At 52.1% G+C, this 57,671-nt stretch carries 54 protein-coding genes (2 of these 54 running past the window's edge); 46 read left to right on the forward strand and 8 right to left on the reverse strand.

Annotation, left to right across the window (positions count from 1 at the left end; genetic code table 11):
• On the forward strand, positions 1-344 hold the 3' portion of the coding sequence (locus IAE55_RS02520) for a pyridoxamine 5'-phosphate oxidase family protein (protein ID WP_200630835.1). 217 nt of this gene lie to the left of the window's left edge; 344 of the gene's 561 nt are visible here — the last part of the coding sequence; its start codon lies off the left edge, out of view; it ends in the stop codon at positions 342-344.
• Positions 345-491: 147 nt separating this feature from the next.
• Here the strand turns inward: IAE55_RS02520 and IAE55_RS02525 are convergent, their stop codons facing one another.
• Positions 492-1,667 carry an ROK family protein gene (locus tag IAE55_RS02525; protein WP_200630836.1) on the reverse strand — a complete coding sequence of 392 codons (1,176 nt, stop codon included), beginning with the start codon at positions 1,665-1,667 and terminating at the stop codon, positions 492-494.
• Between the two features lie 205 nt (positions 1,668-1,872).
• Between IAE55_RS02525 and uxaC the strand changes: the two genes are divergently transcribed.
• The 13 genes from uxaC (at position 1,873) to IAE55_RS02590 (ending at position 15,146) form a co-directional block, all read left to right on the forward strand.
• Positions 1,873-3,276, forward strand: a complete 1,404-nt coding sequence (uxaC, locus tag IAE55_RS02530; RefSeq protein WP_200630837.1) for a glucuronate isomerase — start codon at positions 1,873-1,875, stop codon at positions 3,274-3,276.
• Positions 3,277-3,294: 18 nt separating this feature from the next.
• Positions 3,295-4,581: a lactate racemase domain-containing protein gene (locus IAE55_RS02535; protein ID WP_105443088.1), complete on the forward strand. Its 1,287-nt coding sequence runs from the start codon at positions 3,295-3,297 to the stop codon at positions 4,579-4,581.
• On the forward strand, positions 4,582-5,355 hold the full coding sequence (locus IAE55_RS02540; RefSeq protein ID WP_105443087.1) for an SDR family oxidoreductase: 774 nt from the start codon (positions 4,582-4,584) through the stop codon (positions 5,353-5,355).
• Between the two features lie 26 nt (positions 5,356-5,381).
• A complete protein-coding gene (gene larE / locus IAE55_RS02545; RefSeq protein ID WP_105443086.1) occupies positions 5,382-6,182 on the forward strand; it encodes an ATP-dependent sacrificial sulfur transferase LarE in 801 nt (266 codons plus the stop codon).
• Positions 6,183-6,200: 18 nt separating this feature from the next.
• On the forward strand, positions 6,201-6,968 hold the full coding sequence (gene larB / locus IAE55_RS02550; RefSeq protein WP_442793322.1) for a nickel pincer cofactor biosynthesis protein LarB: 768 nt from the start codon (positions 6,201-6,203) through the stop codon (positions 6,966-6,968).
• The gene (locus tag IAE55_RS34085) at positions 6,965-8,023 is read left to right on the forward strand and encodes a LarC family nickel insertion protein (RefSeq protein WP_200630839.1); all 1,059 of its coding nucleotides are present in this window, start codon (positions 6,965-6,967) and stop codon (positions 8,021-8,023) included. Before larB ends, IAE55_RS34085 begins: the two co-directional genes overlap by 4 nt.
• 28 nt (positions 8,024-8,051) lie before the next feature.
• Positions 8,052-8,537: a nickel insertion protein gene (larC, locus tag IAE55_RS34090; RefSeq protein WP_192714283.1), complete on the forward strand. Its 486-nt coding sequence runs from the start codon at positions 8,052-8,054 to the stop codon at positions 8,535-8,537.
• Positions 8,538-8,670: 133 nt separating this feature from the next.
• Positions 8,671-10,053, forward strand: coding sequence for an amidase (locus tag IAE55_RS02565; protein WP_234489245.1), 1,383 nt, complete (start codon positions 8,671-8,673; stop codon positions 10,051-10,053).
• A gap of 582 nt (positions 10,054-10,635) precedes the next feature.
• A complete protein-coding gene (locus IAE55_RS02570; protein ID WP_200630840.1) occupies positions 10,636-12,138 on the forward strand; it encodes a spore germination protein in 1,503 nt (500 codons plus the stop codon).
• Complete coding sequence (locus tag IAE55_RS02575) at positions 12,135-13,307, forward strand: Ger(x)C family spore germination protein (protein ID WP_145157295.1); 1,173 nt, start codon at positions 12,135-12,137, stop codon at positions 13,305-13,307. The genes IAE55_RS02570 and IAE55_RS02575 overlap by 4 nt, the downstream gene beginning before the upstream one ends.
• 10 nt (positions 13,308-13,317) lie before the next feature.
• Positions 13,318-13,551: a hypothetical protein gene (locus IAE55_RS02580; protein WP_105443079.1), complete on the forward strand. Its 234-nt coding sequence runs from the start codon at positions 13,318-13,320 to the stop codon at positions 13,549-13,551.
• A 15-nt stretch (positions 13,552-13,566) separates the two neighbouring features.
• A complete protein-coding gene (locus IAE55_RS02585; RefSeq protein WP_145157296.1) occupies positions 13,567-14,655 on the forward strand; it encodes a GerAB/ArcD/ProY family transporter in 1,089 nt (362 codons plus the stop codon).
• Positions 14,656-14,762: 107 nt separating this feature from the next.
• Positions 14,763-15,146, forward strand: a complete 384-nt coding sequence (locus IAE55_RS02590; RefSeq protein WP_145157297.1) for a YciI family protein — start codon at positions 14,763-14,765, stop codon at positions 15,144-15,146.
• A 13-nt stretch (positions 15,147-15,159) separates the two neighbouring features.
• On the opposite strand, the gene IAE55_RS02595 is transcribed toward IAE55_RS02590, so the two are convergent.
• Positions 15,160-16,374: an MFS transporter gene (locus IAE55_RS02595; RefSeq protein ID WP_145157298.1), complete on the reverse strand. Its 1,215-nt coding sequence runs from the start codon at positions 16,372-16,374 to the stop codon at positions 15,160-15,162.
• A gap of 143 nt (positions 16,375-16,517) precedes the next feature.
• Here IAE55_RS02595 and IAE55_RS02600 point away from each other — a divergent pair, with 143 nt between their 5' ends.
• On the forward strand, positions 16,518-17,381 hold the full coding sequence (locus IAE55_RS02600; RefSeq protein WP_145157299.1) for a LysR family transcriptional regulator: 864 nt from the start codon (positions 16,518-16,520) through the stop codon (positions 17,379-17,381).
• Between the two features lie 79 nt (positions 17,382-17,460).
• Here the strand turns inward: IAE55_RS02600 and IAE55_RS02605 are convergent, their stop codons facing one another.
• Positions 17,461-17,655, reverse strand: a complete 195-nt coding sequence (locus IAE55_RS02605) for a hypothetical protein (RefSeq protein ID WP_105443075.1) — start codon at positions 17,653-17,655, stop codon at positions 17,461-17,463.
• A 318-nt stretch (positions 17,656-17,973) separates the two neighbouring features.
• Between IAE55_RS02605 and IAE55_RS02610 the strand changes: the two genes are divergently transcribed.
• From IAE55_RS02610 to IAE55_RS02630, 5 genes are all read left to right on the forward strand, one after another.
• On the forward strand, positions 17,974-18,564 hold the full coding sequence (locus IAE55_RS02610) for an ankyrin repeat domain-containing protein (protein WP_325168594.1): 591 nt from the start codon (positions 17,974-17,976) through the stop codon (positions 18,562-18,564).
• A 107-nt stretch (positions 18,565-18,671) separates the two neighbouring features.
• Positions 18,672-20,174 carry a sensor histidine kinase gene (locus IAE55_RS02615; protein ID WP_200630842.1) on the forward strand — a complete coding sequence of 501 codons (1,503 nt, stop codon included), beginning with the start codon at positions 18,672-18,674 and terminating at the stop codon, positions 20,172-20,174.
• Positions 20,149-20,844: a response regulator transcription factor gene (locus tag IAE55_RS02620; RefSeq protein WP_145157302.1), complete on the forward strand. Its 696-nt coding sequence runs from the start codon at positions 20,149-20,151 to the stop codon at positions 20,842-20,844. Before IAE55_RS02615 ends, IAE55_RS02620 begins: the two co-directional genes overlap by 26 nt.
• A 132-nt stretch (positions 20,845-20,976) precedes the next feature.
• Positions 20,977-22,458, forward strand: coding sequence for an S-layer homology domain-containing protein (locus IAE55_RS02625; RefSeq protein WP_145157303.1), 1,482 nt, complete (start codon positions 20,977-20,979; stop codon positions 22,456-22,458).
• Between the two features lie 239 nt (positions 22,459-22,697).
• On the forward strand, positions 22,698-23,561 hold the full coding sequence (locus IAE55_RS02630; RefSeq protein WP_200630843.1) for an SDR family oxidoreductase: 864 nt from the start codon (positions 22,698-22,700) through the stop codon (positions 23,559-23,561).
• A gap of 113 nt (positions 23,562-23,674) precedes the next feature.
• On the opposite strand, the gene IAE55_RS02635 is transcribed toward IAE55_RS02630, so the two are convergent.
• Positions 23,675-24,541, reverse strand: a complete 867-nt coding sequence (locus IAE55_RS02635; protein WP_145157648.1) for an SPL family radical SAM protein — start codon at positions 24,539-24,541, stop codon at positions 23,675-23,677.
• Between the two features lie 265 nt (positions 24,542-24,806).
• On the opposite strand from IAE55_RS02635, the gene IAE55_RS02640 reads away from it, so the two are divergent.
• The 3 genes from IAE55_RS02640 to IAE55_RS02650 all read left to right on the forward strand — a co-directional run bounded on the left by IAE55_RS02640 (position 24,807) and on the right by IAE55_RS02650 (position 28,106).
• Positions 24,807-25,223: a nuclear transport factor 2 family protein gene (locus tag IAE55_RS02640; RefSeq protein WP_105444053.1), complete on the forward strand. Its 417-nt coding sequence runs from the start codon at positions 24,807-24,809 to the stop codon at positions 25,221-25,223.
• 363 nt (positions 25,224-25,586) lie between these two features.
• A complete protein-coding gene (gene dhaK / locus IAE55_RS02645; RefSeq protein WP_200630844.1) occupies positions 25,587-27,350 on the forward strand; it encodes a dihydroxyacetone kinase subunit DhaK in 1,764 nt (587 codons plus the stop codon).
• A gap of 33 nt (positions 27,351-27,383) precedes the next feature.
• Positions 27,384-28,106 carry a GNAT family N-acetyltransferase gene (locus IAE55_RS02650; RefSeq protein WP_234489246.1) on the forward strand — a complete coding sequence of 241 codons (723 nt, stop codon included), beginning with the start codon at positions 27,384-27,386 and terminating at the stop codon, positions 28,104-28,106.
• A gap of 162 nt (positions 28,107-28,268) precedes the next feature.
• Here IAE55_RS02650 and IAE55_RS02655 read toward each other — a convergent pair whose 3' ends face one another.
• Positions 28,269-30,710: an S-layer homology domain-containing protein gene (locus tag IAE55_RS02655; protein WP_200630845.1), complete on the reverse strand. Its 2,442-nt coding sequence runs from the start codon at positions 30,708-30,710 to the stop codon at positions 28,269-28,271.
• Between the two features lie 287 nt (positions 30,711-30,997).
• On the opposite strand from IAE55_RS02655, the gene IAE55_RS02660 reads away from it, so the two are divergent.
• From IAE55_RS02660 to IAE55_RS02680, 5 genes are all read left to right on the forward strand, one after another.
• Complete coding sequence (locus tag IAE55_RS02660) at positions 30,998-31,984, forward strand: phosphotransferase enzyme family protein (RefSeq protein WP_200630846.1); 987 nt, start codon at positions 30,998-31,000, stop codon at positions 31,982-31,984.
• Positions 31,985-32,177: 193 nt separating this feature from the next.
• Entirely contained in the window at positions 32,178-32,855 is a 678-nt protein-coding gene (locus IAE55_RS02665) for a response regulator transcription factor (RefSeq protein WP_200630847.1), read from the forward strand.
• Entirely contained in the window at positions 32,852-34,228 is a 1,377-nt protein-coding gene (locus IAE55_RS02670) for a sensor histidine kinase (protein WP_200630848.1), read from the forward strand. Before IAE55_RS02665 ends, IAE55_RS02670 begins: the two co-directional genes overlap by 4 nt.
• A 66-nt stretch (positions 34,229-34,294) precedes the next feature.
• Entirely contained in the window at positions 34,295-35,419 is a 1,125-nt protein-coding gene (locus IAE55_RS02675) for an ABC transporter permease (protein ID WP_200630849.1), read from the forward strand.
• Positions 35,416-36,099 (forward strand): ABC transporter ATP-binding protein, encoded by a 684-nt coding sequence (locus tag IAE55_RS02680; protein ID WP_200630850.1) that lies wholly within the window; start codon positions 35,416-35,418, stop codon positions 36,097-36,099. Before IAE55_RS02675 ends, IAE55_RS02680 begins: the two co-directional genes overlap by 4 nt.
• Positions 36,100-36,240: 141 nt before the next feature.
• On the opposite strand, the gene IAE55_RS02685 is transcribed toward IAE55_RS02680, so the two are convergent.
• Positions 36,241-37,725: a sulfatase gene (locus IAE55_RS02685; protein ID WP_200630851.1), complete on the reverse strand. Its 1,485-nt coding sequence runs from the start codon at positions 37,723-37,725 to the stop codon at positions 36,241-36,243.
• A gap of 146 nt (positions 37,726-37,871) precedes the next feature.
• On the opposite strand from IAE55_RS02685, the gene IAE55_RS02690 reads away from it, so the two are divergent.
• Together IAE55_RS02690 and pepF are read left to right on the forward strand one after the other, a co-directional pair.
• On the forward strand, positions 37,872-38,759 hold the full coding sequence (locus IAE55_RS02690; RefSeq protein WP_200630852.1) for an AraC family transcriptional regulator: 888 nt from the start codon (positions 37,872-37,874) through the stop codon (positions 38,757-38,759).
• 95 nt (positions 38,760-38,854) lie between these two features.
• Positions 38,855-40,654, forward strand: a complete 1,800-nt coding sequence (pepF, locus tag IAE55_RS02695) for an oligoendopeptidase F (RefSeq protein ID WP_200630853.1) — start codon at positions 38,855-38,857, stop codon at positions 40,652-40,654.
• A 123-nt stretch (positions 40,655-40,777) separates the two neighbouring features.
• Here the strand turns inward: pepF and IAE55_RS02700 are convergent, their stop codons facing one another.
• Positions 40,778-41,755: an MBL fold metallo-hydrolase gene (locus IAE55_RS02700; protein WP_200630854.1), complete on the reverse strand. Its 978-nt coding sequence runs from the start codon at positions 41,753-41,755 to the stop codon at positions 40,778-40,780.
• A 180-nt stretch (positions 41,756-41,935) separates the two neighbouring features.
• On the opposite strand from IAE55_RS02700, the gene IAE55_RS02705 reads away from it, so the two are divergent.
• From IAE55_RS02705 to IAE55_RS02760, 12 genes are all read left to right on the forward strand, one after another.
• Entirely contained in the window at positions 41,936-42,346 is a 411-nt protein-coding gene (locus IAE55_RS02705; RefSeq protein ID WP_105443060.1) for a PaaI family thioesterase, read from the forward strand.
• 38 nt (positions 42,347-42,384) lie between these two features.
• Positions 42,385-43,947, forward strand: a complete 1,563-nt coding sequence (locus IAE55_RS02710) for a class I adenylate-forming enzyme family protein (RefSeq protein WP_200630855.1) — start codon at positions 42,385-42,387, stop codon at positions 43,945-43,947.
• A complete protein-coding gene (locus IAE55_RS02715; protein WP_116230587.1) occupies positions 43,944-44,924 on the forward strand; it encodes a zinc-binding dehydrogenase in 981 nt (326 codons plus the stop codon). Before IAE55_RS02710 ends, IAE55_RS02715 begins: the two co-directional genes overlap by 4 nt.
• 22 nt (positions 44,925-44,946) lie before the next feature.
• Complete coding sequence (locus tag IAE55_RS02720; RefSeq protein WP_145157314.1) at positions 44,947-45,774, forward strand: VOC family protein; 828 nt, start codon at positions 44,947-44,949, stop codon at positions 45,772-45,774.
• A 36-nt stretch (positions 45,775-45,810) separates the two neighbouring features.
• Entirely contained in the window at positions 45,811-46,608 is a 798-nt protein-coding gene (locus IAE55_RS02725; RefSeq protein WP_145157315.1) for an ABC transporter permease, read from the forward strand.
• A 37-nt stretch (positions 46,609-46,645) separates the two neighbouring features.
• Positions 46,646-47,785, forward strand: coding sequence for an ABC transporter substrate-binding protein (locus IAE55_RS02730; protein WP_145157316.1), 1,140 nt, complete (start codon positions 46,646-46,648; stop codon positions 47,783-47,785).
• Between the two features lie 28 nt (positions 47,786-47,813).
• Positions 47,814-48,593, forward strand: a complete 780-nt coding sequence (locus IAE55_RS02735) for an ABC transporter ATP-binding protein (RefSeq protein ID WP_145157317.1) — start codon at positions 47,814-47,816, stop codon at positions 48,591-48,593.
• A 44-nt stretch (positions 48,594-48,637) separates the two neighbouring features.
• Entirely contained in the window at positions 48,638-49,330 is a 693-nt protein-coding gene (locus IAE55_RS02740; protein WP_200630856.1) for an SDR family oxidoreductase, read from the forward strand.
• A gap of 139 nt (positions 49,331-49,469) precedes the next feature.
• Complete coding sequence (locus IAE55_RS02745) at positions 49,470-49,925, forward strand: MarR family winged helix-turn-helix transcriptional regulator (RefSeq protein WP_145157319.1); 456 nt, start codon at positions 49,470-49,472, stop codon at positions 49,923-49,925.
• A 41-nt stretch (positions 49,926-49,966) separates the two neighbouring features.
• On the forward strand, positions 49,967-51,139 hold the full coding sequence (locus tag IAE55_RS02750) for an amidohydrolase (protein WP_145157320.1): 1,173 nt from the start codon (positions 49,967-49,969) through the stop codon (positions 51,137-51,139).
• Between the two features lie 189 nt (positions 51,140-51,328).
• The gene (locus IAE55_RS02755) at positions 51,329-52,006 is read left to right on the forward strand and encodes an ABC transporter ATP-binding protein (RefSeq protein WP_145157321.1); all 678 of its coding nucleotides are present in this window, start codon (positions 51,329-51,331) and stop codon (positions 52,004-52,006) included.
• Positions 51,997-52,752 carry an ABC transporter permease gene (locus IAE55_RS02760; protein WP_105443050.1) on the forward strand — a complete coding sequence of 252 codons (756 nt, stop codon included), beginning with the start codon at positions 51,997-51,999 and terminating at the stop codon, positions 52,750-52,752. Before IAE55_RS02755 ends, IAE55_RS02760 begins: the two co-directional genes overlap by 10 nt.
• A 111-nt stretch (positions 52,753-52,863) precedes the next feature.
• On the opposite strand, the gene IAE55_RS02765 is transcribed toward IAE55_RS02760, so the two are convergent.
• Positions 52,864-53,691: a COG4705 family protein gene (locus IAE55_RS02765; RefSeq protein WP_145157323.1), complete on the reverse strand. Its 828-nt coding sequence runs from the start codon at positions 53,689-53,691 to the stop codon at positions 52,864-52,866.
• A gap of 285 nt (positions 53,692-53,976) precedes the next feature.
• On the opposite strand from IAE55_RS02765, the gene IAE55_RS02770 reads away from it, so the two are divergent.
• The 4 genes from IAE55_RS02770 to IAE55_RS02785 form a co-directional block, all read left to right on the forward strand.
• A complete protein-coding gene (locus tag IAE55_RS02770) occupies positions 53,977-54,750 on the forward strand; it encodes a C40 family peptidase (protein WP_200630857.1) in 774 nt (257 codons plus the stop codon).
• Between the two features lie 204 nt (positions 54,751-54,954).
• Positions 54,955-55,632, forward strand: a complete 678-nt coding sequence (locus IAE55_RS02775) for a response regulator transcription factor (RefSeq protein WP_200630858.1) — start codon at positions 54,955-54,957, stop codon at positions 55,630-55,632.
• Positions 55,629-57,035 carry an ATP-binding protein gene (locus IAE55_RS02780; RefSeq protein ID WP_200630859.1) on the forward strand — a complete coding sequence of 469 codons (1,407 nt, stop codon included), beginning with the start codon at positions 55,629-55,631 and terminating at the stop codon, positions 57,033-57,035. Before IAE55_RS02775 ends, IAE55_RS02780 begins: the two co-directional genes overlap by 4 nt.
• Positions 57,036-57,141: 106 nt before the next feature.
• Positions 57,142-57,671: the 5' portion of an undecaprenyl-diphosphatase gene (locus IAE55_RS02785; protein WP_234489247.1), read on the forward strand. Its footprint extends 94 nt past the window's final position; the window shows 530 of its 624 coding nt (coding positions 1-530); its start codon is at positions 57,142-57,144; its stop codon lies beyond the right edge, outside the window.

The raw sequence follows: 57,671 nt of genomic DNA on the forward strand, positions 1-57,671 counted from the left end.
GCCGCATCACGATCATGTTTTGCGCGTTTGAAGGGCCGGCGAACATCATGCGGCTGTACGGAACCGGGACGGTGGTTTTACCGGAGAGCAGGGAGTGGGAGTCATTATACCCTTTGTTTGATCCGATGCCCGGAGCCAGACAGATCATCACGATCGATGTGCATAAAGTGCAGACGTCCTGCGGTTATGCGGTTCCCTTCATGACTTATGAAAAGGAAAGGGACACGCTGAATCGGTGGGCAGAGCATAAAGGCGAACAAGGGCTTCACGACTACTGGCAGGAGAAAAACAGGAGCACGATCGACGGACTTCCGACTCCTTTAGGCAGACGGCTGGGGTTATAGCCTAGTAAAAAAACGCGAAATCAAATTACCGATAACGCAAAACAAGCCGCGATGGATCCGGGCTTGTTTTTTTGTATAGGCCGTTTTGTTGTATCGGGCTTGTGAAGAGTGGGAGCGGGCATCATCGTTCAATTTTCATACCCGCAATCAATCAGCAAGGCCGTCGCCGGAGGGCAAGCTAAGCACAGGCACGTTCAAAAAACGGGAAATCGCCAGTGCACAGGCACCCATGACGCAAGATTTCCGCCCCATGCCCGACAGTGTGATCTCCCGGTAATGGCTGATTTGGGAATGTAGTTGATGATGAATCCTCTGCAGTGCATCGGGAACCATACGCAGAAGCTCACTGTCGATGACGACAACGTCCGGATTGTACATATTGATGACATTATTCAGCCCGATCGACAGGTAATAGACGAATTGATTCAGCGCGACAAGCACTTGTTCGTCGCCTTCGGCAATGCGCCGGCTGATCCACTCCATATCCGAGGCGTCACCAGGTTCGGCCGCAAGGATGTTCCGGAGCACGCTTGTCTCCGAAGCATACTTCTCCCAGCAGCCGCGGTTGCCGCAAGCGCAGGGCTCTCCGCCGGGAACGACGATCATATGGCCGATTTCGCCGGCAAAGCCTTCATGGCCGCGAAAAAACTTGCCGTCCATGATCATGCCGAGCCCAATGCCGGAATACAGCGTTACGCAGAGCAGGTTGTCGGTCGTATGGTGAGCGTACGCCCGCTCGGCAAAAGCGCTGAGGTTCGCGTTGTTTTCCAAATGGACAGCCGCACCGACTGCACGTTCCAGATCCTGCTTCAAGTCAACGTCTTGCCATTGGAACCGGGGCACGAATTTGATTGTCTGTTCATTGGAGACGAGTCCGTGAACCGCCAATACGATTCCGACCATCCCGTAGCGGCTGCCCGCGCATCGGCTTTGATAACCGCTGATCGCGGAGGCCAGCAGTTGTACGATATCCTCATAGGCTTCCGATTGAATTGGAATGATTTCGGTTGTGACCGGATGACCGGTTAAATCGGATAACATGAATGTCGCGTGTCCTGCGTCCAGGTCAATGCCGAGCGCATATCCTGCCTGGGCGTTCAGGGAGAGCATAATTGGTTTGCGTCCGACGGGGTTGTGCTCCAGCTCGGTTTCAACGACCAGTTCTTCTTCCAGCAAATCTGCTACCTGCGCGGAGATCGTTGCCCGGGTCAGGGCTGTAATCTTGGACAGATCCGCTCTGGAAATTTTTCCTTCCTTCATTATTTCCCGTATAATCAACGCCCGGTTGATCTTTTTAATATAAGAGGCGTCTCCGGTTACCATTTGTTTCCTCCAATTTTAGAACGTCATGAAAATTCAGCATAAACCATATTGTAGCACGAACCCGCCTCCCCCCGCTCAGAAATTACCCGATTGACAAAGGCGTGGGGAGTTGGTACAGTACGAATATATTTTGTAAGTTTAATAAACAAATTAAAAATTGTAAAGGGTTTCATGCCAATTAACTATCCTTGGAGAGGAGAACAGGATGAGCCAATTTCTCGATTCGGAATTTTTGCTGGATACCCCTGCGGCGGTTCGGTTATATGAAAAGGCGGCTGCCGATTTGCCGATCTTTGATTTTCACTGCCATTTGGACCCGAAGGAAGTATGGGAGAACAAGCCATGGGCCAATATTACGCAGCTGTGGCTGGGAGGCGACCATTATAAGTGGCGTACGATGCGGATGCACGGCATCGGTGAGCAGCTGATTACAGGCGATGCGGAGGATTGGGATAAATTTATGGCCTGGGCGGAGACGGTTCCGCACCTGATCGGCAACCCGCTGTACCATTGGACGCATTTGGAGCTCAAGAACGTGTTCGGCATCGAACAAATCCTGAGCCCAGCCACGGCCCGCGATATTTGGGAGGCATGCAACGCCAAGCTGCAGCAGCCCGATTTTCTGCCGAGGGCGCTGATTGCCAGAGCCCGGGTGAAATTTATCGGCACGACCGACGACCCGCTGTCCCCGCTGGAATATCATGAGCGGCTGGCTGCCGATGACAGCTTTCAAACCATCATCGCGCCGACGTTCAGACCGGATGGAGCATTATATATCGAGCGCCCCACATACACCGAATGGGTACATAAGCTCGGCGAGATTACAGGCCAAACCATCGGTTCCCTGGATGCCTTCCTGAATGCGCTTCAACGGCGCGTGGATTACTTCGATGAGCATGGTGGACGTGCTTCCGACCATGATATCCCGTACCTTGATTACGCAGACGTCACAAAGGAAGAAATCGTTCCTATTTTTAATAAAAGATTGAATGGTGAAGAATTGTCAGGCGCTGAGATTAACGCATACCGCTCTTTCCTGCTGAAGGAGCTCGGCAAAATGTACGCCGGCAAGCAGTGGGTCATGCAGCTGCACATGGGCGCGCTCCGCAACACCAATACCAAGATGAAAAACCGCATCGGTGCGGATACCGGTTTTGACTCTGTCGGAGAAACGAACCTTGCGCAGGGTCTGGCTCGCTTCCTTGATGCTTTGGATCAGGAAGACGCCCTGCCGAGAACGGTGCTGTTCAATTTGAATCCGAAAGACAATGCCGTCCTGGCCGCGATGACAGGCAACTTTTATGAGGAAGGCGTGCCGGGCAAAGTTCAGTTCGGGTCTGGCTGGTGGTTCAACGATCATATAGATGGTATGGAAAAGCAGATGAAGGACCTGGCGAATGTCGGTCTGCTCAGTCATTTTATCGGCATGCTGACCGATTCGCGCAGTTTCCTGTCCTATGCCCGGCACGAATATTTCCGGCGCATTCTTTGCAATCTTCTCGGAGCCTGGGTGGAGAAGGGGCTCGTGCCGAATGATATGAAGGCTCTGGAACGGATGGTTCGAAACATCGGTTACGGCAACGCCGAAGCCTATTTCATGAAACGATAACGGGGGAGGGGAAAGCGCATGGGTATTTTGCAGGAGCTTCTGAAGGATATTCCGATTCCGAAAATGGCAAAGGTCAACGTCCGGTTCAACGATGAACAGATCGTGGACCTGGGCAGCGACCTTGGGGCCAAGCTGCGTCAGGCGCACATCATGGAGAAGGTCAAGCCCGGCATGGAAATCGCGATCGCTGTCGGCAGCAGGGGTCTTGACCGCATTGTGGAGCTAACCGCCGTGACCGTCAAAGCATTGAAGGAAGCAGGGGCCAAGCCGTTTATTGTGCCGAGCATGGGCAGCCACGGAGGTGCCACGGCGGAAGGGCAGCGGGAGGTGCTGGCGCATCTGGGCGTCACGGAAGAGAGCGCCGGCTGCGAAATCCGTTCCTCGATGGAAGTCGTCCAGCTCGGTTCGCTGCCGAACGGCCTTCCGGTGTATTTGGATAAATACGCCGCCGCGGCGGACGGCATCGTCGTTATTAACCGAATTAAGCCGCATACGGCTTTTCGGGGACCGGTGGAGAGCGGCATCATGAAAATGATCAGCATCGGCCTTGGCAAGCAGAAAGGGGCAGAGGCCTGCCACCAGCTAGGGTTTAAATATATGGCCGAGAATGTTCCGGCCATGGCCAACATGATCATGGAGAAGAAGCCGGTCCTGTTCGGGGTAGCGACGATCGAAAATGCGTTCGACAAGGTTGCAGTCGTTGAGGTGCTTACGCCGGAGGAGATTGTCGACAAGGAACCGGAACTGCAGCTTCAGGCGAAGGAACTGCTGCCAAAGCTGTTTTTTGACCAGCTGGAAGTGCTGATCATTGACGAGATCGGCAAAAACATCAGCGGCGACGGCATGGATCCGAACATCACGGGCCGATATCCGACGCCTTATGCGCACGGAGGGCCAGATGTCAACAAAATGGTCGTTCTGGATTTGACGCCGCAAACAGAAGGGAATGCAAACGGGGTGGGCACGGCCGACTTTACGACGCAGCGGCTTGTCGACAAGATGGATCTGGAGGTTACTTACGCCAACGGGCTGACGTCCACCGTCGTCGCGCCGACGAAGATCGCCACGACGCTGCCGAATGACAAGGAAGCGATTCAGGCGGCGGTGAAAACGAGCAATGTGCTGGATTTTAACCAGGCGAAAATCGTCCGGATCAAAAATACGCTCGTTCTGAGCCAAATCGAGGTGTCTGAAGCGCTGTTCGAATATGTGAAGCAGCATCCACAAATGGAGCTGGCCTCGGAGCCGTATGATTTGCCTTTTGACGAGCACGGAAATTTACCGAAAACGGAGGAGAGTCACTAGATGACGACGAGTTTGTTTGATTTAACGGGGAAAACGGCGGTAGCCGTCGGCGGCAACAGCGTGCTCGGCTCGGCGATTGCCGAGGGCTTTGCCGAACACGGTGCCAGGGTAGCGATCGTCGGGCGGAACCTGGACAAAGCGGAGGAAGTCGTAAGTGTCATCCGGAGCCAAGGCGGCGAAGCGAAAGCATTCCAGGCGGATGTGGGCTCGCGCGAGTCCCTGGTCCAAGCAGCCGCGGACATCGAAGCATGGTCGGGCGGATGGGACATTCTGCTCAACGCTCCGGGTACGAACAGCACCACTCCCTTTTTCGAGCTGGAGATGGAAGAATGGGACCGCATTATGGACGTGAACTTGAAGGGCATCGTACTTACCTGCCAAATTTTCGCCAAGCGCATGGTCGAGCAGAAACGGAAGGGAAGCATCATCAACATCTCGTCGGTGTCCTCAACGACGCCGCTCTCCAAGGTGTTTACGTATTCGGTGTCCAAAGCCGGATTGAACAGCGTCACCCAATTCCTGGCCCGTGAGCTTGCGCCGGAGGGGATCCGTGTTAACGCGATCATTCCGGGGTTTTTCCCGGCTGTGCAGAACCAGAAAATATTAAGCCCGGAACGGGTCGAATCGATCATGCGGCATACGCCGATGAACCGCTTCGGTACGCCGGATGAATTAAAAGGGGCTGCGATCCTGCTTGCTTCAGATCAGGCGTCGAGCTTTATCACCGGCTCGATGATCCGGGTGGATGGCGGGTTCGGCAGCATGACGATTTAATGGCCATACGGGAAGGAGGCAGGACAATGATAACCGAAAAATATGAGAAACTGCAGTCCATCCTGCGGGAACTAAATTCAGTTGTCGTGGCATTTTCAGGAGGGGTGGACAGCACCTTTCTGCTTAAAGCGGCTGTGGATACGCTCGGCCCCGATCAAGTACTGGCGGTGACCGCGGATTCGGAAACGTATCCGTCGACCGAGCTTGCAGAAGCGAGGGAGCTGGCCGAATGGATCGGAGCGCGGCATCAGGTCATTGAAACCTCCGAGCTGGCGATTCCCGGATATGCCGAAAACACGAAAAACCGCTGCTATTTTTGCAAAAGCAGTCTTTTCGACCATTTGGTTCCCGTACTGACGGAGCAATCCTATAAAAATATCGTTTACGGCGTCATTGCCGACGACATGAATGAGTTTCGGCCCGGCATGCAGGCGGCAAAGGAAAGGGGCATTCGCGGACCGCTTCTGGAAGCCGGATTGTATAAGGAAGAAATCCGTGAGCTGTCCAGAGGCTACGGCCTGCCCACTTGGGATAAGCCTTCTTTTGCCTGCTTGTCCTCGAGAATCGCTTATGGGGAACGGATTACCAAAGAGAAGCTGAGCAAGGTCGAAAAAGCGGAGGCCTATTTGAAATCGCTCGGCATCCGCCAGGTACGGGTACGCACGCACCAGGACACGGCGCGGATCGAAGTGGAACCGAAGGACATGCAGACCGTTCTGGAGCAGCATTCGCAAATTTCCGGCAGGCTGCAGGAGTACGGCTACAAGTACGTAACGCTTGACCTGGTGGGTTATCAGAGCGGCAGCATGAACAAGGTTTTGGCATAACGAAAGCTCTGGAAGGGGATGAGAACTTTGTTGGACGACGTTCTGGAGCAAGTACGCAGCGGAGCCCTGAGCGTGGCGGAAGCCAAAGCGCGGCTGGCAGCATTTGAGGATCTCGGCTTTGCCAAGGTTGACCACCAGCGCAGTAAACGGCAGGGTTTCCCTGAGATCGTCTATGGGGAAGGCAAAACGGCGGATCATATCATTTCGATTGCCTGCGCTCTGCAAGCCCGTGGCAGCAGCGTCCTGGTCACACGCGTGGACAAGGAAAAAGCCGAGACAGTGCTGCGGGCGTGTCCGGATTACAGTTATCACGAGACGGCAAGGGTTTTGTATTGGAAAAAGGAACAGATACCCACAGACGATTCGCAAGGATATGTCGCCGTGATTGCGGCGGGAACCTCGGATCTGCGCGTGGCGGAGGAGGCGGCCGTGACGGCCGAAGTGCTCGGAAGCAGGGTCCACCGGATATATGATGTGGGCGTTGCGGGGATCCACCGCTTGCTCAGCCATTTGGAGGAAATCCAGCAGGCAACGGTTTCTGTCGTGGTGGCCGGGATGGAAGGGGCGCTCCCCAGCGTCGTGGGCGGCCTGGTCTCCCACCCGGTCATCGCAGTACCGACCAGCGTCGGGTATGGGGCTCATTTTCAAGGCTTGTCGGCACTGCTGACGATGCTGAATTCGTGCGCCTCAGGCATCAGCGTGGTGAACATCGACAACGGATTTGGCGGAGGTTATAACGCCGCGCTGATTCATCAGCTTGTACATGGAGGGGGAACACGAACTTGAAAACGCTATACCTTGACTGCTTTTCCGGTATCAGCGGAGATATGTTCATCGGTGCGCTGCTGGATGCCGGCGGCGATGCGCAGCGGATGCAGACGGAGCTGCAGAAATTAAACATCGAAGAAGAATATACGCTGCAGTGGAGCAAGGTGAACAAGAACGGGATCACTGCGACCAAATTTGACGTGCATTTGCAAGAAGCGGATGAGAAAGATCACGATGATCATCATCACGTGCATGAACATTCCCAAGCGGATCTTGGGGCTCAGGAAGGTTCAGGCGAAGCTCAATACGATCATGATGGAGCGCATCTTCACAGCCATAGCCACAAGCATGATCACGACCACAGTCACGAACATCATCATGGACATGACCACAGCCACGATCATGTGCACGATCACCATCACGACCACGCGCACGATCATCACGAGCATATCCACCATCATCATGCCCACCATCCTCATACCCATGATCACCATCATCATGACCATACACATCACCATCATAGCCATGATCATTCGCATAGTCACGGCCATCATCACCAGCATCATCATCGGGCATACAAGGATATCGTCCAAATGATTGAAGCGGCCGATTTTGAAGAGCCGGTACGCGACACGGCGCTCCGTATTTTCAAGATCATTGGGGAGGCTGAGGGAAAGATACATGGCGTTCCGTTAGATGACGTTCATTTTCACGAAGTAGGCGCAGTGGACTCTATCGTCGATATTGTCGGCGCCTCGATTTTGATTCATCAAATGGGTATCGAAGCGATCCATTCCTCGCCCGTGCCCGTCGGTATGGGCAAAATCCGGATCGACCACGGTATTTACCCGGTGCCGGCGCCTGCGACGCTGGAGATTCTGAAGGGCGTACCGCTGGAAGCGTCGGATGTCCGCTTTGAGCTGACGACACCGACGGGTGCGGCGATCGTATCGGTGCTGGCGCAGCAGTACGGGCCCATTCCGTCTATCAAGGTGTCCGCCGTCGGTTACGGAGCAGGGACCAAAACGTTTGCCGACCGGCCGAACGTGCTGCGTGTCATCGTGGGCGAATAACGCTCTTGATCCGAAAGGAGTCTGTCTTATGAAATCCGAGCTGCCCCCAAATCATGAACATGTCGATCATGACATGGTGAAAATGGAAGTCAACTACGACGACATTTCGGGTGAATGGTTGGGCTACGTGATGGACCTTCTGCTCGAAAACGGTGCAAACGACGTGTTCTATACCCCCATTTATATGAAGAAAAACCGGCCGGGAACGATGCTTCAGCTGCTATGCGCCAAAGAAAAGATCGACCGGATGAAAGAAATCATTTTTCGCGAGACGACAACGCTTGGCATCCGGTATTATCCGCTCACGGTGCACCGTCTGGAACGAACGTTTACTCAGGTCCCAACAGAATGGGGAGCCGTTACCGTAAAATTGGGTATTCATAACGGGGAGACCGTTCAATGCGCTCCGGAGTTTGAGGATTGCAAACGAATAGCCAAAGAGAACAGGATCCCGATCAAGTCTGTTTACGAGCAAGTATGGAAATCCGTCGGGTTCCTGCCTACCAATTCGTGACGTTTTAGAATTACCTTTTATTGGCAAAATCCCCATACGTTCTCTAGCATTTCCGCATAGCTTAGTAGAGAACTGGACATGAAAGCTTCCCGAAAGGGAAGTTTTCGTTTGTCTGACTAAGAAAGGAGAATGAATGATGGGGAGAAAAACGATTCAGGAAATTCAATCCGGGTACAAAACAGGCTCTTGGACGACGCTGGACATTACGAAGCATTATTTGAAACGGATTAAAAAGAAAGATCCTGCACTCAATTCATATATTACGGTAGCCAAGGATCGGGCCACGGGAGAAACTAAGCGGCTCGTAGCCAAATCCTCATCGGGAGAGCAGACCGGTCTCCTGTACGGAATTCCGCTTTCCTATAAGGATAATATCGATACGAAAGGTATCCGCACCACTTACGGCTCCTCGATTGACGCCAATCACATACCAGACAAGAATGCTGCCATCGTCCAGCGGCTGCTGCTGCAGGATTCGATCCTGCTGGGAAAAAACAATCTGCATGAATATGCCCTTGGTGTCACCTCAAATAACCCGCATTATGGACCTGTGCACAATCCATGGAACCATGAGTACACGCCGGGAGGCTCCAGCGGCGGATCGGCTGCGGCGGTAGCCGCTGATTTGACGGCAGCTGCCATCGGGACCGATACGGGCGGCTCCGTTCGGATCCCGGCGGCATCCTGTGGCGTTGTCGGGTTAAAACCTACGTATAACAATGTACCCACTGAGGGCGTATTTTACGTTTCTTGGACTCTGGATCATGTTGGGCCGATCACGGCCAATATGACCGACTTGGCAGTCCTGTTCGGTGCCATGACGAAGCAGTCCTACCTGCCATATCTGAATCAAGACATCCGGGGGCTTCGTGTCGGCGTGCCGACCAGCTATTTTAACGAACACATCGACCCGGAAACCTATGCATTGTATCTTCAATCACTGGAGGCGCTTGAGTCGCTCGGTGCCATTCTCATTGATACAGACGTCTCCTTTGTGGAAGGGAACAGCGAGGTTTCGTTGACCATCGCCGCTTCGGAGGCGGGGTATGTCCACAAAAGCCGGATGGAATGCTGCTTATCGCAATACGGAGCGGATGCCAGAGCCTTTTTGGAATCGTCCCGGGATATCACCTCGCTGCAATATATCGAAGCGCTTAAGACAAAAGAAATGTATATGAACATGTTCGATAAATTGTTCCGCGAACGCATTGATGTGCTGGCCACACCGACGATCCCGATCCCTGCGCGGAAAATCGGCGTGGACGAAGTCCATTTTGGCGATTATACGGAAAGCGTGTTTGACGCGATGACCCGTTATACGGGCCTGTTCAACATGGTGGAGGTACCTGCTCTGTCCATTCCTTGCGGGCTGACAAGCGAAGGGCTTCCTGTCGGACTGCAGCTTGTGGCCCGAAAGGAGCGGGAAGATCTGCTGATTCGAGCCGGATACGCTTATGAGCAGGACCAGCTGAAGGAATTCTACCGTCTTCGGGATCAGATCTGCGCAGGATACTAATCAAGTGCCTTGAGAGGAACACTGTCTGCACTGCCGTGCAGCGGTGTTCCTTTCATATTTTCTGTTCATCCGAAATTCCAGAAATATTAGAAATCTCTCGTTTACCGAATTTTTCAAGCTGTTCTGACCATACTAAAAATATCTACCGATGTACCCCCCAGAAGCCAGACCGCGTTTAGCGGAAATTTTTATTGCGATATAAGAGTGCTGAACCTCTGAAGCCTGCACGTTCTTATATCTAACTAAAACATGTATCGAAGAAACTTCAAAGAAGCCAGACCGCGTTTAGAGGAAGTTTTTAGTGCGATATAAGGGAGTCGATTCAACGAAGCAGAGACTTTCTTATATCTAACTAAAAATATCTACCGATGTAACTCCCAGAAGCCAGACCGCGTTTAGCGGAAATTTTTATTGCGATATAAGGGTGCTGAACCTCTGAAGCCTGCACGTTCTTATATCTAACTAAAAACATGATCGAAGAAACTTCAAAGAAGCCAGACCGCGTTTAGCGGAATTTTTATTGCGATACTAAAAAATATATTTTGCCACCAGTATGGACTTTTGCCGGTTGGGGGTGTGGACATGCAAACCAAAGAAGATGTGATCTTCTCAGCTCGCTTACAAGAAAATATCTCTCATCTGAAAGAGCGGTATGCGGATTGCTTTGATGTCGTGTTCCACGATTTCAGCTGTGGCCAAACTCCTGCGGTCATCGTCTACTTTATGGGTTTGACCGACAGCGACATGATTAACCGTTACATTCTCGAACCCACTTTGAAACAGTTGTCAGAAGACGGGGGCATCACCTTAGGGGATTTTTGCAAGTGCTTGCCGGTGTCCTCCTATACTATGATCCAAACGATGGATCAGGCGGTGATGGAGATTGGTGACGGCAATGTCGTCCTGCTAATGGATGGGGAAGAAAGGGCTATCTCTCTGTACCTGGCAAAATGGGAGCAGCGCTCGATCACGGAACCCGAGGCGGAATCCGTCGTCAGAGGCCCGCGTGAAGGGTTTATCGAGACGCTGATGGTCAATGTGTCCATGATCCGCCGCAAGTTGAAGTCGCCCGACTTGAAGATGAAGTCGATCCGGATCGGACGTTTTTCCCAGACCGAAGTTGTCGTCGCTTTCGTCAGCGGTATCATAGAATCCTCGCTGGTCACTGAAATCGAAAGCCGTCTTTCCCGCATCAACATCGACGGGATCTTGGAAAGTGGGATGATTGAAGAGCTCATCGAGGATAATCCATATTCGCCTTTTCCGCAATTACAGTCGACAGAACGGCCGGACGTGGTGGCAGCCAATCTTCTTGAGGGCAGAGCGGCCATACTTGTAGAAGGAACTCCCATTGCCTTGATTGCTCCAGCAACGATTTTTACCTTTCTGCAATCGCCGGAAGATCATTACCAGCGTTATTACATCGGCACAGCCATCCGCTGGCTGCGCTATTTTTTCGCGTTTATTGCTCTCATCGGGCCTTCATTCTATGTCGCTATCGTTACCTATCATCAGGAAATGATTCCAACGACGTTGCTGCTTAATATGACCAAATCGAGGGAGCAAATACCTTTCCCGGCTCTGGTTGAAGCGCTGCTGATGGAAATTACGTTCGAAGCTTTAAGGGAAGCTGGTGTTCGACTTCCCAAACAGATTGGTTCTGCAGTCAGTATCGTGGGAGCGCTGGTCATCGGTCAGGCGGCCATAGCCGCCGGCCTCGTTTCTTCGCCGATGGTCATGGTCGTAGCGCTCACTGGGATCGCCTCGTTTCTGATCCCCCATTTTGCCTTTGGCATCACGGTGCGGCTGCTTCGTTTTCCGATGATGCTGCTGGCAGGCTTTCTGGGCTTTTTCGGCCTGATGATGGGGATCACCTTAATCTTGACCCATCTGTTCGCACTTCGTTCTTTTGGCGTTCCTTATGTTACGTTGTCAACGGTCAGCAGTCTGAGTCAGCTGAAGGATATTCTGGTCCGCGTCCCAACTTGGAAAATGAATACTAGACCGCGAATCGGCGTTTGGAACAGGTATCGCCAAGGTGCTAACCAGCGTCCGGGACCCGGGCGGGGAGGCCGACGAAGATGAAAAGCGCAAGACTTGCTGCTGCGTTTCTTCTGTTTACGATCATCCCGCTCGTTACAGGGTGCTGGGACCGCACCGAGGTGAACGATCTGGCTTTAATTATGGGTGCTGGGATGGATGCTGCGCCAAACGGTAAAGTAGAGCTGTCCGTTCAAGTCTACACGCCCAACCAGACCAGCACGAGCAGCGACGGCGAGATGACGAGCAGTGGAAACGAAGGAGACATGGTTATCGTGAAAAGTGCAGTCGGGACGGATTTGGCGGATGCGGCCCAGCGGCTGCAGGAGGAAATGCCCCGCAAAGTCTTTTGGGGCCACAGCGAAGTATTTATCGTGGGGGAGGATCTCGCCAAGAGGGGGATCATGGATCAGGTCGATTTTCTCTTTCGCCATCCCCAGCCGAGGGAGCATGCTTATTTTTTTATCAGCAAAGGAAGGGCTAAGAGCATTTTGAGCATAAACACGCGAATGGAGCGGGACAGCGCGGAAACCCTTCGGGAATTGACCGTTCTAGCCGGAGGCATGGGAGTTACGCTTAAAGATTTGGGAGGAATGCTGGCAGGTCGGTCGAAGGCAATTATCGTTCCTCTCATCGGGAAAAAGGAGGAATCTGGACAAAGCAATGCTTACCCGTACATTAACGGGGCGGCGGTTTTAATGAAGGGGAAAATGGCGGGTCAATATCAAGGAGAAGTCAAACGATACGTTCAGATCATCCGCAACGAGCTGGAATCAACGACGGTAACATTTCCTGTACAGGAGAGTAAAGGCGATGATGGGGGCATCATGTCCGTCCGGCTGATCAAATGCCATACGAAGCTGATTCCGTTGATTCGCAGAAATCAATGGAGTGTTATGATCCGGATTGAAGGTGAAGCAAGTGTGCTTCAGAATGAAACCCATGTCAATGTGATGCTGCCCCAAGAAATGCCCCGATTGGAACAGCAGCTGAACAAGGAAATCGAGTCCAAAATGAAAGAGACGTTTCGGCAGATCCAGGATGAGACTGGCGCCGATGTTTTCGGAACGGCCGATGCGTTTTGGCATAAGTATCCTGCACGTTGGACCAAGGAACAGGCCCGATGGGATGAAATATTCCCGGAAATCAGCGTTTACGCCCATTCCGGTGTACATATTATTTCGCCTGGTTTTTCCGGTAAAAGCTTTAAATGAGGGATAAGCGATGATTGTTCTCAAACTGCTCGGCATTACGCTGCTCTTTGTGGCCGTGTTTATATATGATTTTTCAAGTGTGGACCCCAAGAAGAAAAAGGAACGGGCAGCCATTGCCGTCATTACCTTCGCCGGGTGGGTAGTAGCGGTCATGCTGTTATTTGCTCCCGGCTTGCCCGGTCCGACCGAATGGATCAATCAAGTGACCAAACCGATCTGGGTTATCTTTTATCCCGAAGGCTAGGAGGGGGACGGCGGAATGGATAAGGAGAAAGTTTCGAATCTTCAACTGTGTTTGATGATGTACCTGATGATCGGCGGGACCTCCATACTCATCGTGCCTTCTTTTACCGCGATGTATGCCAAGCAGGACATGTGGATATCGCCGGTCATTGGCTCGGTTTTTGGTTTCTTCAGCGTGACTGTCGCTTGGCTGCTGTATCGGAGAAATCCGGGGCTTACGATGATTGAGCAGGCGCAGCGCCTTTTTGGGAAGTGGGCCGGAAGCATTCTGGGCATCGTTTTCCTCTTATTCCAAATCGACGCTATTGGCTTGATTACCCGGGAATATGCCGAATTCATCGTACAGGCGTTTCTGCCCAAAACTCCGCTGGTCATGATTATCGGGTGTATTGTATTGACATGTTCATTTGCCGTCCGGTCCGGTGTGGAAGTGATTGGACGATTCGCGCAAATTTTCGGTCCGATTTTTTTGTGCTTTGTCCTGGCGATTTTTCTGTTTCTTCTACCGGAATATCGCTTTTCCAACATGCTCCCCATTCTGGGGACTGGAATCAAGCCTTCGCTAAAAGGCTCTTTAGAGCCTTCGGTTTGGTTTATGGAATTCATCTTTATTTCATCGGTCTATCCATCCGTCCGACAAGGAGACAACGGCCTCAAGGGTGGGCTGTTTGCCGTATTTCTAATGATGATCACGATGGTCATCACGAATTTTACTTGTTTGTTTTTGTTTGGGGAATCGACGGCCAATCTCACCTTCCCGTTCCTGTCTGCTTCGCGCTTTGTGAATATCGCGGATTTCTTCTCCCATGTAGAAGCGATGGTGATGGCGTTGTGGATCCTCGGCGGTTTTGCGCAAATTTCGATGTGGTATTACACGCTTGCTCTGGGAACTGCCCAATGGTTAAAGATGGCGGATTTCCGTCCATTGGTATTTCCGGTTGGGCTGCTGATCGGTGTGTTCAGTATCTGGGTGGCCAAAAATTTCCAGCAAATGCTTCATTATTTTCCCACTGGGGGAACGGGCAGTTCCATCATCGCTTTGCTGCTGCTGCCGATCCTTTTACTCTTGGTCAGCCTTATTCGCCGAAGCGGAGCTCGAAAGTAAACTTTTTTTACAGTCCTTCGAAAAGGGTGTCGATAGGGGAATATCTTCTTCGTCGTCTTATATAGACAGCGTTATAATGCTGTATATGACCATAAGGAGATGAAGCAATGAAATTTCTGTGTTTGGGTTACCTGGAACCGGATCTGATGGATGCCAGACCCCAGGAGGAAATCGATGGAGTGATGCAGGAGTGCAAGCCCCATCTTGAACAGTTGTATCACAGCGGGAAGGTGCTTCTCGACGCCGGCCTGGACAATGCCGCGACGACCCTGCAGCGCAAGAATGGAAAGCTGAGAATGATGGATGGTCCATTTACAGAGTCGAAGGAGCTGATTGGCAGCGCGTTTCTGATCGAAGCTGAGGATCTTGAAGATGCAGTCCGTGTGGCATCTCTTCATCCGGCCGTTCAGGTGAGCGCGGGCGAATCGTTTGGCTGGCGCATCGAAATTCGCCCGGTTCATCATTTTGAATTGTTCAGTCCAGAGGGATAACTTTCGATTTCATTTATTTGTTTAACTTCACTCTTACAAAAACGGCGCCCGCGACCGAAACCGCCGCCAAAACCGCTGCAAACAGCGAGGCACCCAGGGAGATGCTGGTCATATCGATCACAAATCCTGTTCCGATCGGCAGCAGTGCGGCAGGTACATAACCTCCGATATTCAGTACCGCGTTGGCTTCGGCGCGGCGGTGTGCCGGAACATGCAGGCTGATCAGCGTCAGGCCTCCGAGCTGCCCTAATCCCTGTCCTGCACCGGCAAATACAGCGGCTATAACCAGCAACACGGATGCCGAATCAATGACAGCAGCAACCAGGCATATCATGGACAAAAGGGTTGCCGCACTTCCAAGGAGAAACAGGCTGCGAACCGGCAGCCTTTTGACAGCGAATTGTATTCCCGTCGCCGCCAAGAACATGATACAGGCCGTTCCACCAGCCACCAAGGGACTGGTCACATGAAGCAGTTTGGACAGCAGCGACGGACCCAGCGACAGCACAAAGGAAGTCGAGGTAATGCCTGGAGCAAACGCGGATATTCCTAAAGCTAAATGCAGGCGATTTTGCTCAGGAACTGTTGGGAAGCGCAGTTTCCATTCATCGCGTGCAGGATGCTGCCGGGAGGGGAGGCGGGCTGCCACCATGAAGGCTGCTGCCAAAATGATCAATTGAGTGGTAAACACCGTGACAACATGATGCTCAAGAAATTGGGCCATCATTCCGGCCAGCAAAGGTCCTAGCCCGGCTCCAAGGACCATGGCCACGGAGGCGGCAAGGGATGCCAGCTGTTTTTTACTGTGTCCGCCAGCGTCCACTACAGCAGCCATGCCTGCGGAGACGATGACGCCGACGGCTATGCCTGTCAGCAACCGCGCCGCCAGCAGCATGCCGACCGAATCGGCCGAAGCAAACAGCACACAAGCCGCCATCGCTGCTAATAGACCCGGATACAGTACGGCCTTGCGTCCGAAGCGGTCCGATAATTGGCCGGCCGCGAGCAGCGTGCCGAGCAGGCCCAGAATATAAGCGGCAAAAATAACCGTCAACGTTCCATTCGAAAATCCCATCGCCGTCTGCCACCCCACATACAACGGTGTTGCTGAATTGGACAGCATAAATACGGCTGTTATGATCCAGGCGGTAGTCCAGATGCGGCGTGTTGATACGCGGGAATCCTCCGATGCCTGAGGAATTTCCGCGTTTTTTGCATGATCGATCAAGGTAATCTCCTCCTATTCAACCAACTCTTTGAATGTGTGTAGGGCATCCGTGTTGTCATGCATTTAGAATACGTTATAATAGTTCATAACTGAAATACACATTTGTAATAGGAGAGATAACCATAAGGTTATGTTACAGAGCGATGAATTTAAACTTGAACCATCTGAATGTCTTTGTGGCAGCCGCCGAGAAAATGAACATTACCGAAGCGGCGAAAGCGTTGTTTATATCCCAACCGGCTGTGAGCAAAACGATTAAACAGCTGGAAGATGCGCTGCAAGTGAGGCTGTTTGTCAGGGATAAGCAGAAGGGGATCATTCTGACCGATGTCGGCAGGGAGATTCTGATATTGGCCAGGCAGATGCAGTCCATTGAAAATCGTATTTTCCAGGCAGCCAGCCGGGAGAACCAGCTGTTAACCGGAAAAGTCAAAATCGGCTCGTTTCCAGCGGCATCGACCCTGTTGCTCCCGGAGGCGATCTCCAGGTTCCGGGCCAAGTACCCACAAGTTCAAATCGAGCTGAGTGAGGGGGTATCCGACCAGATCAAGGAATGGGTTACCGACCGTACCGTGGAAATCGGGCTCGTCGCTTCTCCGTTTGCAGGATTTGAGCATCATAGCCTGGTTCAGGATCACATGGTGGCCGTTATTCCGGACGATCATGAGCTGCAGAATACAGAGATTGTGGATCTCAGAAAATATGAGCAAGACATGATTTATTGTAAAGGCGGACATGAGGCGGCGTTGAACAGTGCAATACAACAGCACCATTTTAATCTCGAAAGCTACTTGACCGTCCAAACCGCCGAAACCTTGATCCAGATGGTCCGCAGACGACTCGGGATCGGTCTTGTTTTCGATTTTACGCTGTCTTCCGTGTCCCATGAACTTATCGTAAAGCCCATTACGCCGGTCATCACGAGGGAGATCGGGATCATCGCGCTCTCATTTGCGGAGATTTCACCAGCGTCCATGGAGTTTGTTCGAATGATGAAAGAATCATGAAACAAGCCGCTTCCGGTTATGCCGGTGCGGCTTGTTTGTTGATCTATATTCAAGGCTTACTAAACTGGACGATAACTCCTTAGCGGCTGCTCTGACGATTCTCAACAGACTTCATGCGGTTTTGTTCATCGGGCGCCCGGTCATGGCCAAATTCCTGGCCGGCTTCCATTTCGGTGTGTCCCGACTGGCTGCGGGCGAATTCAGTGAATTCCGCCTTCTGCTCATCTTGCTCATGCTTTTGTTTCAGTATCTTTTTCGGATCTTGGGTTGTCATGGGGAAATCCTCCTCGAATTCAAATTCACTTTCTTATTATTACCCGCCTCGATGTATGGCAAACTTACGCTTCATATGTGTAATGATGGGGCATAGATTTTGCTATATGAAAAAAGTAAGCGAAACAAAGGTTTTAAATATTTTGCATATGGAGTAGGGCGTGTTAGCATGTCGTTGAGTAGGAAAAAGGGGATTTGATCTATGATTCGTCTCTTTTTATGTATCGTTTGTATACTTTGGCTCAGCTCATGCGACATCATGCCGGGCTCTACAAGAGAACAAGCGAAGGAACAATTGTCATCAACGGGGGTGGAAACGGTGACTCAGCAATTCATACAAGCGGCGGAAGCAGGTGATCTTGAGGCGGTACAGAACCTGCTTCAGGACGGAATCGATATTAACACACAGGATGAGCGCGGCAGAACGGCCGTCATGGCTGCGACGTACAACCATCAGACGGAGATGGTCCGGCTGCTGATCAGCAAAGGGGCGGACATCAACATCAGGGATCATCTGCTCAACAATGTATTTCTGTATGCCGGAGCCGAGGGAATGCTGGATATCGTCCAACTGGCGATCGACGCTGATGCAGACACCAAACTGACCAACCGCTATGGCGGGACGGCGCTGATCCCCGGTTCTGAACGGGGCCATGTCGAAGTGGTCCGGGAGCTGTTGACCCGCACCGATATCGATGTCAATCATATCAACCGCCTGCACTGGACTGCTTTGCTGGAAGCGGTCATTTTGGGAAACGGCGGGGAGAAGCATCAGCAAATCGTTCGGCTGCTGGTCGATCATGGTGCGGATAGGGAGATCGCGGATGCGGAAGGCATCACCCCGCTGCAGCATGCCCAAAGCAAAGGTTATCACGAAATCGCCGCAATACTGGAACGAGCAGGTTCGTAACTTTCAGCATACCCGTTAAAATAAAGCATGTGATAATTCATGCGCTAAAAAGCGAACGGTCAGGACCGTTCGCTTTTTCTGTACCTATCAAAGATGGAGGTGAGCAAGTGTCCATCCGCATCAAGCTTTTATTATCCTATACCGGCATGCTGCTCATCAGCCTGTTGGTCTTTGTCATGACGGCGAGCCTGTTTACGATCGCGGCGACGGGCGACGTGCACAGCCTGCGCGATTTTTACAAAGTCCACTATCAGCTCAATCCGCTGACGGAACAAGAAGAATCTATTTTTTTGGAATTGAAGTATCTTGCCAAAAATGAGCCGGATCGATTGCAGGATCAGCAGCTGCTGAAGGATTTCGATTTCAAGCTCAAAACGGTCAGAGCCGGGCTGTATGTACGCCGTGAGAGCGGACGCATCTACCAGTCGTATACGTTCAACCAGCCGGAGCTGGAACGGCATCTGCCGCCTTATGACCTAAACAACAACCAAATTCGCAGTACGTTTAATATCGGTGAGCGTTTTTATGCTTATGCCAAATATGACTTTCAGTACTCGGACGGCCAGAAAGGCAGTGTGTTCGTCATCCGCGAGCGGAGTCCGTTTGGTGAAGTCACGAGAAAGCTTCTTCCGGCATTCGTCATTAGTTTGGCAGGCATCATTGTGATATTCAATGCGCTGCTTTTCCGCTGGATTACGCGCAGCGTTGTTAAGCCGTTGGATCGGCTACGTCACTCGGCAGAGCACATTCAGCGGGGCAATCTGCAGTTTTCGCTTGAACCGAGCACAAAGGACGAAATCGGACAGCTGAATGCAGCTTTTGAAAATATGCGGAAAAGGCTTCAGGAGTCGGTTCAGCTGCGGCTGGAGGATGAGGCGAACCGGAAGGAGCTCATCTCGAACATTTCCCATGACCTGCGGACACCGATCACCAATATTAAAGGCTATATTGAAGGCATTCGAGATGGAGTGGCAGATACACCCGAGAAAATGAACAAGTACGTCAACATCATATATTCCAAAGCCGTTGACCTAGACAAGCTTGTGGAGGAGCTGTTCCTGTACTCCAAGCTGGATCTGAAACAGGTGCCGTTCACGCTTGTGTCAGTTGATATCGTTGACTTTCTGGACGACTGCATTGAGGAGCAGCGATACGTTCTGGAAGAGAAGGGAGTGGTCATCGGATGGGCTCATCGGCCAATTCCGCCGGTCAACGTATTTGCCGACCTCGAAAAAATAAAGCGTACCGTTCTTAATATAATCGGGAACGCTCAGAACTATATGGATAAAGAACATAAGAATATTCATATTTCCGTTCATCCTGAACGGGAATGGGTAACCGTCGAAATCCGGGATAACGGGACGGGGATTCCGCAAGAAGCACTGCCGCATATTTTCGAACGATTCTACCGCGCCGAAGCTTCGCGGAATTCTTCAACCGGAGGCAGCGGTCTGGGACTGGCCATAGCCAGCCAGATTATTGAGGGGCACGGGGGCAGGATCTGGGTGGAAAGCGAGCTAGGTGCGGGTACCCGCCTGTTCTTCACGCTGCGGCGTACCACATACGAAGGAGGGGAAGGCAGACATGGCCGGCAGCATTCTGATTATTGAAGACGAGACGACTATCGCGCAGTTGGAACGGGATTATTTTGAATTGAACGGATTTCATGTGGATTTGTGCCATCATGGAGACGAAGGGCTGCAGCTTGCTCTTGAAACGGATTACCATCTTATCATTGTCGACCTGCAGCTGCCGGGATTGAACGGTTTTGAATTATGCAGCAGGATCAGGCAGGCGAAGGAAGTTCCGATCCTGATCGTCTCCGCCAAAAATGAAGAGATCGATAAGATACGCGCATTTAACCTGGGGGCCGACGATTATATTACGAAGCCGTTCAGCCCGAGCGAGCTGGTAGCCAGGGCAAAGGCGCATTTGACCCGGTATGAACGGCTCATGAGCAGGCATGAAGCGCCCCACAAAACAGAAATCCATATCCGCGGCCTGGTTATTGACCAGGCGGCACGCCGGGTGTACGTCCGCAATAAGGAGGTTATCTTTACTTCCCGTGAATTCAGCCTGCTCGAATTTTTGGCCAGCCATCCGAACCGGGTATTCAGCAAAAGCGAGCTGTTTGAACGGATTTGGGGCATGGACTCGAACGGGGATATCGCAACCGTCACCGTACACGTACGGAGACTGCGGGAGAAGATGGAGGTCGATCCGTCCAACCCGCAGTATATCGAAACGGTATGGGGAGCGGGATACCGGTTCACCGTGTAACCGATTTAATAAATTGTTAATATAAAGTTTCGATTTTGTTTATACGAGGTTTCTTGGCCGTTTATCCGTCTCGTTTACGATAGAGACATGACAAACACCATTTCATCTAAGGGATTGAAGGAGGAACCATCGATGAATAAACATGCTAACAAACTGGCCGGCCTGATACTGGCCGCGGCTTTGGGAACAGCCGCCTTGCCTATCGGTGCCGTGCATGCCGCAGACGATTCAAGGGCGCTGGGAGAAGGAGATATCAGCCAAGCAGTCCGTCAGTTATCGCAGCTTCATATTATGCAGGGGTACGAGGACGGTTCACTCGCCGTAGAACAGCCAGTCACACGTGCGGAGCTGGCCAAATTGCTTGCCCTGACGTTTAATCTGCAGGGTGCGGATCAGGCACAGCAGGGATTCACGGATGTCAATCCGCAGGCGTGGTTTTCGAAATATGCCGCTGAAGTGGCAGCACAAGGGATCATGCAGGCAAACGATGACCGTTTTGAGCCACGCGGAACCGTAACGAAAACGGAACTTGTACAGATTGTAACCAAAGCACTTAAGCGGGATGCGAAATCCGTGGAATACTGGGCTGAAAGCCTTGACCCGGGCAGCGGTCCGGTCACTCGGGGAGAAACTGCGTATTTACTGAATATGGCGCAGCAGGCGATCCCGTCGGACAAAGCCAAAATCACCAGCATCCGTTCCTTGAATGCGATTACGCTGATCGTGACGTTCGATGCGCCTTTAACAGCGGACAACGAGGCATTTACGAAAGCGAAAGAAGACTTTGCCTTCACCGGCGGTCTTACGTTAACCAATCTTCCGCGGCTGAAAACGGGTTCCATCGCTACTTATATTGTACCAACCTCCGTTCAGCAGCCGGGTGTCCAATACTCCCTGACCTACAGAGGAGCAAACGCGGGGACTTTTACCGGGAATGCAGACAAGCTGAACATGACCGAGGCCAGACAGGTAACGAATGATACGTTTGAGCTGGAATCCCTGCAGTCGAACGGCGTGGTTGACTACGGATATGTCATCTCCGCATACAGTACCGGCCGGGGAGCGGATGCCTTCGTTCTGGACGAAAACAACCGCGCCAATGGCAAAACCTATCAGATCATTTCCTCCGGACAAGCCAGGGAGGTAACGATCACGCCGGAGGGCGGACAACCGATGGTAGCTAAATATGTACCGTTCACGCAATCTACCGATGGCAGACAGGAACCGAAATTCCGCCTGCCTGAGGGCAAAACCCTGACTCCGGGCGTCACCTATACCGTGACTTCGGATTGGGCGCAGATCGAACGACCATCTTTTGTAGCGCAGAGCATCGCTCCGCTTGACATCGTCGGTGCCGAAGCCATGAGCGGGACTTCCATTACGGTTGCGCTGTCGGAAGACCCGGGAGACGAGCTGTTCTCGGGCCGCAGTGTCGAGCTGACGGATGCGGAAGGGCATAAGCTGACAGCCGCATATAAATACTCCAGCCGCAAAGGGGCCGTGGGTATCTTCGATCTTGCACCAGACAGCAAACTTGTGAAAGGAACGACCTACACCGTAACGCCGGTGGGGGAATGGGCCGGTTCTTCCCGGACTCCATTGACAGCGAATTAAATCTTATACGCTTCTTGCTTGTTTCGGCTGCCGGATGTCCGGCAGCTTTTTACTTTTCTTTAACGCTTAAGTTTAGTCGGATCATTGCTAGCTATGAACAGATAACGAGCAAAGGGTTAGTCGGTTGACACACGATAATCCTGTAACTATAATAGTTACATAGGATTTGTTACTAATATGGTTACAATTAAGATCATAATGTGACAATAAGATCATAACGCTACAATGGAGGAATCAGGATGAAATTATTAGTTACCGGAGCCACAGGGAAGCTGGGCAGAAAAGTAGTGGAGAACCTTTTGCAGACTGTCCCTGCCAGTCAATTGGCGGTCAGCGTGCGCAACCCGGACAAGGCTGAAGATCTTCGGGCCCGGGGCGTTGACGTCCGCCATGGTGATTTTGACGTGCCGGAAACGTTGGATAAGGCTTTTGCCGGGATTGACCGGCTGCTGATCATTTCCGCGGATGGAGACAACGAAACCCGGATTCGGCAGCATACGAATGCGGTGGAAGCTGCCGCACGAGCCAAAGTTGGTTTCATCGCATACACGAGCTTGGGAAATGCAGCTGAGAGCAAGCTGTTTCTTGCGCCACCTCATCAAGCAGCAGAGCAAGCGATTTTGAAGACGGGCATTCCGTATTCGTTCCTGCGGAACAACTGGTACCTGGAGAATGAGATTCCGAGCATTCAGGGGGTTCTAGCTGGAGCACCATGGGTGACGTCCGCAGAATCCGGCAAGGTTGGCTGGGCGCTGCAGCAGGAGTATGCAGAAGCGGCTGCAACTGTTTTAGCGGGGGAAGGTCATGAGAACACCGTGTACGAGCTGTCTGGCAAACCGCTGACACAAGCGGAACTGGTGACTGCGCTGGGCAATGTGTTGGGTAAAGAGGTACCGCTCCAGCAGGTCGACGACGAACAATATGCTGACATCATGAAACAAGCAGGAGTTCCGGAGTTTGCCCTCCCGATCGTTGTAGGCATTCAGCAGGGGATCCGTGAGGGGCAGCTTGAGATCGAAAGCCAGGATTTTGAGAAGCTGCTTGGACGTCCTTTAACGCCTATAGTAGAAGCACTGGATCAGATTGTAAGCGGGCTTAAATAAGTGAGCATCAATCGTTGGCCTAGATCTTAATATGGAATGAAGAAAGCTGCAGAACCAACAGGTCTTTTATGACCCGGTCTGCAGCTTTTTTACTGGTGTGAAATCTGGTGGTCTCACTCGTGTTCATCTCTCTTAGTTTCCGTCTGTTTCATCGGGAAAGCTTCCTCTTTGGAAACGCGAATCCGGTCCGGCGGAAAGTGTTTTTGGAAGTACTTCAATACCCGAAGATGGATATCTCTGTCGTACCAAGGGGTTAATCCGTGCTCCTCAAAAAGAGCTGGCATCCCCAGTCTGGCTGAACGTTTACCGAGCATACCGTCTCCAATCAGTAATGTATCGATCCAAACGTAATCTGCAATTCCGCTTAAAGTCTTGGGGAAATCAGGCGTGAACGGCAGTACCGGCGAGATGGAAGCCTGCGTTCGGATTCCAGCATCATGAATTTCCTGTAAGGCGCTAAGACGAAGGCGTATACCAGGTGCCTGCGGGGCAAAGATCCGCTTCATATCCTCCCGGTCGGTCTCCACGGTCATCGATACCAGCAGTTCGCATTTGTCCTTAAGCTGAGTCAACAAGTCAATGTCCCTTGTGATGAGCGGTCCGCGCGTTTGAATTTGCAGCGAATCCGGCGGATCGCTGATCATTTCCTCGAGAATTCCCCGGGTTATGCCCGCTTTGCGTTCTATAGGCTGATAAGGATCGGTGGCGGATGACATAAAAATATGAACCGGTTTATTTTTCTTCCGCAGCTTTAATATCTCCTTGCGGTAATTTTCAGCCGCGTTCGTTTTGATCTCCAGCCAGGTTCCCCAGGGCATGTCTTTAAATTTCTGGATGGGCATTTCCCTTACATAACAGTATTTGCAGGCAAAGGCACAGCCGCTGTATGAATTTAACGAGTGGGTGAACCCCACATCCAAGTATCCTTTTACTTCGGTGAGGATGGTTTTGGCCGTGATTTCCTTCGTTTCGATGTTCATATCCACAGCTCCTTTCCCATATTGTAACCGATGTGGCGGAGGTTTAGGGAGTGAACTCGCTTTGGTTAACATAATAAATATTACGTAATCATCATTATAGCCATATAAAGCAGGTGAAGTCGCATTCGCAAATTGATTTTCAACTAATTCATTTTTTTCGGAAAATAAGCCATCATCTGTCTTGTTTATTTCGTATCCTGAGCGTGTCTTCTCATTTGATTCGACGAGACGATAATACTGCCAATAAGGAGAAATAATGATGAGAATGGATATTGATTTCGGGAAGCCCCTTACAGCTGCTTGGGATGCCAACACGACCTGCGGAAGGGCATTTGAAGCGTTTCGAACCGCATTTGAATACGGTGAAACGGCGGATTTTCTCACGCTTGTGACAGACGATTTCCGTTTTTGCGTACCCTTGCCGTACGACGAATGGAAAGAACCGCAGTTCGGAAGGCAGCGGTTCATCGAGTTGGTCCAATTTGAAAAGGAAGTGCTGCAAGTAGCGTTAACCCCGCAGTTTCAGCTCTTTGATCCTCAGTACGGAGTGGTCGTTTTTCGAGCAGAAGGTCTGCTCAGTAACCAACCTTATCACAATGTACTTACCGTCGTGTTTGAATTTGAAGACGAACGGATCAGGTCCTTCCATGAATTTGTCGGGATGCCGCTGAAAAACTACTGAGAGCTGAATCCCTGATCGGAATGGCCGGCGATTATCTCCGTACACCTCGCATGGCCTCAAGACCCGTTGCGGGGAATTCCCTGGTGAGAATCACAGATCGGCTATGCCGGTCTTGATGAGCTGGGCGATCCGGATAGCGTCTTAAGGCGTGTACCGAATAAGCTTTTATATGTTTTGAAAAGTCCGGCATTTACCGGGCTTTTTTGTATTTATTACAGTTATTCGGTTGCGGCAATTCATGTTGAAGAAGCAGGATATTCGGGGGTGGCCGATGAAATCGTACGACGTATCCATTAAAATCGGTGTCAGCAACGGTATAATGGTTACAGAGTGTTGGAGTGTTTTAAGAAAGGATGCGATCCCATGAAGAAAATCATGAACAGACCGGAGACGCTCGTTGCGGAAATGTGCAGCGGCCTCGTATTGGCCCACCCTGAGCTTGAGTTTATCCGTAAATACAACATCATCAAGAAAAAAGTGATCCAGCAGGATAAGGTGACGCTGATCAGCGGCGGCGGCAGCGGCCACGAACCGGCACATGCGGGTTTCGTCGGCAAAGGCATGCTGGATGTGGCCGTCTGCGGCGACGTGTTTGCTTCCCCGTCCCAGATTCAGGTGTACCAGGCGATCCGCTCTTCTGCGAACAAGAAGGGGACGCTGCTGATTATTAAAAACTATAGCGGCGACATCATGAACTTTAAAAATGCGGCCCACCTCGCTGCCGAAGACGGCATTCAAGTCGACTACGTGAAGGTGGATGACGATATCGCCGTTGAAAACAGCTTGTATACCGTCGGTAAAAGAGGCGTTGCCGGAACGGTGCTCGTACATAAAATCGCAGGAGCCGCAGCGGAAGCAGGCTTACCGCTAGCAGAAGTCAAGCAGGCCGCCCAGAATGCAGTCGATAACGTGAAAAGCATCGGGTTTGCGCTCACGTCCTGTACGGTGCCGGCCAAAGGCAGCCCGACGTTTGAGATCGGTGATCAGGAAATGGAATACGGCGTCGGCATCCATGGCGAGCCCGGCATCCGGCGGGAGAAGCTGATCACGGCTGACGAACTGGCTTCCCGAATGGTTGCGGAGCTGCTGGAAAGCTTGCGTATCAGCGACAGTGCTCCCGCGGAGGTGGCTGTCCTGGTAAACGGATTCGGCGGCACGCCGCTGCAGGAGCTGTACCTGCTGAACCATGCGGTCATACGTGAGCTTGCCGCACGGAACGTCACTGTGTATAAAGTTTTCGTGGGCAACTATATGACAAGCATTGATATGGCCGGTGCGTCGCTGTCGATCATGAAGCTGAATCCCCAGCTGAAGCAGCTGCTCAGCGAGGATTGCGAGACGCCGGCGCTGACCGTCCGCGGACCATTTGAGCCGGTACAGTACGTACCTGATGAAGAGACCGTCCGACACCCGGCATCCTTCGGCGCTGCTGCCGATGAAGTGTATGGAGTCATACACAACAATAAGCTTACACTGAAAAACCTGGTTTATCTGGTTGATCGCATGAGCGGCGTCATTATCGAAAACGAAATTCCGTTCTGCGAGCTGGATGCTCATGCCGGTGACGGTGACTTTGGGATGAGCGTGGCCAAAGGGTTTAAGCAGCTCAAATCCGAGTGGGAGGAACTCACCTCCCAGGCGCAAGATATCGGAGGATTTCTTGACGCCTGCTCTCTAATCATTATGGAGCATTGCGGCGGTGCCTCCGGTCCGATCTGGGGTTCGGCCTTCCGGGCGGCAGGCAAATTTGCGGGGAACCGCAGCGAGCTGTCCGTTACGGACATCGCCGGCATGATGGATGCTGCCGTGAAGGGAATTCAGGATACGGGTGAGCGTTCCTTTGGACGGGGTGCCGTTGTGGGTGACAAAACGCTGATCGATGCGCTTGTCCCCTATGCCGAAGCCTGGGCGAAGGCGGCCAAGCAGGGCACCGATCTGATCGGCGCAAGCCTGTCCGCGGCAGAGGCAGCCGTTGAGGGGGCCAAGCAAACCGAGCACATTGCGGCCCGGATGGGGAGAGCCGGAACGGTTGGCGACCGGAGCATCGGTTACCCGGATGCGGGAGCCTACGCATTAGGCGTAATTTTTACCGAACTCGCGCATTCCCTAAAACCATCGGATCAGTGAGATTCTATGAACGCTCAAAGGGGGCATGAAATTTTGAATGATGACCTTAGTAACAAACCTTCCGCCCGGGATCTAATGGAATATCATGCGGAGGCTTTGTTTACCCATGACCGCAGCGGACGCCTGCATCTGGTCAATGAACCTTGGCCTGGTTCAGACCCGGCTCCGCGATTGTTCCTGGGAAGAACCACGGAGGGAGGAAGCGTTTGGCGTTTCCGTCACGACGTTCCTGACCAACTGGTGAAGCAGCTGGAGAGTTGGTGTGCCGAAGAGGCTGTGGTCGTTGACTTTCAGGACAGGCCGAAGCATGAGAAGGATTATTGGAACCTGCTGCAAGGTAAAAAAATGACGATGGGGCCTTGCTTTTCTATTGAAAATGAAACGAGAGAGCCATCCGTGGATGTGCAGCGAATCACGCCTGAAAATGTAAGGCAGCTTGCGCGGGAAGGATTCGAATGGCTCGCTGACGAGATCAACTTTGCGCAGCCCTGCGTTGCGGTGGTACAGGAGGGCCGAGCCGTCTCCGTGTGCCGCAGCGTCCGCATCGGTACGAAGGCGCATGAAGCCGGGCTGGAAACGTTAGAAGAATTCCGAGGCAGGGGATACGCGGCTGCAGCGACGGCGGGATGGGCTGAAGCCGTCCGGGAGCTCGGCTGTATTCCGTTATACAGCACCTCATCGGATAATCTATCTTCTCAGCGAGTCGCAGGGAAAATGGGGCTTTCTTTCTATGGCGTGAATTTTTCGATTTATTAATAAAAGTAATTAGGGCGTTAGTTGATTCGCGGACACGATTGTGGAATCAAGAGGATCGATGAACTAAAAAGAGCGTGTTTGGACTTGTTCCAAACACGCTCTTAGATTATAGAGGCATTTATCGGCTAGCCGGCAATCATGTTTGCAGGCATCATGTATCCGTTATTTGGAGCTTTGCTGCAGCAGTGAACGGAGCTCTGCATCGGTTCCTAACAGCCGAAGAATCATCGTGACGGCTTCGGCCCGGGTCACGGGTTCATTTGGGGCAAAACGGGACTCATCTCTGCCTTCGAGAAGTCCGGCTGCTGCGGCATGCCCGATGATATCCTTAGCCCAATATGAATCGGTAATATCCGTAAAATGGCGCGCTTCACCGGTGGCCAGTTCAGATAAATCCGCCAGATTGGCCATCATTTGAGCCATTTCGGCCCGGGTCAGGCTGCGCTCGGCTTGGAAAAGCCCGCCAGCATTGCCCTTGACAATTCCATTGGAAGCCAGAATGCCTATGGACTCAGCCGCCCAATGATCATGCATATCCCTGAAGGTAACGACCTCATTCCCTTGCCGAAGCGCGAAAGCTCTGACAAGCAGTTCACTGATTTCCGCCCGGCTAATCGGAAGGTCCGGCTTGAAGCTTCCGTTACCATATCCGTTGACCAATCCAAGCCGGGAAGCCACCGCGATGTCTTTTGCCGCCCAATGCGTGTATGTATCGGCAAATCTCTCCGGATGGTTCATCGCCAAGGCGTGGCGGAACGAAGCAGCAATATCCTCTGCCCGGATAAACTTCCGGAACGAAGGTTCCGGCATTTCCAGTATTGGCGTAGGAGTTGGAGTCAGTGTAGGCGTCGGTACAGTGGCCGGACTTGGTGCAGATGGTGTATCTGCCGGTTGGGAAGGGTTAGAAACGACCGGCTTGGCTGCGACTTTTAAATTCAGTGATTCGCTCTTGCCCCCATAGACTGCCTTGATCACAGTCGTGCCCGCACTCTTACCGGTTATTTCGCCGTTGGTAACCTCGGCAACCGCTGGATCAGCGGCGCTCCATACTGCTGACTTCGTAACGTCGATTTCAGTCTGATTCGAATACAGAGCTTTCAACAAGACCGATGAACTCTGGCCAACCTCCACATTTAAGCTGCTTGCACTGACACTCAAGCGTGTCAAGCCCTGAACCGTTATGCCTTTATTGGCTTGATTGCTTTCATCGTTGCCGTCGCTTACTACAAAGCGGATGGTTCGATCTGATGGCTCCGGTGCATTTTCGGAGCTAACGTATGCTACACTTCTTAAGGCCAACTCCCACTCAGAAACAGTGGCTGTTCCATTTTCTGATGTCAGGGTCAACATACCAGAAACGGGATCGAAGCGGCCGCTGATGTTGCCCATCGTCGCTCCATCGTTGGTGAACTGGAGCTCTTCCTTACCGGCATGATACGGGCTTACGATAGACACGCGACCGGAAGCCAAAGTCTGATCATCGGGATCTGTGACAGATAGTAGGGGATCGACGGGTATGGTCCCGGCGGTATACGAAGACGAACCCGCACTAGTTGTCACAACGGGCGGCTCGTTGGCTCCAGGAGCGGACACTTTTACCGTCTTGGTGGCGGAGTTGCTGCTTGTGATTCCGTCGCTCACCGTGAACGAAATGGTTCTTATGCTTGTATACGGACCTGTGGATGTATTGGAGTAAGTCACCGCTCGCAGCGCTTGCTGCCACTGGACAATCGTAGCCGATGCTCCGGATGATATCAGAGTTAATGTCCCTGTCGCTGTATTATAGCTCCCTGTAATGTTACCCATAGTCGAGCCGTCGTTTATAAAGGCAAGGATATCCTGATTTGAAAAAAAGTTTCCCGTAATCGAGACCGTGGCTGATGACATCGTCCTGTTATCCAGGTCTGACAGGGTAAGGCCGGAATCGATCGCTACTGCAGTCCCGTTAAAGGTTGAGGTGCCGCCCGTGGTCGTCAACATCGGCGTCTGGTTGACCGCTGTCACCGTCACCGTTTTGTCTGCGGGATTGCTTGTGGCGGTCCCGTCATTCACCATAAACGTGATGATGCGATTCACCGTGTTGGGGGTGATGGCCGTATTCGAGTATGTAACTGCTCGCAGGGCTTGCTGCCACTGGGTAATCGTAGCTGATGCTCCGGAAGAGGTCAGAGTCAATGTTCCGTTAATTGAATCGTAGCTTCCGAGGATATTGCCATATTGGGTCGCACTGTTATTCACAAACCCAAGCAGGTCCTCGCCGGATTGCAGCCCGGATGTAATTCGAACTTGAGCCGAGGACAAAGTGGGGGTATCAGAATTCATGATGGAGAAATTCGAATCTACGGAGACGGGGGTCGCAGTTGTATTATTCCCTGCTCTAAAGCTGGTTGTTCCGTCACTGGTGGCAATTTGCGGCTGTGTGCTGGCATTCGTCATTTGGTTGGTGGTTGGGGATGAATCATCAGCCGCACCTCCTTCGTTAACGATTACAGCAGGTTGAGGGTCGTCCGCAGCGGATGCGGATTCGGGGAGAACGGAAGCTGTTACCATTTGGAATGCCCAGATCAGGGTAATGATTGCCGCGTACTTCGAGCGGTTGTTCATAAAATTCCTCCTATTTGCGTCATGAAATAAGTCGTGCTGTCTCTTTATAGATTGTACTAAAGATAAGCATCGAGCCTTCAGTTAGCCGCCTGTAAACTTCATTTCGATAGTTCATTCTATTTAGTTATAGAATATATCGGAATTCGCAATGCTGGAGAGTATAGTTCGAAAAAAATAGGGCTCGCACACTCGCAGGGACTACGGATAACAATCTATAAGTTCAGCTGGACATATGGTAGTCTTTTGGTATTAGAGAGCATTCATCCCAATTCAACGAGGTACAATCCATGACAAACGAAGATTTGGAGCGGTTGGCACAAAGGTTTGGCATCAAGGGAGCATCATTCGATTTTCTCCGGCATAATGAAAATAAAACATACAAGGTAGACGCGGGCGACTGCCGCAAATTTGTATTGCGAATCCATCAGCCTTTCCAAGAGGGAATGACCGGTAAGCAGCACACCTATGAAGGACTGCTGGGTGAACTGCATATGCTGGAGGAGCTATCCCATAACAGCGGCCTTAGTGTCCAGACCCCGATCCGTAATTCGGAAGGGAGCTTGATCACCGTGATGGAGCATAATGGACGTCAGCTGAATTGCACCATGCTCTCATGGTTAGAGGGGAGGGACCTCAATAAAACGGATGTCAGCCACCCCGAACTGGTACGTAGACTCGGCAGCCAAATCGGCGAGCTGCATACTTTTTTTCGCGGATACTATCACAAAACGCTGGAGAATCGGCCCAGCCAGGGGATGGCTTACAATCAATGGGTGGCCGAAACGGTCCGGAAAGGACTCAGCCTAGGCCTGTTTACAGCATCCGATGTCGACATCATTGATGAAACCTTACGGGAAATCAACAAGCTTTTAGCTGCATCAGCTGAGACTCCGTCCGGCCGGTTAGCGCTCATCCATGGAGATCTGGGATTAGGCAACGTAATTATTTCACCCGAAGGGATCATGAGCTTTATCGATTATGGTTTTTTCGGAGAAGGCTACGAGCTGCTGGACGTGGCGATGGGGGCCATCATGGTGCCGCCCGAACACAGGGACGTGCTGCTGGATGGGTATTATGAAGTGATAGGACGCAGTATAAGCACAGGTGATAGGATCCTGCTGGAGGGCTTTGCGCTCGTGGCAATCATCGGGTATTATGCATTTCAAATGCCGAATGAAGCTGTTCATGGGTGGATGCGGGAGAGGATGCCGCGCTTGTGCGCAGAATATTGCAAGCCGTTCCTGCAGGGTGAGCGGATCTTTTCCAAAGTGTAAGCTGTGAGCGGAAGCAGGAAGCCCAATGGGGCTTCTCTTTTTGTTGTTTAAGCCTGTTTTTTAGATGCAGACAGACCGGGGAACAATGGGAACTAATCGGAGAGAAAAGTTTTGTATTGTTTTGTTCATATGCCGTTCATCTCCTTTTGATATATTGATCGTTACGAATGTTGTATGAAGTGGGGGAGTTTCGATGAGACAACTGCTGATTGTGGACGATGACAGTCATATCCGCGAATTGCTGAGGTTCGTCATGACGAGAGAGGGCTATCAAGTCTATGAAGCCGAGAACGGTATGGAAGCAGCCAAAATGATGGACAGGCATGACATGGACCTCGCCGTCGTGGATATCATGATGCCATATATGGACGGGTACGAGCTGTGCGAATATATTCGAGAAAATTACGATATTCCCATCATCATGCTGACAGCAAAGGACCAGCTAACCGACAAGGAAGAAGCTTACTCACGGGGAACAGATGATTACCTGACCAAGCCGTTTGAACCGGAGGAACTGGTATTTCGCATCAAGGCACTGTTCCGCCGCTATCAGCGCACCTCAAGTGATACGCTTTATTTGAACCGAATTGTGATCGACCGGAACAACGTGGAAGTGACTGATGGCCAGAGCGTCTTTTTGCTGCCGATGAAGGAATTTGAGCTGCTCTCGCAGCTTGCCCAATATCCGGGGAGGCTGTTTTCGCGGGACGAGCTGATCCGTCTGGTATGGGGAGCCGATTACGAGGGGGATGACCGAACGGTTGATGTCCATATCAAGCGGCTTCGTCAGCGGTTTGCGGACTATACGGACGATTTCTCCATTCAAACGGTAAGGGGCATCGGGTACAAATTAGAGGTGCCCAAACGATGAAATCGCTGTACTCGCGTGTGTTTCTTATCACCCTCATTGTGATTGTTGTCAGCAGCACGCTCGGTTTTTTGGCTTCCAATATGTATTATCATGTCAAACTCAAACCGTTCAACGACGAGAAGCTCGTCGGAATCGCCAGCCAAATGAAACGGTTTTTGGAGAATGAGCCTGCGGATGTCGATGCCTACCTGCAGAATGCGGCAGCGCTTGGATATCAGATTTATTTGACGGACGGGGACAAGGATGACCGCTATTATGGCCGCAGTTTTCGCAAAATGGATTTGGGCGAAAGCACCATTTCGGACGTTCTGCAGGGAGACATCTATCATGGGGTAGCTCAATTCCCGAACAAGCCTTTTATCTCAGGGTTCTTCGATAACCGGTTAAGCAATACGGTCGGGATACCCGTCGCGGCAGGCGGCCGTCAATTCGCTTTGTTTATGCATCCTGACGTCATTTTGCAATTTGGGGAGCTGCGGATTTTTTTCGCTTTGGTCGGAATCTTAACGGTCGCTATCAGCGTTGTCTTGTTTCTGATCAGCACACGCTATCTCGTTAAGCCGGTGACCCGGTTGTCGGAGGCAACGAAGCGTATCGCGCAGGGGAATTACAATATCGTGCTGCCGACCAAACGGAGGGACGAAATCGGCAGGCTCGCCGAGCATTTTATGGTCATGAGCGGGGAGCTGGAGCGTACGGACGCGGCCAGACAGCAGTTTGTGTCCAACGTCTCGCACGAAATCCAGTCGCCGCTGACGTCGATTCAGGGGTTTGCCAAACTGCTTGGCGGGTCCCGTCTATCTTCAGAGGAATCTGCGCACTATGCATCTATAATCGAACAGGAAAGCCGCCATCTTTCGATGCTCAGCAAGCAGCTGCTCCTGCTTTCATCCCTGGAACAGGGACAGGTTGCAGTTAACCGGAAAACATTTTCCCTGCGGGATCAGGTTCGTCAGGCGGTTCAGATGCTCCAGTGGCGTATCGAGGAGAAAGAGCTTCTGCTGAAAATATCTATACCCGAATCCATAACGTTAACCGGTGACGACGTGCTGCTCATACAGGTGTGGATGAACCTGATCGGAAACGCTGCCCAGCATATTCCTGCCGGGAGGACCATTACCGTTCATGCCGAACAAACGCATGCCGAAATCAAGGTGGAAATCCGGGATACGGGCGACGGCATTGCCGCAGAGCATTTGCCCTTCTTATTCGACCGTTTCTATCGCGCAGATCGGGCTCATGAACGGGGTTCCGGAAGCACAGGCCTTGGACTGGCCATTGTCAAAAGAATTGTGCAGCTTCACGAAGGCCACATCGAGGTAACCAGTTCACCCGAAGGAACCAGCTTTACCGTTACGCTGCCTGCGTTGTAATTTACCATTCATGCGCCGTTCACATTCGCTTCCTATACTGGACTCATTCCAAAGGAGGGAAGCAGGATGTATTTGGCTTTACGGGAAATCAGATTCGCCAAGGCCCGGTATACGTTGATTGCAGCCATTATGCTGCTGATTTCGTTTCTCGTGCTGTTCGTCACAGGTCTGGCCCAGGGCCTGGCCTATGATAATGCAGCCTCGATCCAAAATATGCCCGCCACCCATTTCGTGCTGGAGCAAGGATCCGATCATCGTTTTACCCGATCACAAATCAGTGGGGAGAAGCTCAAACAGACCCGGTCCGTCGTAGGCGAATCGAATGCGGAACCGCTGGGGGTGCAAATGACGAGCGTCGTTCTTTCCGGTGGCATTCAAAAAATCGACGTTGCGCTGTTAGCCGTTAATCCTAAAGGATGGCTGGCACCGGATCTAACCATGGGGGCTGCGGAGAAACAGGAAACAGGCGGTGTCGTCGTGGATGAGAAGCTGGCGGAGCACGGCGTCAGATTAGGTTCCATCCTGGTCGATCAAGCTTCGGGAACCCGGTGGACCGTAACCGGTTTTGTCAAAAATGAGTCCTTCAGCCACGCTCCAGCCGTGTTCTTGAGCAAGGAGGAGTGGATGGGACTTCATTCGCCTTCTTCTGCGCAATCAGGGTCCAGCAGAGCCGAAGGGCAGGCCGCATATAACGCGGTTGCGGTTAAAGCAACGGAGGGGCAGGTCTCTAAGCTTCAAAGTGCGGTTCCGAACACAGAGATCATTAAGAAGGCGGATGCTGTGTCGGCGATTCCCGGATACAAAGAGGAGCAGGGCTCGCTTCTGATGATGATTGCGTTCCTGTTTGTTATCTCGGCGTTCGTGCTGGCTGTCTTCTTTTACGTCATCACGATTCAAAAAACGAGCCAATTCGGCATCCTCAAAGCGATTGGCACGCGCACTTCGTATCTGGCCGGAAGCGTGACGCTTCAAGTACTGCTCTTATCCGTATTCAGCTTGGCGGTCAGCATTTTTCTGATCAAAGTGTTGGAAATGGCGCTTCCCGGGACGATGCCGTTTCAGTTAGGGGTGGACATGCTCGCGCTTACCTGCGCTGCGTTTATCGCGATGTCCTTGGCCGGCTCGCTGTTTTCGGTGTGGAAGGTAGCCCGCATCGAAGCATTGGACGCAATAGGGAGGGCAGCAGCATGAACAATCGTTTGGAAATGCACGACATCACACGCACTTTTGCAGACGGTGGATTTCAGCGGACGATCCTGGACCGTCTCAACTTGAAGGTAGCGGAAGGGGAACTGGTCGCCGTCATGGGACCGTCGGGCTCCGGTAAGAGCACATTTTTGTCGATCGCTGGGGCGCTGCTGGAGCCAACCGGAGGAGATGTTTTGATAGACGGCAAGTCCATCATTGGCCAGGACAAACAAGCCCTTTCAGAGCTTCGCCTGCGGAAGATGGGTTTTATTTTTCAGAACGCCAATCTGATACCGTATCTCAAGGTGGAGGAGCAGCTGATGCTCGTGGCTAAGCTGGCGGGGAGCAGCAAGGAGGTTTGCACTCAGAGGGCGGACGAACTACTTCAGAGAATGGGGCTGACGCATCGGAAAAATGCTTATCCGCATAAGCTTTCCGGGGGTGAACGGCAGCGGGTGGCGATCGCCAGGGCGCTGATGAATGACCCCGCCGTATTGTTCGCCGATGAGCCGACAGCAAGCCTGGATGCTCCGCGAGGGTTGGAAGTTGTCGCCATGATTGCGAAGCAGGTCAAGGAGCAGCGGAAAAGCGCGGTGATGGTTACGCATGACGACAGGGTGCTCCCATATTGCGACCGGGTATTTTATCTGGATAAAGGCAAGCTGACGGAGCATCCGGTGTGACATTCGATAAACAAGGTAAAATATACGATATGCGCCTGGGATCTACCCGAACAGCGGCGAAGGTCTACAGTGAACAAACGGCAATCCCCAACACGGTTTGTGAGGAGATTGCCGTTCTTTTTATGAGGTTTTTGTAAAGTATCACTGCGCCTTACGTCTGTATCCCTCCAAACCGAGCCGAACGTATTGCTCTTCCGGCGCATCGTGGGCAGTCATCAGTTCCAGCATGTACCCGGTCAATTTCTGCTCGATGTCCTCATCCCGGAACGGATGCTTCTGCCCGGGATCCTTCTCCATATCGAACAGCATCGTGCCGAATCCATGGTAACGTTTCAAAGATTCCGAGGGAATTTTCATCTGGGACACGCCTTTGGTAAATGCAAACGGAGGCGCCAGCTCGATGTTTTGCAGCTCCTCGACCGAAAAGCGTGTGCGCATATGCGTTGGCATGAGGGTGTAGTTGTAGAGCGGTCCATTCTCTGGGCCTGCTGGCGCACGCATGTACACGTACTGTCCGTCCGTACAGTTTACATGGCCCCCATGCAAGCCGAATAACGCGGTCTTGCGCACCGGCGTATCCAGCGCAATGGTGTCTCGGAGGGGACGCCCGGTCATATCCCCAGGGATTTCAACATCAAAAAACTCCAGCAGGGTTGGCGCTAAATCGATCGTCTGCACCAGGCTTTGTCTACGCTCCCCCTGAACGCCCGAGCGCGGATCCCAAATATAGAGCGGTGTATGGGCCACCTCGTTGTAGAAAGGCTGAATGCATTTGGCCCACCAATCATGCTCGCCCAGCAGAAATCCGTGATCCGTGTTCACGATCAGCATCGTATCCTGCCACATGGTGTTCTGATCCATCAAGTCGAGCACCTGACCGAGGTAGTGATCGCACATCGACAGCAGGGCGGCATATTCATACCGCAAATGCTCCACTTCTTCCGGGGACTGCCGGACTTCTTCATACGGCGGCCAGTCGAAATGCTTGCCTTCATATGCATGAGGGTACAGTTTTCGAAACCGTTCCGGCGCCCGGAAAGGCTCATGGGGGTCAAAGGTCTCGAGCTGCAGAAACCAGCGGTCCTGATCCGCATTCGCCCGGATAAATTCCAAACCCGCCTCAAAGGTTAAGGCTTGCGGATAACGTTCTTCTTCTTTGGCAAACTCGCGGTTGATCCAGTCCTGGCGGAACATGCCCGTCAGCGGACGGTCAACGGCTTGCGGGGGGATGACCGGGTCCTTCAGCCGGCCTTTCCAGGCGTCGCCTTCCTGACCGCGGATGAACTCGTAGGTCGTATAGCGGCTGTGGTACGTCGCCCCGCCATCCTCCCAATAATGCTGATGATCCGTGACCAGATGCGTATGTACACCTTCGTTTTTCAAAATCTCCGGCATGGAATCGTCGTAAGGCTCAAGCGGCCCCCAGCTCCGATGCAGGAAATTGTAGCGCCCGGTATGCAGCTCCCGGCGTGCAGGCACGCATGGCATGCTGCCGACAAAGCTGCGGTCAAAAACCGCCGTCCGCTCTTCCAATCGGCGAAAGTTGGGGAGATGCGTCCAATCGCAGCCATAGGAAGGAAGCATGCGCCGGTTTAACGTATCAAACATGACCATAATGGCCTTCATTCCATCATCCCTTTCTTGGATCAGGTCCTCTATCATAGATCTATGTTAAAATAAACGGAAGATTATCCAGTAGAAAAGAACGATGATTTTCTCATAAAAAACGAACAACATGGCAATGTCATACCGAACCCGAGGTGGCTGTTGAAATGTTCCCTGATCCGATTGGAATCGTACATGAACCCTACAAAGTGGTACTGCAGTCTGCGTTTGAATGGATCCGCAGCCCGGAATGGAACGCTCCGGGGTACCGCAACCCCGGCGTTACGCTGTGGTATATTCTGTCCGGACGCCGCAGGCTGCTCGCCGGATCACAAGTCTATGACTTGCAGCCGGGAGAAGTGGTCCTGATTCCGCCGAACACCACTTTTATGACGGAAGGAGGGGAGGGGGAAGGAGGAGCGATCCATTATTTGTCAGCCAGTGTGTCGGTATACATGTATGGGATCAAGTGGTCCGAATTGTACGGGCTGCCTCCCCGCTTCCGGATTCAAAATAATGAGGATGGGCAAAGGCTTAAGGACAGCTGGTACAATCTCGTTCGTGCCTGGCAGCCGCATGATTCGGAGAAGGCCTCCAGCAGAGGAGACGGTATGCTATCCATCTCCCAAGCCGCAAGGCAACTGCAGGCACAGGCAGTCTGCCTGAACTGGTTTGCCGAAATGATCCGCGTTCTGGAGCCGCACCTGATGACCCCGGAACCGGTCGTCGACGAGAGGGTGCGCGAAGTTTGCGCTTTTATTCAAAGGTCGTATGCAGCTCCCATTAGACTTGGAGATTTGGCCAAGGTTGCCAATACGAGCGAGGGCCATCTGCGGCTTCTGTTCCGCACACATTTAATAGTGTCTCCTTACCAATATTTGCTGCAGGTAAGAATCGGGAAAGCGCAGGAACTGCTGCTTGCCACAAACAGGCCGCTTGCCGAAATCGCCGTTGAAGTCGGGTTCGAGGAGTACAGCCACTTCCTCGCCACCTTCCGCAAAATCGTCGGCATGTCCCCTTCACACTACCGGAAGGACAATTCGTTGTATCAATAAAACGCTTACCGTTACCGTATCCATCTATGATACAATGGAGCATATTGGTATTTATACAATGGTCAATTCAAGTACATGGGAGAGGGGCTTTGCATATGTCGAAAATTTTAACACGGGCTGAAGTGCCGGTGGAAACCACCTGGAACCTGGATGATATTTTTCCGTCTAAAGAAGCATGGGAACAAGAATTAAATGATATTCAGCGGGATATCGGCACGGTGACGAAATATGAAGGCGAACTAAGTCAAGGCGCTGACACTTTGCTGGCCTGCCTGCAGGCCCAGGAAGAGCTTTCCGGCAGAATGAGCCGGGCAGGAGCGTACGCTTACCTGCATCAGTCCGGCGACAGCATCAATCCGGAGAATCAGACGAACGCTTCGAAAGCGCGTGACCTTGCGTCGCAAGTCAGCTCGGCGTTGTCTTTTATCAAATCCGAAATCATTGCGCTTCCGGACGGTACGATTGACCAGTACATAGCAGATCAGCCTGAACTGCGGGAATTCGAGCGCAGCCTTCGCCTGCTCCTGCAAACGAAGCCCCACCGCTTGACGGCGGAAACGGAGAAGGTGCTGGCCTCGCTGGGCGAGGTATTGGATGCCCCTTACCGGATTTATGAACGGAGCAAGTTGGCCGATATGACCTTCAAGCAGGCGGTGAACGGCCAAGGAGAAGAAGTACCGGTCTCGTTTGCCCTGTACGAGAATAAGTACTGCGAATCGCCTGATACGAAACTGCGCCGCAACTCGTTTAAAGCGTTCAGCGACACGCTGCACAAATACCGGAATACGTTTGCCGAGGCATACGGCACCGAAGTCAAGCGGCAGGTCATTGAATCCCGTCTGCGCGGTTACGAGTCCGTGACCGATATGCTTCTGCAGCCGCAGCAGGTCACCAAGGAGATGTACAACAACGTCCTGGATATTTTGCAGGAGGAGCTAGCGCCGCATATGCGCAGATATGCCGCCCTGAAGAAAAAGGTGCTCCAGTTGGATGAGATGACGTTTGCCGACCTGAAAGCGCCGCTCGATCCCGATTACAACCCGGAAATATCTTTTCAGGAAGCCGGAGAACTGATCAAGGAGGCTTTGGCTATCCTCGGACCGGAGTACGGGGAAATCGTATCGGATGCCTTCCGCAACCGCTGGGTGGATTATGCGGACAACGCCGGCAAACGCACGGGGGCTTTCTGCTCGTCGATTCCGGGCGTACACTCGTATATTCTGATCAGCTGGTCCGACAGCATGCGCGGGGCGTTTACGCTCGCTCACGAAGTAGGGCATGCCGGCCATTTGATGCTCGCAGCGAAATACCAGCGGCTGACGAATGCCCGTCCGTCCCTGTATTTTATCGAGGCACCGTCAACGATGAACGAGCTCTTGCTGGCGGATCATCTTCTGGCGCGGTCCAGTGAACCTAGAATGCGCCGCTGGGTGATTTCGCAGCTGCTCGGTACGTACTTCCATAACTTTGTGACGCATTTACTGGAAGGCGAGCTCCAGCGTAGAGTTTACGATCTGGCCATGAAGAATGTGCCGATCACTGCGGTAACCTTGTGCGAGCTGAAAGGCGATATCCTGTCATCGTTCTGGGGAGCGGACGTGGTCATCGACGAAGAAGCCAAGTTAACCTGGATGCGCCAGCCGCATTATTATATGAGCTTGTATCCTTACACCTATGCAGCCGGCCTCTCTGCATCCACTGCCGTCGCCAAGCTGATCCGGGAGGAAGGACAGCCTGCGGTGGACCGCTGGCTCGAAGTGTTAAAAGCCGGTGGCTCTATGAGCCCACTGGAACTGATGAAGCTGGCTGGCGTGGACATGTCTCAGCCCGATCCGATCCGCAGTGCGGCCGCTTATGTCGGTTCCCTGATCGATGAGCTTGAAAGTTTGTATTGATTTTATTCATGAAAGAGACGAAGGTCCGGATTTACCGGACCTTTCTTTTTTTAGATTAATGATTGTTTGACGATCGTACTACTATTGCTGGATGTGTGGAATAACGGCCATGTGAAGCTAATATTATACATTTTCAAAAACAGAATACTTTCCCCCGGACTCTTGCACCCGCAAGAGTTTTTGTCGTTCCAGGTAACGTACGTGTGCTGCGGTTTCCCCAAGCGCAAACCGTGCGCTGTCCTTGTCAAAAACTTTGGAGAACAGCCTCATGCTAATGTCATATATCGTAGTACCAGCGCTTCCAGCTTCATGTACAATGCCCAGGACATGATCGAGCCGCTCCTTATGGTGGGCGATCACCGAATCAAAATAGTCCGTCTGCGGCTGAAACACCGGTCCGTGTCCGGGCAGAACGGTGCGAACCATCCGTCTTTGCAGCGCGTTCAATGTCTCGAAATATGACTCAAGCGGATTCCCCTCATCCTCTTCGAACTGATATGTGATGTTGGGCGTAATTTTCTGCAGCAGCAGATCCCCGCCAACCAGCGCCTGCCTCTCCGCATTCCAAAACCCCACGCTGCCCTCGGCATGACCGCCGCCAAGTACGATTTCATACAGCTCCCCGGCGAGCACGATCGAGTCACCTTCGAGCAGGTTTACCCTTGTACCCGTAATTGGGGAAATTTGATGGAGCAGCCGTGAATCCAGCTCAGCTACATCCTGAGCAAGCGTCTCCGGCATGCCGCTTTTCAAATAAAAATGGAGATTTCGCTCCGACTGCTCTTGTCTATAATAGTGCTCCGCCAAGGCATAAGTCTCACTACTTGCATTCACTTCGGCTCCCGTCCAGCGCTGCATCTTACCGGCAAACCCATAATGGTCAGGATGGAAATGCGTGATGTAAATATTGCGGATATCAGAGGGCTTTACATTGAGCTGATGCAGCGTCTGCACCCATGATTTCTCGGTAACTAAGGTGTCCAGCCCGGGATCGATGACGCTCCAAAAAGACCCGTCCTGAACGAGATAGCTGTTCACATGATTGAGTCGAAAGGGAAGCGGGATGCGAATCTGATAGATTTGCTTCAGCGGCGTCTCCATGAATTGATCTCCTCTTTGTCGAAGTTTAGTGAGAACTATAGATCAATGTCGAGCCCTGCGTCAATGACATATAGATTTTATTTGATTTTATATAGAAAAGTTCAATTAGACATTTAATTCCTACCGGTTTAGTATGAATAAAAATGTTTCATAGGCAAACAAAAAGGAGGTGAACCTCAAATGGCCGCCGTTTTAACTCGAGAAGAAATTGAGCCGGTTCTGACCGGTACGAAGTTTCATCAATTTTTGGGCATCCGGCTCGAAGAAGTGAACGAGCAGTCCGTTACGATCCGGCTGCCCTATAACGAGCTCTTTTATACCTCTGCCGACGGATATATCCACGGGGGGATTCTTGCCACTGTCATCGACATCGCCGGATATTTTGCCGTGTTCAGTCAGCTGAATCAGCCGGTTCCGACGGTCGATCTCAAAATCGACTACTTGCGTCCCGGCAGGGCGGGGGATCTGCTGTTTACCGCTTCCGTAGTCAAGCTGGGGAGGAGCGTCAGCATCGCCGACATCGTGGCAGCCGATACATCCGGTAAAGCCGTTGCGATCGGAAGAGGATTGTTTAGCTCAAAACAGGAGTAAGAAGCCAACAATATTCAGAATACAAAGGTGGAGCAGCGATGAACTCTTACAATTTTGCAGAAATCATTCGTTCCTCGGCAGCCCGCGCTCCTTTAAGTCCTGCGATCATTGCCCAAGGGAGAACGATAAACTACGGTGAGCTTCAGAGCCGTACAAACCAAGCGGGCAATTTGTTTGCCGGACTTGGTGTTGAGCCCGGAGACCGGGTGGCCGTGCTATTCATCAATGACTTCAGGTTTTTGGAAATCTGCTTCGGACTGATGACAATAGGAGCGGTTCCGGTGCCGATGAATTCGAAGCTGGGCGCAGATACGCTTGCTTATATATACAAGGATAGCGGCAGCCGCTTGCTGGTCTACCACTCATCTATGGGGGACAAGGCAAAGATCATTCATCAGGAGGCAGATGTCGCGGCAAGCGTCATCTGCACGACGGAATCACATCCGGACGATCTCGGGCTGAATTCATTGGTGTATGATGAAATACTATCGTCACAGGATACCCAGTTGGACCTGTATCCGACCCGCGGAGGCGATCTGTGCCTGCTTCCGTACACTTCCGGATCTACGGGAAATCCCAAAGGATGCCGCCTCACTCACAGCGGTCAGTTGTGGAACGTCAAGGCGATTGCCGAAATCCGCGACTTGCAGCAGGAAGACCGGATCGTGATATCCCTGCCTCTTTATCACAAAAATGCCATGCTGTCCATGAAGGCGGTGTTTTATTCCGGGTCATCTGCCGTTATCCTTCCGGCGCCTGAGCCTGCGGCTATTTTTCATGCGATCGGGACGCATCGGGCCACTTATATTTCCGGCGTTCCAGCCCTGTACCGCATGCTTGTGACTCACCTGAAAGAGTCACCCGCTTCTTATGATCTCAGCTCACTGAAGTATGCGATATGCGGGTCGTCCGATACGCCGGTTGAACTCCTGGAGGACATCAAGCAGTGGATGGGTATCGAGGTGTATGAAGGTTACGGCCTTACCGAAGGAGGACCGGTTGTGCTGGAGTCGCGTAAAGGCCTGCACAAGCCGGGATCAGCCGGCTTTCCGCTGCCGGGATGTTCGATTCGGGTCGTGAATGCAACAGAAGCAGATGTCCCGGAAGGAACGATTGGCGAATTGTGGGTGAGTAACCCCGGTGTAGCGGACGGCTATTGGAATCTGCCGGACGTGACGCGCAAACGGATCACCTCAGACGGCTGGCTCAAAACAGGAGATATGGCGTGGCAGGACGATGAGGGTTATGTCTACATTGTTGGACGCAAGGACGACATGATCAACGTAGGCGGCGAGAACGTCTATCCGAAGGAAGTCGAAAACATCCTGCTCCAGCATCCGCATGTCGAGGATGCCTGTGTTCTTCCGATCCCTCACGAACTCAAGGGGGAAGTGCCGGTAGCATTTGTCGTGTTGAATCATCACACCGATCGTGAGGAAATCAAGCGGTTCTTCATCGAGCGGGGACCGGCCTATGCGCATCCTCGCGAGATTTACGAATTGGACGCTTTTCCGCTGACCGGTCCGGGGAAAGTGGATCGGACGCGGCTCAAACAAATGTTGGCCGAACAATTACAAAAAGGAGTGGGCAAATCGATATGAAAGCAGCGCTGATTCTTGAACATGGAGATCGAAACAATGTAGTGGTGGGGGATTATCCGAAACCGGAAGCTGGTCATGGAGAAGTTCTGGTCAAAGTTAAGGCGGTATCCCTGAACCATTTGGATATTTTCGTTAGGAGAGGGATTCCTGGAAGAAAACTGGACCTGCCCCATATTTCGGGCGGAGACGTCGCCGGCGTCGTCGAAGAGATCGGATCCGGGGTCACGAACGTTAATCCCGGTGACCGGGTCCTGATCGATCCGCATATCCCGGGCAAAGGGGCACTCGGTGAGGATACGACGGGTGGACTGGCGGAATACGTAAAGGTTCCGGCAATCAATTTGATTCCTCTTCCGGAAGACATCTCCTTTGACGAGGCGGCTGCACTGCCGATCGCCTATGGAACGGCCTGGCGGATGCTGATTACGCAGGGCAGGCTTCAGGCCAACGAAACGATTGTCATCTTGGGGGCTAGCGGCGGCGTAGGGAATGCCGCGGTGCTGATCGCCAAGCTGGCAGGGGCACGCATTATTGCGGCAGCCGGATCGGACAGCAAGGCGGAGAAGCTGAAAGAGCTTGGAGCGGATCATGTAATCAATTACAGCAAAACCGATTTTTCCAAGGAAGTATGGGCTTTGACGGACAAGCAAGGCGCGGATATTGTAGTGGACTATACCGGCAAAGCCACCTGGCCGCAGAGCATCAAAGCGACACGCAAAGGAGGACGGATTCTGACCTGCGGAGCGACGACGGGATTCGAGGCCGTTACGGACCTCCGGTACGTATGGGTCCGCGAGATTTCGATCATCGGCTCCAACGGCTGGGGAGAGGGAGATCTGCATACGCTGCTGGATTTGGTAAGCCGTAAAAAACTGAAGCCGGTCATCGACCGCGTACTGCCGCTGGAAGATATCAGGGAAGCGCACCGCTTGATTGAAGAACGGGAATTTTTCGGCAAGATCATCATTCATCCTTAAACAAGCCAAGGAGGAGCGAACCATGGGAGTCCAATTAACGTTTGATCATGCCGTACATTTTGTGAATAAACCTGAGCAAGCGCCGGAAGAACTAGCAGGGCAGGGGATTCATACGGTGAACGGCGGGAGGCACGAATTGGTAGGAACGTACAACGCACTGACGTATTTTGATCTTCGCTATATCGAATGGATCGGCATTTTTGACCCGAAGCTGCTGCCTCCCCACCAGGATACCCAGCGTTACGGGCTCGTGGATACGCTGGCAGGTGACGGTTATGTCGAAGGGCTCAGCCGGATCGCGCTGCGGACGGAGCAAATTGATGATTTGGCGGAGCAGCTGGCCGCCGAGGGTAATCAGGTGATCGGCCCTGTGGATTGTTCCCGCAGAAGGCCGGACGGGAAACTGCTGGAATGGAAGCTGTTGTTCGCAGGATTGCCTGACGAAGGACTGCCGCTGCCATTCTTCATCCAATGGAATGATTCTGATGAAGACAGAAGGGCTGAACTGACGGCAAACGGCACCATTACGGATCATGCCCGGGGTCCCATGACTCTGGATTATGTGGCGTTTACGGTTCGCGACTTGGGAAAGACGGTCAGCCGTTGGGCGAAATGGCTCCACTTAGAGGCCGGAGAAGCCGTCTATGATGACTATTGGAAGGGCAAGAAACAAGTCATTGATCTGGGTTCGTTCCAACTGGTATTTCTGGAGCCCGATCAAGAGGGACCCGCTAGGGAGTACTTGCAATCAAGGGGAGAACGTCCGTTTCTAGTCGGACTGAACAGCGGTCAGGAAGGCTCACCAGAGGAGTACGTCAACATTCACGGTTCTTTCTATCATTTGAAGTAGTCGTAGGGGACGCCTGAAGGAAAGGAGAGGCATCGCATGGCGTTACGTACCAAAAAAGACACTAAAGCGAAAAACCTATGGATCCGATTCGTGCAAATTGCATTTATTGCCGCACTGCTGGCGGGCATGCAGCTGGCGGTGTCCAAGGAATGGGTGAGCCGAGTATTCTTGGCTTCCCCGTCCCAGATAGTACAGGAGTTTGTATATATGCTCAAAGAAAACACACTTTGGCCGCATTTGTCCGTATCCCTCCAAGAGGTTGCGGTAGGATACCTCTTTTCGGCGGTGGCGGGCATCGGGCTTGGGGTGCTGTTCGTTTCATTCCCGTTATTGGAAAAGCTGATCGACCCGCTGATGGCGGCGATCATGGCCATTCCAAAGACGGCTATCATGCCGCTTCTCATTGTATGGTTCGGCATCGGCTTCAAGAGCAAGGTCGTCCTGGTCATTCTTTTCTGTTTTTTTAACATTTTGTATAACACCGTAACGGGTTCCAAGCAGACCCGAACGGAGCATTTGAAGCTGGCAAAAGTGTTTAGGGCGAGCCGGGCGCAAACGGTATTCAAGGTTTTGCTGCCTTCTGCGCTTCCTTCCATTTTCAACGGGCTGCGTGTGACGGCGGCGACGGCGATCACCGGTGTTGTATTTGCCGAGATGGCTGCGGCCAAGAACGGGCTTGGTTTCCTGCTGAATGAGTCCCAGGCTGTGCTGAATACGCCAAGATTGTATTTAGTCATCATTGTAGTGACGGTGTTATCCGTTCTGTTCGTCGGGCTGATCAACCTGATCGAGAGATTGGTATGCCGCCGGTGGATGCCGAGCCGCGTCGCCTGATTAAGATTTTTACATTAAATAAGGGGGGAAGAGTCACATGTACTCAAATCAATGGTTAAGCAAAACAATTAGCGGAGTTATCTCATTTTCCCTGGTTTTCACGCTCGCCGCTTGCGGCTCGTCATCCAAGGATGCTCCCGCTTCCTCCAGCACCACTGGTTCTGCCGAAGCTGGAAGCGGCACGGAGGCAGCTTCAAGTACACTGGACACTACAACTGTGGATATCGCTTCAGGGGTTCCGCCATGGAAAGGGCGGGATAACAAGGAAGTCACCCTTACGGCCGGTTTTTCCAAAGGGATGACCGGAATTGCCAATCAGTTTGCCATTGACAAAGACTGGTATGAGGATGCCGGCATTCATTTAAACTTTGTCGATACGATTAACCCGGTTGCGGCTTTCGGAGCCGGAGAAGTCGACATCGCCGACGGGGATCCCGGAACCTATATCCCTGCCATTGTGAACGGGGTGAAAATTAAAGTCGTCAGCAATATGTGGAGAAGCCGCGGGGCTTATTGGATTATCGCCAAGCCCGAAATCAAGTCGTTCACCGACTTGAAAGGCAAAAAAATTGGTTCTGCGCAGCCGATCGGCGGCATGCCGCTCACCTTGATGGAGGTGCTCTCGCAGAACGGCATCGATCCGAAAAAGGATGTTCAGCTTGTGCCGAACGGCGTGTATCAATCCGCCTACGCGACGTTTGAATCGGGCGAAGTCGATGCCACGATTATTCACCAGCCGTTCGCAACGATGGCGGAGCAAGCCGGCAAGGGGAATGTGCTGGCCAAGACTTGGGAGTTTATGCCGAAATACCAAACCGGCGTGTTGGTGGCCAGCGAGAAGCTGATCAAGGAGCAGCCAGAAGTAGTCGAACGCGTGCTCGAAGTGTATTTCTATGCCAACGAATACGCCAAGACGCATCTGGATGAATTTCTGCCTTGGGCAGCCAAGTATTTGAACCTAGATGAGAAGACGGCACGTACAGCAATCGAATCGGAAATCGTCCTCTGGGAGAATGACCCGATCGTCGATAAAAACCGCCTGCAAGTGACCGAGGATCTGCTGAATCAATACGGCATGCAGCGGGACAAAATCTCGGTCGACGGCACATTCGACAACACGTTTGCGGAGCGCGTCGCCAAAAGGCTGAAGCTGGGGAAATACAAGACGAACAATTAAATGGAGAAGCGGGAAAGGGGCTGATGTCATGCCGACAATCGAGCTTCGGCATATTACCAAGGAATACGAAAATATCGATGAAGAGCAAACCTATGCGCTGCACGACATTAACCTGACGGTGCAGGACGGGGAATTTGTGTGCGTGCTTGGTCCAAGCGGTTGCGGAAAAAGCACGCTCCTGGAAATTACTGCGGGTCTGCTTTCCCAGACGAGCGGAGAAGTGCTGCTGGATCAGGTTCTGCAAGCCGGAACCAGCCGCGACATCGGCGTCGTGTTTCAGGATTCCGCGTTGTTCCCTTGGCGGAGCATCCGCCGCAATATCGAATTCGGCTTGGAGATTGCCGGCGTCAGCCGCGAGGAGCGGCGCGCCAAAGTTCAAAAGACGATCGAGCTTGTAGGCTTGGCGGGTTTCGAGGACAAGTATCCACATCAGCTCTCCGGGGGCATGAGGCAGCGCGCCGGGCTTGCCCGGACGCTGGTTGCCGATCCGCGGGTCATCCTTATGGACGAGCCTTTCAGCGCGGTGGACCATTTAACGCGGTTGACCTTGCAGGACGAAATGATACGTATTTGGGAGAAAGAGAAGAAGACGATCTTTTTTATTACGCATGACGTGGCTGAAGCCGTCTATTTGGCGACAAGGATTGTCCTCCTCAGTCCGCGTCCCGGCCGCATCCAGCAAATCTTCGACGTTCCGTTCGAACGGCCTCGTAACCGGAACGATATGGAACTCTTGAGTATCGTGGAAAAGATTTATATGGCAATCAACAACCCGGTCCAGAGCGATGACACCGAATATTTTATATAACCGAATCAATGGGACTAAGGACCGGATGATATGGGGGGATTTCGATGAGAGTCATCATTACGGGGGGCAGCCGTGGGATCGGACTTGCGATTGCCAGGCAGCTGTCCATCTCCGGTCATGAACTGCTGCTGGTGGGGCGGAACGGGGAATCATTGGCCGAAGCGCGAACCGCGCTTGGTGGGAATGTACTGGTTTTCACGGCAGACCAGACGAGCGAGGAAACACCGGATCGGCTCATTATATATATGAAGGAACATCAATTCCAACCGGATGTTCTCATCTTGAACGCTGCCGCTTTCTTCGATGACACCCGTTCCGTTACAGAGCCAAAGGGTGAAGAGCTGGAGCGCATCCTTCTGGCCAATGTCGTATCCAACTACAATTGGGTGCGAACTTTGCTTCCGCTGATCCGCCAAGGTGAATACCCACGCATTCTGGTCATCGGGTCGACGGCCGGACTGCGGGCGGATACCTCGCTGTACGGCATTTCCAAAGCGGCGCTCCGAAATTACGCGCTCGGTCTGCGGGAGGAGCTGAAGCCTGCCGGAGTCGGTGTAACGCTGATCCATCCCGGCGGTACCTTTACAGAGCGGCGCGTTTCCAATGAGCGAACAGCCCCGGACCGACTGCTGGAAGGCAGCGACATCGGTTTGCTGGTTGCAGCCATCTTGTCTTTAAGCCCGCAGGCGGTCGTCGAAGAGCTAACGGTCCGACCGATGCTGGGTGACACTTTTTAGTTGATATTAGCTGGCATTGGAAAAGGTTCATTTCATGATTTCACGATGGGTCCATGCGTTTGATTGACGGATTTTGGAAGAACGGATAAGATGAGGTGAATGTTTCTGAAGAACACAACAATTTAGAGGAGCGTTTGTATTGGATCAGTTTCATATTCAAGTGGACCTGGCCTTGGGACGGATGTTTGAAATTTATAATCTCCTGAATAAAAAACCAAAAGAATATGTGTCCGGCATGCTGCTGTATTATTCGGAAATCCATATGATTGAAGCCATTGGAAGGCATTGGGACTCCAATCTGACGGAGCTTGCCAGCATATTGAACATCACCAAGGGAAGCGCCTCCAAGACGATCGCCAAATTGGTCACAAAGGGACTCATCTGCAAGTTCCAGCGGGAGGATAACAAGAAAGAGGTCCATTTCCGGCTGACGGAGCTTGGACAGCTTGCGTTCGAAGGCCATTACCGGTATCACGAGTCCCGAAGCTCGGATATCGACCGGGACTTCGACAGTTATTCCCCGGACGAGCAGAAGCTGATATTGCACTTTATTGAGCGTTATACCGAAGAATTAAGCCGGTACCTTGAAGAATGACAATGTATACTACATCATCGGAGTTAGAAGGAGGAATTCGCATGGCCAATCCCGGTTTAACGAATACCGGTTCCACTGCGAAGCTGCAGGAACGCTTGGTGGACATCCGCCGCAATCTGCATCTGGAACCCGAATTATCCAATGAAGAGTTCGAAACGACGCGTAAAATCAAAGCTTGGCTGAAGGAAGCCGATATTGAAATTCTGGATTTACCCAACCTGAAGACGGGGGTCATCGCCCAAATCGGGACCGGCAGGGAACCGATCATGGCCCTGCGGGCGGATATCGACGCGCTGCCGATCGATGAAGAGACGGACGTTCCGTTCCGATCCAAGTTTGCAGGAAAAATGCATGCTTGCGGCCACGATTTTCATACAACCGTCGCCTTGGGAGCCGCCTGTCTGTTGAAGGAAAAGGAGCAAGAGCTTCAAGGATCCGTACGTATCATTTTCCAGCCGGCCGAAGAGACTGGACACGGAGCTAAAGACGTGGTGGACTCCGGTGGGTTGGAAGGCGTATCGGCGATCTTCGGCCTTCACAATTCGCCGGAGCTTGCGGTAGGAGAACTGGGTACATGCGAAGGCGCCATCACTGCCGGCGTTGACCGGTTCGAAATCGTCATTAACGGAATCGGTGCCCATGCGGCAACGCCTGAGAAAGGGACCGATGCGATCGTCGCCGCCTCCCAAATCATCCTGGCTCTGCAAACGATCACCAGCCGCCGGGTTAGCGCACTCGATGCCGTCGTGGTCAGCGTCACCCGAATCTCCGGTGGGAACACATGGAACGTCCTTCCTGGGACAGTGGAGCTCGAAGGAACGGTAAGGACGCTCGATGTGGAGGTACAGAAACGGATTCCGGACACGATCCGGCAAATTATTGACGGGATCGGAGCATCGGCGGGGGTGTCAGCCGAGCTGAAATGGTATCCCGGACCGCTAGCCACGATCAACGACGCATACTGGGCCAAGTTTGCCAGCGATGCGGCGGAGGAATCCGGCTATGTCACTAAAGTGCTTGGACCAAGCATGGGAGGAGAGGATTTCTCATACTATCTCCAGCACATTCCCGGCGCATTTGTGTACGTAGGGTCGAACTCGCCCTATGCGCTGCATCATCCGAAGTTTAATCCGGAAGAGGACGCGCTGCTCCCGGCAGCGGAATATTACAGCCATCTGGCGGTACGCTGCCTCAACGAATTGAATACTCGATAAGCCGCGAGCTTCGCGGCTTTTTTATTTCCCGGTTTGTACCATTTGCTTCTGCATGCTCGATATGCTCACGACAACTAGGCAAATGTGTGAAGACCGATCGATCCTTAAGCCATGACAATTCCTGCCCTAATGTTTAAAATGGATGGTAATCGTTCGATAGTATGCCACATACAGAGGAGACATATATGAATGGTCGATAGCATCTTGTCATTTACGAATGTAAGCAAAACGATATCCTCGTTCTCTAATCGAATCATTTTTTCGCAAATCGCCGGCACCGTCCCCGCAGGGGAGAAAATTGTATTCGTCGGGCCATCCGGCCAAGGCAAAAGCACCCTGCTGCGCATTCTTGGCCTGCTCGATGAAGCGGACAGCGGGGAAATGCTTCTGCTCGGAAAGCCGCTGCACGAGTGGAATCCGCAAGCCTGGCGGATGAACGTCTGCTACGTCAGTCAAACGCCGGTCATGCTTGAAGGTTCCATCGAGGATAATCTGCGTACCGTGAGCAGGCTGCATCATACAGAATATGATCCAGCCTATGCGGCTCATTTGATGTCAAGCGTTGGGCTTGGAGATATGGGCTTGTCCAAAGAAGCTTCCACCCTTTCGGGCGGTGAAAAGCAGCGGGTGGCTCTAGTGCGGTCCTTATTGCTGCGTCCCAAGCTTCTGCTGCTGGATGAGATCACTTCCTCGCTCGACGATGTCAGTAAATATGCGGTTGAGCGTTTGATTACGGACATCAATCGGCAGGAGGGAACGGGCTACGTCTGGATTTCCCATGATCGAGACCAGGCAGCACGGATCGGGGATAGGGTATGGTCGCTCTCCAATGGGACTTTGTCGGAGGGAGGGATATCATGTCTTTGATCGCGCTGGCTTCGACGCTTGTATTTATTGCGGTATCCGTCGGCATATCCATATGGCAAAAGCTTGGCCTCGAGCGAGATATTCTATATGGAACGATTCGCTCCGCGATACAGCTGCTCGCTGTCGGGTTTGTTCTTCAATACATATTTGGCACCCACCATTTCCTGCTCGTTGCCTTAATCCTGGTCGTTATGATTGCGGTAGCTACCTGGAATGCAGGCAAGCGTGGAAAAGGATTGAAGCGCATCTATCTGTACGTTGGTTTAACCATTACGATCACGGAAGTGGTTACGATGGGGTTGCTGCTCGCTCTAAGCATTGTCCCGCTCACAGCGCGTTATGTTATCCCTATCAGCGGCATGACCATCGGCAACGCCATGGTCGTGTCCAGTTTGTTTCTGAACCAAATGAAGCGGGAAGCGGTGACCTCGAGGGGAGAAGTCGAAACGCTGCTGTCTCTCGGCGCGAGCCCGCGGCAGGCCATCCATCGCATGCTGAACCGCTCGGCGCGTTCCAGCATGATCCCGACGATCGACGGGATGAAGACCGTCGGACTCGTCCAACTGCCCGGCATGATGACGGGCATGATCGTGGCCGGAGCCAGTCCGCTGGAGGCAGTCCGTTATCAAATTTTGATCATGTTTGCGTTCGCTTCGTCGGCAGCGCTCACCAGCATTTTGCTGGCCCTGATGAGCTATCGGCTGTGGTTCGGTAAGCTGGGCCAATTTATGCGTGTGGACTCGTAATAAATAACCGCTGCATATGAGCACTTGCTCTACTGTTGATTTCTATCGTTTGTGAGGACTCAGAACAAAGGGCAGCGGGATTTGAACCCGCTGCCCTTTTCAATGAACCGTCTATTTTCGGGTAATATGATGCGGACCGGTCAGATTTTCGTTGGTTTGGGATCTAGACAAATAAATGATCAAGGCCACAATGATGACGAGGAAGAAAGCGCTGGTTCCCACGGTTCCAAGCCCAAGGCCGCCGTCGCCTGGCGACTGCGACAGATAATCGCCGAGGGATGCCCCGAACGGTCTTGTCAAGATATAAGCGAGCCAGAAGGCGAGAACGGCATTCAGCTTGATGCCGTAATATGCCAAGCTGATGATACCGATGATCGATGCAAATATGAGTGCCGAAACCAGGTATCCGAGGTTCATCGTCTCGGCGATGAGGTCTCCTGCGGCTGTGCCTAATGCAAATGTAAACAAGATGGCCAGCCAATAAAAAGCTTCGCGTTTCTGCGTCGTAATGGAATGGATCGACAGCGTCTTTTCGCTTGCGTACCAAATTACGAATACTGTAATCAACAGGATGGCAAACACAATGGTGCTCGTTTCCAGTGGAACTCCGAGGTTATCGGTCAAATTATCGGTGATCAAAGTGCCGACCACGCTGATGAAAACGACCGACAGCCAATAGATCCACGGCACATATTTATTCGCCTTGAACTGCAAAACCAGAGATCCGATCAAAATCACCGTCATCAGCAGAGTCGTTACGGTCAGTCCGAGGTTGAGGTTCTCGTTCAGAAGATCCGCTGCCGTCTCACCAACGGTCGTTGCCATAATTTTAATGATCCAAAAAAAGATGGTGACTTGCGGCACTTTGTTTAACATCTGCCTATCCGGACCTATGGGCGGCTGGATCAAGCCCTCCTTATTATGCGTAAACTGTTCCATTTACATCCTCCTTTATCGTCATAGAAACCACCGCCTCAGCTTGCTCTTGCTGCCCATGTTGAGTCGGTTTTGTCCATGAGTGTAACAGCTGAGAATGAAAATTTTCTGTGAAAATGACTGTTCTCTAAAGCACTGCACAGCAGGCGCTTGGATAAAATTGCTTGAGGAGGATATTGGACATTCTCATCATTTTTTAATTTCTATCGCCTATAACTGTTTGTGTAGGGTAAAGCACTAATCCGCATGAATTTCACTTATCCAATACGACTTCTAGGGAGGGTCTTTATGAATAACAACACGAACCTCAACAAAAAGAGCCGTATCGTCAAAACTTTTGTGGGAATCGGCTTGTGTCTCTCCGTCGCTTTTTCCGGAAGCATGCTGCTGCCGGCCCATCCGGTTCACGCAGCTTCGGTATCTGACAGCTCCGTGGCGGATCGGGTCATCGCGACAGGTAAACAATTTCTAGGCGTTCGTTATCAGTTTGGGGCACCATCCGGTCGAACGGACAGATTCGATTGCTCCTCATTCACACAATATGTCTTCAAGCAAAACGGCATCGACCTGCCGCGCTCATCAAGAGAGCAATCGCAGGTAGGCACGCCGGTGTCCAAGGATCAATTACAGCCAGGGGACTTGGTTTTCTCCGATACGAATCATGACGGCGTCATCAATCACGTCAGCATTTATATAGGCAACGGACAACTGCTGCATACCTACAGAGTCGGTATTGGCGTGACGGTATCCGATTTTTCTGGAAGCACCTGGGATCATACCTTTGTAACCGCTCGTCGCGTCATTTCCGACAATGGACAAGCTTCCGGCGGGCAGACAGCAAGCAGTCAGGCTTCGAATGAACAGAGCAGTAACGGAAAGAATGCAGGCAGCCAAGATTCCAATGGTCAGCATTCTGCTGATGCGTCAGTCACTGCACCATCGACATCTGACGACCAAAGCGATTCTGTACAAAAGCCGTCGAATCATCAGAAGCATTCCTCACAACATCATTGGAGAAAATCTGGAAATGCAGATGGAGAGCATGAGAATAGAGAACAATAAAAAAGCAATCTAGGCAGGGTCTCTTGTGGGGCACTGCTTTTTGTATACAGAAAATGTTAGGAAGGATTATCATTTGTTTACAATTTCAAGGTATGATCAAACTAGTACTGATTGTTCAAATAGCAACAGTGCCTATCTTCTCATCATTTTCTCATAAAATTCCAATATACTTGTCTTCGCAGCAGTAACCTGGAGGAGATATCAATGAAACGGATACTTATTATAGAAGACGAAAAGAGCCTCGTGCGCTTCATCCAGCTCGAACTCGAGCATGAGCAATTCTTTGTGAAAGCTGCCTATGACGGATCCAGCGGACTTCAGCTTGCTTTGGCGGAGGAATGGGATATGATCCTGCTGGACATCATGCTGCCTCATTTGGACGGGGTAGAGGTGTGCCGCAGGCTCCGAAATGTGAAAAGTACCCCGGTCATCATGCTCACGGCAAGAGATGGTCTCGAAGACCGGGTGCAGGGCCTTGACAGCGGTGCCGATGACTATATCGCCAAACCTTTTGACATCGAGGAGCTCCTCGCCCGCATGCGCGCGATTTTCCGCAGGATTGAGCTTCAGGATCAACCGAATCGGGCAGTTCTGACCTTCCGGGACATTACGGTGGATCTGGATGCCAGAGTAGCTACCCGGGGCGGTACCCCCATCGAACTGACGAAGCGTGAATTCGACCTGTTGGCCGTGTTTATGAAGCATCCAAACCTGGTCCAGACCAGAGATATGCTGCTCGACTTGGTATGGGGCTACGATTCGCAGGTGGAGACGAATGTGGTTGATGTGTATGTCCGGTATTTGCGGAATAAATTAGATTCTGCCGGAGAAGAAAGCGTCATCCAAACCGTACGCGGAATGGGATACGTGATGCGGACATGAGGCGAATAACTGATTGGCTCGAGCGGCTGCCTGTCATATGGAAGCTGATGATTGGAGCAACGCTGCTCATTTTTCTGCTGTTCGCCACGTACAATTTTGCCCAATACCTGGTATTGAAGCACTGGATGCTGAACCAGGAACAGGACGCGCTGCACGTCATGATGTCGCAGGTCCAAGGTTATTTGGAAGAACAGCAGGCAACGAAGGAATCGTTGGAATCACCGGAAGCGAGCTCTTTCATTCGTAATATTCTCGGTAAAAATCAAATGATCCGCCTGATTGACGACAAAGGGGCGAATCTGCTGCTGGTTACGAACCATTTTAATCCGAAGTGGATCACCCCGCTGCCGATTACAAAAAGCTCATTGCAGGATGCGTGGCATGGAGAAGACCATATTCTCATTTACCGGACACCCTTTGCGATCAAGAACGAAACGGGAACGGTCGAAATGGCGACGAATCTCGAAACTTTCGACCATTTTAATGCGACGCTGCTGTGGGTCATGGTCATCGGAGGCTTTCTCGCCGTATGCATCAGCGCTGCCAGCGGCTGGGCGATCGCGAAGCAGTTTTTGCGGCCGGTTAAGGCGCTTGCTGTTACCATCCAAAATGTGAAGCAAAACGGGCTTCAGGAACGCGTCGGAAACATCGGAAACGGGGACGAATTATCACAGTTGGCCAGCCTGTTCAACGAGCTGATGGACCAGCTGGAAGTGTCATTCCGCCAGCAAAAGCAGTTCGTGGACGATGCCTCGCATGAGCTGCGCACGCCCATCACCATTCTGGAAGGTCACTTGAACATGCTGAATCGATGGGGGAAAAAGGATCCGGTCATCCTGGAGGAGTCGCTGAATGCGTCGCTTCAGGAAGTCCGAAGGCTGAAGGGGCTCGTACAAGGGCTCCTGGCACTGTCCAGGTCAGATTCAGCGACATTGACCGATCATATTGAACGGATCCGGATTGAACCGTTTATGGCCCAAACCATTCAGCGGATGGAGGATTTGTATCCGGAATTTGCTTTTCGCATGAAAGCAGAGGGTACCGGTAAATTGGTGAGGATCAACCCGCTTCACCTGGAGCAGATGCTGTTGATCGTCATTGAAAATGCAGTCAAATATTCAGCGGAACATAAAGAAATCGACATTCGCTGCTACGAAGAGCAAAAACGGGTGTGCATATCGATTCAAGATTATGGAATCGGCATACCGACGGCCGAGATCCATCATGTTTTCGACCGGTTTTACCGCGTGGACCGTGCTCGCAGCAGGGAAATTGGAGGAACGGGCCTGGGCCTTGCGATCGCCAAAAATCTCATTTCGCATTATCAAGGCGAGATCGCCATTACGAGCGTCGAAGACGAAGGAACACGCGTAACCTTGTCGTTCCCGGCGGTATCCTCCTAAAGCCAATGCCATGGATGGGTTGATTCTCATTAAATTTTCATATTCCTGCGTTAAGCTGATCTCTACCGATCGTTATCAGATCAGAACAAGCAGAAGGAGTATGAGAATGAGTATGGGTCAAATCGATTATCAACTATTTCATGTCATTAACGAGTGGGGAAGATCCGTTTCCTCCCTTAATCCTACCATGCGTCTATTGGCGGAGCGTGCAATTTATTTGTTTTTTGCCGGACTGCTGGTTTATTGGTTCACCTGTAAGGAGAGCAACCGGAGAATGGTGACGGAGGCCGTTGTCTCCGCAGTCATCGGGCTTGGAATCAGTTGGGTGATCGGTCACCTGTTTTACCGGAACCGCCCGTTTGTCGCCCATTCGGTGCTCCAGTTGATTCCGCATCCTGCTAATGCATCATTTCCAAGTGATCACTCCATTGGAGCATTTGCCATTGCCGCGATATTCGTGATATATCGCCGAAGAGAAGGGGTCATCTGGCTGATCTTGGCTGCATGCATTGCGTTCTCCAGGGTATGGACGGGTGTACATTATCCGTTCGACGTATTGGGTGGGGCGTTGATCGGTATCATAGTTTCAGCAGGGGTGCACCATCTTGCAGCACGCTTTACGTTCGCATCCCGATT

This window comes from Paenibacillus sp. S28 (assembly GCF_016624415.1).
GTDB lineage: Bacteria > Bacillota > Bacilli > Paenibacillales > Paenibacillaceae > Paenibacillus_AQ > Paenibacillus_AQ favisporus.

Excerpts from the sequence above, each read along its gene's own strand:
- IAE55_RS02525 (WP_200630836.1), bottom strand. The coding sequence starts at position 1,667 with ATGGTAACCGGAGACGCCTCTTATATTAAAAAGATCAACCGGGCGTTG.
- uxaC (WP_200630837.1), top strand. The coding sequence starts at position 1,873 with ATGAGCCAATTTCTCGATTCGGAATTTTTGCTGGATACCCCTGCGGCG.
- IAE55_RS02535 (WP_105443088.1), top strand. The coding sequence starts at position 3,295 with ATGGGTATTTTGCAGGAGCTTCTGAAGGATATTCCGATTCCGAAAATG.
- IAE55_RS02540 (WP_105443087.1), top strand. The coding sequence starts at position 4,582 with ATGACGACGAGTTTGTTTGATTTAACGGGGAAAACGGCGGTAGCCGTC.
- larE (WP_105443086.1), top strand. The coding sequence starts at position 5,382 with ATGATAACCGAAAAATATGAGAAACTGCAGTCCATCCTGCGGGAACTA.
- larB (WP_442793322.1), top strand. The coding sequence starts at position 6,201 with ATGAGAACTTTGTTGGACGACGTTCTGGAGCAAGTACGCAGCGGAGCC.
- larC (WP_192714283.1), top strand. The coding sequence starts at position 8,052 with ATGAAATCCGAGCTGCCCCCAAATCATGAACATGTCGATCATGACATG.
- IAE55_RS02565 (WP_234489245.1), top strand. The coding sequence starts at position 8,671 with ATGATGGGGAGAAAAACGATTCAGGAAATTCAATCCGGGTACAAAACA.
- IAE55_RS02570 (WP_200630840.1), top strand. The coding sequence starts at position 10,636 with ATGCAAACCAAAGAAGATGTGATCTTCTCAGCTCGCTTACAAGAAAAT.
- IAE55_RS02575 (WP_145157295.1), top strand. The coding sequence starts at position 12,135 with ATGAAAAGCGCAAGACTTGCTGCTGCGTTTCTTCTGTTTACGATCATC.
- IAE55_RS02580 (WP_105443079.1), top strand. The coding sequence starts at position 13,318 with ATGATTGTTCTCAAACTGCTCGGCATTACGCTGCTCTTTGTGGCCGTG.
- IAE55_RS02585 (WP_145157296.1), top strand. The coding sequence starts at position 13,567 with ATGGATAAGGAGAAAGTTTCGAATCTTCAACTGTGTTTGATGATGTAC.
- IAE55_RS02590 (WP_145157297.1), top strand. The coding sequence starts at position 14,763 with ATGAAATTTCTGTGTTTGGGTTACCTGGAACCGGATCTGATGGATGCC.
- IAE55_RS02600 (WP_145157299.1), top strand. The coding sequence starts at position 16,518 with ATGAATTTAAACTTGAACCATCTGAATGTCTTTGTGGCAGCCGCCGAG.
- IAE55_RS02605 (WP_105443075.1), bottom strand. The coding sequence starts at position 17,655 with ATGACAACCCAAGATCCGAAAAAGATACTGAAACAAAAGCATGAGCAA.
- IAE55_RS02620 (WP_145157302.1), top strand. The coding sequence starts at position 20,149 with ATGGCCGGCAGCATTCTGATTATTGAAGACGAGACGACTATCGCGCAG.
- IAE55_RS02625 (WP_145157303.1), top strand. The coding sequence starts at position 20,977 with ATGAATAAACATGCTAACAAACTGGCCGGCCTGATACTGGCCGCGGCT.
- IAE55_RS02630 (WP_200630843.1), top strand. The coding sequence starts at position 22,698 with ATGAAATTATTAGTTACCGGAGCCACAGGGAAGCTGGGCAGAAAAGTA.
- IAE55_RS02635 (WP_145157648.1), bottom strand. The coding sequence starts at position 24,541 with ATGAACATCGAAACGAAGGAAATCACGGCCAAAACCATCCTCACCGAA.
- IAE55_RS02640 (WP_105444053.1), top strand. The coding sequence starts at position 24,807 with ATGGATATTGATTTCGGGAAGCCCCTTACAGCTGCTTGGGATGCCAAC.
- dhaK (WP_200630844.1), top strand. The coding sequence starts at position 25,587 with ATGAAGAAAATCATGAACAGACCGGAGACGCTCGTTGCGGAAATGTGC.
- IAE55_RS02655 (WP_200630845.1), bottom strand. The coding sequence starts at position 30,710 with ATGAACAACCGCTCGAAGTACGCGGCAATCATTACCCTGATCTGGGCA.
- IAE55_RS02660 (WP_200630846.1), top strand. The coding sequence starts at position 30,998 with ATGACAAACGAAGATTTGGAGCGGTTGGCACAAAGGTTTGGCATCAAG.
- IAE55_RS02665 (WP_200630847.1), top strand. The coding sequence starts at position 32,178 with ATGAGACAACTGCTGATTGTGGACGATGACAGTCATATCCGCGAATTG.
- IAE55_RS02670 (WP_200630848.1), top strand. The coding sequence starts at position 32,852 with ATGAAATCGCTGTACTCGCGTGTGTTTCTTATCACCCTCATTGTGATT.
- IAE55_RS02675 (WP_200630849.1), top strand. The coding sequence starts at position 34,295 with ATGTATTTGGCTTTACGGGAAATCAGATTCGCCAAGGCCCGGTATACG.
- IAE55_RS02680 (WP_200630850.1), top strand. The coding sequence starts at position 35,416 with ATGAACAATCGTTTGGAAATGCACGACATCACACGCACTTTTGCAGAC.
- IAE55_RS02685 (WP_200630851.1), bottom strand. The coding sequence starts at position 37,725 with ATGAAGGCCATTATGGTCATGTTTGATACGTTAAACCGGCGCATGCTT.
- IAE55_RS02690 (WP_200630852.1), top strand. The coding sequence starts at position 37,872 with ATGTTCCCTGATCCGATTGGAATCGTACATGAACCCTACAAAGTGGTA.
- pepF (WP_200630853.1), top strand. The coding sequence starts at position 38,855 with ATGTCGAAAATTTTAACACGGGCTGAAGTGCCGGTGGAAACCACCTGG.
- IAE55_RS02700 (WP_200630854.1), bottom strand. The coding sequence starts at position 41,755 with ATGGAGACGCCGCTGAAGCAAATCTATCAGATTCGCATCCCGCTTCCC.
- IAE55_RS02705 (WP_105443060.1), top strand. The coding sequence starts at position 41,936 with ATGGCCGCCGTTTTAACTCGAGAAGAAATTGAGCCGGTTCTGACCGGT.
- IAE55_RS02710 (WP_200630855.1), top strand. The coding sequence starts at position 42,385 with ATGAACTCTTACAATTTTGCAGAAATCATTCGTTCCTCGGCAGCCCGC.
- IAE55_RS02715 (WP_116230587.1), top strand. The coding sequence starts at position 43,944 with ATGAAAGCAGCGCTGATTCTTGAACATGGAGATCGAAACAATGTAGTG.
- IAE55_RS02720 (WP_145157314.1), top strand. The coding sequence starts at position 44,947 with ATGGGAGTCCAATTAACGTTTGATCATGCCGTACATTTTGTGAATAAA.
- IAE55_RS02725 (WP_145157315.1), top strand. The coding sequence starts at position 45,811 with ATGGCGTTACGTACCAAAAAAGACACTAAAGCGAAAAACCTATGGATC.
- IAE55_RS02730 (WP_145157316.1), top strand. The coding sequence starts at position 46,646 with ATGTACTCAAATCAATGGTTAAGCAAAACAATTAGCGGAGTTATCTCA.
- IAE55_RS02735 (WP_145157317.1), top strand. The coding sequence starts at position 47,814 with ATGCCGACAATCGAGCTTCGGCATATTACCAAGGAATACGAAAATATC.
- IAE55_RS02740 (WP_200630856.1), top strand. The coding sequence starts at position 48,638 with ATGAGAGTCATCATTACGGGGGGCAGCCGTGGGATCGGACTTGCGATT.
- IAE55_RS02750 (WP_145157320.1), top strand. The coding sequence starts at position 49,967 with ATGGCCAATCCCGGTTTAACGAATACCGGTTCCACTGCGAAGCTGCAG.
- IAE55_RS02755 (WP_145157321.1), top strand. The coding sequence starts at position 51,329 with ATGGTCGATAGCATCTTGTCATTTACGAATGTAAGCAAAACGATATCC.
- IAE55_RS02760 (WP_105443050.1), top strand. The coding sequence starts at position 51,997 with ATGTCTTTGATCGCGCTGGCTTCGACGCTTGTATTTATTGCGGTATCC.
- IAE55_RS02765 (WP_145157323.1), bottom strand. The coding sequence starts at position 53,691 with ATGGAACAGTTTACGCATAATAAGGAGGGCTTGATCCAGCCGCCCATA.
- IAE55_RS02770 (WP_200630857.1), top strand. The coding sequence starts at position 53,977 with ATGAATAACAACACGAACCTCAACAAAAAGAGCCGTATCGTCAAAACT.
- IAE55_RS02775 (WP_200630858.1), top strand. The coding sequence starts at position 54,955 with ATGAAACGGATACTTATTATAGAAGACGAAAAGAGCCTCGTGCGCTTC.
- IAE55_RS02780 (WP_200630859.1), top strand. The coding sequence starts at position 55,629 with ATGAGGCGAATAACTGATTGGCTCGAGCGGCTGCCTGTCATATGGAAG.